Here is a 55,999-nt window from a genome sequence, read left to right as displayed (position 1 = left end):
CGAGCACCCGGTGCCGCAGCACCACCGGGAGCGGGATGCGCTTGAGCGCGGTCGGGTCCGGGGTGAAGCCGACCAGGTCCAGCGTGTTGATGCCGAACGCGGCGGCGGCGGCCATGGTCAGCTGGTCCTCGGTGACCACCTGGTCGTTGATCAGGACCGCGCGCACCGATCGTCCGCTGCGCTGTGCCTCCTCGGCCGCCGCGTCGACCGCGTGCGGGTCGACGCCGATCTGCTTCAGGGCATCCAGCAGCGGCCGGAAGGTCTGGTCCATCGCATCCTCGGGCGGGGCGGTACCGGGTTGTCCACCCTTCCGATCGGACAATCCGCGCATCTGCTGAGCCGTCACCCCACCGGGCGGAAAGTCCTCCGGTACGCCGCGGGAGCCACCCCGAGGGTCGCGTGCATGTGCTGCCGGAGGGCGGTCGCGCTGCCCAGGCCGGCCCGGCGGGCGACCGCCTCGACGGCGAGGTCGGTCGACTCCAGCAGCGTGCGGGCGTGCTCCACCCGCTGGCGCAGCAGCCACTGCCGGGGACTCGAGCCGGTCTCGTCCCGGAAGCGGCGGGTGAACGTGCGTACGCTCATCCGCGCGTGCGCCGCCATCTCCTCCAGCGTGACCGGCTCGGCCAGCCGGTCCAGCACCCAGGCCCGGGTCGTCTCGGTGCCGGCGCCCGCGGTGGCCGGGACCGGGCGCTCGATGTACTGCGCCTGACCGCCGTCCCGCCAGGCCGGCACCACGCAGCGGCGGGCCGCCCGGTTGGCCACCTCGGTGCCGTGGTCGGCGCGGACGATGTGCAGGCAGAGGTCGATCCCGGCGCCGACCCCGGCCGAGGTCAGGATGCCGCCGTCGTCGACGAAGAGCACGTCGAAGTCCCAGGCGACCCGGGGGTAGAGCCGCTGGAGACGGCTCGCCCAGGCCCAGTGGCTGGCGGCGGGACGCCCGTCGAGCAGGCCGGCGGCGGCGAAGACCGAGGCGGCCGTGCAGATCGAGACCATCCGGGCGCCCCGGGCGGCGGCCGCCCGCAGCGCGTCGCGGATCTCCGGGTCGAGGGTGCCGTCGGTGATCGGGCCGGTGCCGCTGATGCCGGGCACCACCACGGTGTCGGCGATCTCCAGCGTGCTCAGGTCATGGTCGGGGGTCACGGTGAACTCGGCGGAGGCGCGGACCGGGCCCTGGCCGCAGACCCGCACGTCATAGAGGTGATCGTCATCGGACAGCCGGGCCGCCCGGAACACCTGGGTCGGACTGCCGAGATCGAAGGCGACGACTCCGGGAAGGGCGAGGACGGCGAGCACGTGAGACATGGCCTGATTCTTGCGCATCATGGCCTCCGGGCCACTTCTGTGATCGTAGGGAAAAGCCAAGAATCAACGCGTGAGACTTCGCATTCATCCGGCCTGGCTGGTCGCCGGGGTGGCCTTCATCGCGCTGATCAGCGCCGCCGGTTTCCGGTCCACCCCGTCCGTGATGCTCGAACCGTTGCACGACGAGTTCGGCTGGTCGCTCGGCACCATCTCCGCGGCCGTCTCGGTGAACCTGATGCTCTACGGCCTGACCGCACCCTTCGCGGCCGCCCTGATGGCCAGATTCGGCATCCGTCGGGTGGCCGCCGTCGCGCTCCTCCTGATCGCCGCCGGCTCCGGGCTGACCATCGGGATGAGCGCCAGCTGGCAGCTGATGCTCTGCTGGGGCGTGCTGGTCGGGCTCGGCGCCGGCGCGCTCGCCCTGGGCTTCGTGGCCACCATCACCGGCCGCTGGTTCGTCAAGCACCGCGGCCTGGTCACCGGCGTGCTCACCGCCGGCGGTGCGACCGGCAACCTGATCTTCCTGCCGGTGCTCTCCCGGATCACCGAGGCGCACGGCTGGCGGACCGCCTCGCTCACCGTGGCCGGCGTCGCGATCCTGGTCGTCCCGCTGATCCTCTGGCGGCTCCGGGACCACCCGGGCGAACTCGGCGTCACCGCGCTCGGCGGCGTCACCGCGCTCGGCGGCGTCACCGACCCGCCCGCCCCGCCGACCGCCGGTGCCGCCCGCACCGCGCTGCGCGCCCTCCGGGACGCCGCCCGTACCCGGGCGTTCTGGCTGCTCGCGGGTGGTTTCGCGATCTGTGGTGCGACCACCAACGGCCTGGTCGGCACACACTTCATCCCGGCCGCGCACGACCACGGCATGCCGAACACCACCGCCGCGAGTCTGCTCGCCCTGGTCGGTGTCTTCGACATCGTCGGCACGATCGCCTCCGGCTGGCTCACCGACCGGGTGGACAGCCGGATCCTGCTCGGCGCCTACTACGCGCTGCGCGGCCTCTCGCTGCTGGTCCTGCCGTCGATCCTGGCCGCCACCGCGCACCCGAGCATGCTGGTCTTCATCCTCTTCTACGGGCTCGACTGGGTGGCCACCGTGCCGCCGACGGTCACCCTGTGCCGGGAGTACTTCGGCGCGGCCGGCCCGATCGTCTTCGGCTGGGTCTTCGCCTCGCACCAGGTGGGCGCGGCGATCGCGGCGAGCGCCGCCGGGCTGGTCCGCGATCGGCTCGGCGAGTACACCTGGGCCTGGTACGGCGCCGGGGCGCTGGCGATCCTGGCGTCCCTGCTCAGCCTGATGCTCTTCGCGGGCAAGCACCTCAAGCCGATCGCTGCGGGCATCGGCCTGGCGGTGCCGGCCAAGGGCTAGGCGATCACCTCGACGACCTCCATCAGGCCGCTCAACACCAGGATCTGACGTACGTTGCTGCTCGGCCGGGCCAGGGCGAAGGCGATGCCCTCGTCGCGGGCCCGCTGGAACCCGTTGATCAGCGCGCCCAGCCCGGTCGAGTCGATGAACGCGACACCGGACATGTCCACCACGATCTTCCGGGGACGGCCGGCGACCGCGTCACCCAGTGCCATCCGAACCTGTTCCACGGTCAGTACGTCGATCTCACCGCGCAGCGACACCGTGGTGGTACCGGCGTCGGCATCCAGAGCCGTCACGATCTCATCGGTCACCGGGGGGCCTTCCGTCTCGGGCGCGTGGCCCGCTTTGCAGTGGCGGGGGTTCCACGTACGGTAATCGGCATCACCTCGACGTGAGGAGCTCGGTGTGCCGATCCGTGGCGGTCTGCCGCCGCGCAACCCCCGCTTCGTGGGCCGTGAGGAACTCCTGACCCGCGTGCGCGGTCTGCTCGGCAACGGTCCGGTCGTCCTGGTGCCGAGTCCGGACCATCAACTCGGCGGTACGGGACGTACCCAACTGGCGGTGGAATATGCGTACCGGCACGCCGAGTCGTACGACCTGGTCTGGTGGATACCGGCCGAGCAGAACGCGGGGATGCGCGCCGCGCTGGCCGGTCTCGCCCAGTGCCTCGGCGTGCCCGAGGGGCGCGATCTCAACCGGACGCTGGGCGCGGTCCGGGACGCGCTGAGCCGGGGGGAGCCGTACCGGCATTGGCTGGTCGTCTTCGAGAACGCCAACCGGCCCGAGGACATCATGCCGTACCTGCCCTCGGGGGCCGGGCACGTGCTGGTGACCAGCCGGAACCCGCGCTGGACGGCCGAGGTCGCCCAGTCGATGCCGGTGCCGGTCTTCGAGCGCGCGGACAGCGTGGACCTGCTGCGCGGCCGCTCCGCCGAGCTGACCCCGCCCGACGCGGACCGGCTCGCCGCACGGCTGGGCGACGTGCCGATGGCGCTCGACCTGGCCACCGCGGTCCGCAACGCCACCGGCTGGCCGGTCGCCGAGTACCTGACCCGGTTCGAGGCGCGCGCCGCCGAGCTGGCCTTCCCGACCCCGATCCGGGTCGCCTGGGGACTGGCCGCCGAGGCCCTGGACGCCGCCGCGCCCGCCGACCGGGAACTGCTGGAACTCTGCACCTTCCTGGCCAGCGCGCCGATCTCCTGGCAGCTGCTCTGGGCCGCCCGGACCCTGCCGCTCGCCCCCGAGGTGGCCCGGACCGTCCGGGTCGAGCGCCGGCTGCGCGCCGCGATGCGCCGGATCAGCCGGTACGGCCTCGCCGACCTGGACCCGTCCGGCGAGCGGCTCACCGTCCACCCGCTGGTCCGCGGCATGTTCGGCCAGGAGCTCAGCTCGGAACGGCACGCCGCCCTGCTCCGGACGGTCCGCGGCATGCTCGCCGCCGCCGACCCGGGTGACCCGGACAACCCGGCCGGCTGGTACCGGTACGCCGAACTGGCCCCGCACCTGATCCACTCCGACCTGCTCGGCGGCGACGCGGAGGAGATCCGGCAGCTGGTGATCAACTGCATCCGGTTCCACTACGCGCGCGGCGACTACGACTCCAGCCGGGACCTGGCCGGCTCGGCGGTGGCCCGGTGGCGCGACGCGCTCGGGGAGACCGCGGAACAGACCCTGCTCGCCTCGTTCCACCTGGCCAACGCGTTGCGGGCGGTGGGGCGTACGACCGACGCGCGAACCCTGAACCTGCAGACGTTGCGTACCCAGAGGGAGGTCTTCGGGGCTGACGACGAGGCCACGCTCGCCACCGCGAACAGCGTCGGCGGCGACCTGCGGATGCAGGGCCACTTCGGTCAGGCCCGGCAGCTCGACGCGGACAATCTCGTCCGGTACCGCCGGCTCTTCGGGGAGAGCTTCCCGACCGCGCTGCGCTGCGCCAACAACCTCGCCGCCGACCTGCGGCTGCTCGGCGACTTCCGGGGCGCCCGGGCGCTGGACGAGCAGGTCCTCCGGCACCGGCAGGCGATCTTCGTGGACGGGCACCCGGAGACGCTCTCCTCCCGGGCCGAGCTTGCCTTCGACCTCTTCGGGCTCGGTGACTACGCGGGCGCGGCGGCCCAGGTCGAGGGGCACGCCGACACCATCGCGCCGGACCACCCGTTCGCGCTCTGGGCCGGCCGGTTCGCCGCGATGGCCGCCCGCCGCCGGGGCCTGCCCGCGGCCCGGGGACTGGCCGAGGCGAACCTCGCCGTCTCCCGGCAGAAGTACGGCGACCTGAACGTCGACACGCTGGCCGCCGCGGTCTCGCTGGCCAACTGCGCCCGCGACGACGGCGACCTGGACGCCGCCCACGAACTGCTGGAACGTGCCGTGATCCGGTACCACGCGGTGCTCGGCGACGAGCACCCGTTCACCCTGGCCGCCTCGGCCGGGCTGGCCGGGGTGGTCCGTGCGGCGGGCCGGCACGCCGAGGCGCGGACCATCGACGAGGAGGTGCTGAGTGGGCTGCGGCGCAGCGTCGGCGCCGACCACCCGTTCACGCTGAGCTGCGCGAACGGCCTGGCCGCGGATCTCTTCGCGGCGGGTGAGGCGCAGCGCTCCCGGGAGCTGGCGACCGACACGCTGCGCCGGTCCCGGGTGGTCCGCGGCGCCGACCACCCGGACACGGTGGCCTGCGCCTGGAACCTCGCGCTCGCCGACGGCGACGAGCAGGCCCAGCATCAGGTCCTGGAGTCGCTCGCCAAGGCGTTCGGCGACGGCCACCCGATCTTCGCCCGGACCGCCGCCGGTGAGCGGCTGGAGACCGATATCGACCTCCCGCCCCTGTAGGCCTCAGCTCGCCTGCGGTGTGGTGACCGCGGCCTGCTTGTCCAGCAGCTCGGTCACCCCGCCGGCCGGCATCGGGCGGGCGAAGTGGTAACCCTGCGCCCGGCTGCACGCCAGCGTCCGCAGCCACTCGGCCTGGGACGCGTCCTCGACGCCCTCGGCGACCGGGGCCAGGTTGAAGGTCCGGGCGATGTGCAGCACCGCCTCGGCCACCGAGGCCTCCCCGCTCTGCGGCACCGCCTGCACGAACGACCGGTCGATCTTGACCACGTCGACCGGCAGCGCGCTCAGGTGACTCAGCGACGAGAACCCGGTGCCGAAGTCGTCCAGCGCGATCCGGACCCCGAGGGACTTCAGCGCGCTCAGCACCCGCGCCGACTCGGCCAGATCGGTGATCGCCACCGTCTCGGTCAGCTCCAGCACCAGGTGCTGCGGCGGGAGGCCGGTGCGCTCGAGGACCGCGCGCACCTCGTTGATCAGCTCGGGGTTGCTCAGCTGCGAGGCGGAGAGGTTGACGTTCAGCTCGAAGCCGGGGAACTGCCGCTGCCAGTCGACCGCCTGACGGCAGGCCTCCTCCAGTACCCAGCCACCGAGCCGGGGCAGCATGCCGAGCTGCTCGGCCAGCTCCAGGAAGAGCCCGGGCGGGACCAGGCCGCGCTCCGGGTGCTGCCAGCGGACCAGCGCCTCCACGCCGACCGTGTTCTCGCCGTCCTGCAGGTCGACGATCGGCTGGTAGTGCACCTCGAACTCGCCCGCGTCCAGGGCGCGCAGCAGGTCCGTCTCGGCCTGCCGGCGCTGCTCCTCGGCGGCGAAGACCTCCGGGTCGTACCGGCGGACGATGCCGCCGCCGTCGCGCTTGGCGTGGGCCAGGGCCTGGTCGGCCTCGCGGAGCACCGCGTCGACCCGGGTGCCCGGCGACGCGATCGCGACACCCGCGCTGGCCCGGGCCATCAGCTTGATGCCGTCGATCTCCAACGGGCGGTGCATCTCGGCGAGCACCCGCTCGGCCACCCCGACCGCGGCCTGGTCGTCCTCCAGGCCGGGGAGCAGCACCACGAACTCGTCGCCGTCCAGCCGGGCCACCGTGTCGTTGGCGCGGACGTTCGCGGCGAGCCGGTCCGCGGCGGCGCGCAGCAGGTCGTCGCCGACCTCGTGGCCGTGCACGTCGTTGAGCTCGCGGAACCCGTCCAGGTCGACCACGACGACCGCGGTCAGGGTGCGGTTCTCCGCCTCCAGCGCCTCCTCGGCGTGCTCCAGGAACATCTTCCGGTTGCCCACCCCGGTCAGCGCGTCGCGGTAGACCTGCCCGGCCAGCAGGGCGCGCTGCCGGTTCAGGTCACGCATCATCGCGACGTCGGTGTGCGCCCCGAGGTAGCGCCGGACCAGTACCGCCCCGGCGATCGCCAGCAGCAGCCAGACCGCGCCGCGCGCCAGGTCGCCCTGCGCGAGCCGGATCCCGGTCACCGCCAGCGCGGCGGCGGGCGGCGCGTAGCGCAGCAGCGGGCGGTTCGGCGCCACCAGCAGCAGCGCCACACCGAGGGAGACCGCCGCCACGAGCGGGACGATCCGCGCCGAGTCGCCCGGCTCGGCGCCGCCGGCCGAGGGCCAGACCACCAGCACGAGCGAGGCCAGCACCACGGCGTCGTCCACCGCGCGCCGCATCCGGTCCATCATCGCTTTCCGGGACACGATCCACCTCCGGCCGCTCCCATCGGTCCGTCCCGACCCCAGCTGAGCGATCCCGTTCACTCTTTATCCCGCCGCCGTCCCGGCCAGGTACCCCGGTTCCGGTCCTGGCCGGTGCGCAGGAGGGCCCCTGCTGGTCAATTCCGGTCAGGAATCCGGCAGGGGACCCTTCGGTGCCGGTAGGGCGTGAGGGATGGGAGTGAGGGATGGGAGTCAGAGCCAGGCGGCGAGGGCGAGGGGGTCGGCGCCGGGGAGGGTCAGAGCGGCGGCGCGGACGACCTCCGGGCGGGTGTGCAGCGCGGGATGCGGGGAGACGAGGGCCAGGCCGCTCCAGGCCGCGTCATCTGAGGGATCCGACAAAAGCCTTCTACGGTACGAAATACCAGCCGATTCGTGGTCGCCCCGCAGGCAGGCGGCGTCACCGGCCGTCGCGGTGTCCTCCTGGGCGGGACCCTCGGCGGCGGGATGGTCGACGGCGGGGTGGTCGGCGGTGGACGGGTTCGTCAGCCACGCGCGGATCAGGCGCAGGCGGGAGCTGTTCTCCAGGGCCCGGCCGGTCGCGGGCACCACCCGGACCCGGACCTCGGGGGGTTTCCGGTGGTCACGCCAGGCCGCGGCCAGGGCGGCCGTGTCGTCCGGGTCGACGAGCAGGTTCCGCAGGCGCCAGCGCAGCCGGTGGTCCGCCCGCGCGATGCTCGCCAGCCGCTTGGTCTCCGGGGCCACCGGCTCGTCCCGCCAGGCGGTCACCTCGGCGAGCAGGGCTCCGGCGAAGCGCGCGCCGACCGGGGTCAGCCGCCCGCCGTCGAGCAGTTCGCGTGCCGCCTCCGCCACGGCCACCCGCCACCGCGCGAACTCGAACTCCGCCGTCGTCCCCTCGCCGCCCTGGTGCGCGGCGACCAGGTTGCCCGGGTGCGCGGTGGCATCGCTGTCCTGGCGCGCGGCGGCATCGCTGTCCTGGCGCGCGGCGGCATCGCTGTCCTGGCGCGCGGCGGCATCGCTGTCCGGGTGCGCGGTGGCATTGTCGTCCCGGTGGGCGGCGGCCTCGGTGCGCCAGAAGCGGGTGACGGCGAGGTAGGCGTAGACGCCGTGCAGCACGCCCAGGGGTGGGCGGGGGTCCTCGCGCCACGGGGAGTAGCCGCGGGTGGCGGTGGGGTGGGTCAGCTCGAAGAGGCTGTGCACGGCGTTCAGGACGCTGTGCTGGGTCTCGTGCAGGAGGCCGACCGCCAGAGAGCGGCCGTCGGCCGGGGTGGAGATGGCGACGGCGCCGAAGGCCTCGGCCGAGGTGGCGCTGATGCCCTCGGCGGAAGGGTCGGGCTGCACCGGGACGATCACCCGGAGGACCTCGGCGAGCGTGGTCGCGGCGGCGCGGTGGCGGGTGGTCAGCAGGGTCCACGCCGCGGCGAGGCAGGTGTGCCAGTGGGCGAGCTCGTCCGGGGTGAGCGGGGCGGCGGGCGGCAGGCCGAGGCGGTGGCGCAGAGGGCCCGAGTCGTCCAGCCGGACCGCCAGCGTCATCCCGGCGTGGGTCACCCGCAGGTGGTGGCCGCTCGGGGCGGGTAGCTCGTCCGGCTTGTCCCCGGCGCGCAGCGCGGTCAGGGCCTGTGCGGCCCAGAGCCCGGTCATCGGGTCGGCGATCCGTGACTCGGCCTCCGTGGAGGTGGTGCCCGTCGCCGTCAGGGTGGCGTACCAGAAGGGTGTCTCGGAGAGCTCGCGCCGCACCTCGCGCAGGAGGAGCAGATGGCGGCTGAGCTGCGCTCTGCGCAGGAGGCCGAGGGTGCCGGCGGTCGGAAGGCCGGCGCCGAGGGCGGCGAGATCGGCGTCGGCGAGCCGGAAGGGGCGCGTCATCCGCAGGGTCGCTCCGGTGGGAAGGACGGTCGGAAGGGGTATGAAGACTGGTCAGAGGGCCGAGTTGAAGCCCGCGATGGGCTCGCTCGGGCCGTCGATGTCGGCGTTGAGGCGGCGCAGGCAGGCGGTCAGGGCGGAATCGTCGTCGCGGTCCAGGAGCTCGGCGAGGGAGGACCCGGAGACGTCGATCATCACGGACTGCCATTCCGGGGCCGGCCGCGCTGGCGGACGGGCGGGGCTCTGACCCGGCTCCACGGCACCTCCTGGACTCATCACCGGTTGTGGTGGTCGATGCGTTGCTTGAAGGTTACGGCGGTCGCCGGGTCGGGTGAGCGCCGGGAGTCGCTACGGTGGGTGCTCGCGGGGATGGCGCGGGCGTGATCTCATGGGACATCACCACCGCAAGTCGGCAACGGAGGACGAAATCGTGCAGGGTGGAGACCTCGGCGCCGGTGACGGCGCACCCCGCCCCCGGGGTACGACCGCAGCGCTGGCGGATCGGGTGGCGACGCTCTCCGCGTCGGCGACCGGTGCGGACGGCGCGATCACGGTCACCGTGGCGAGTTCCGGGAACGTGACCGGTCTGGATCTGGACGACCGGGCCCTGGGCCTGGGCGCGCCGGGGCTGGCCGGGGAAATCCTGCGGACCATGCGCCGCGCGCAGTCCTCGCTCGCCGACGAGGTGGAGACCGCGGTCGCCGAGACCGTCGGCGCGGACACCGAGACCGGGAAGGCGATCCTGGACGGCTTCACCCAGCGGTTCCCGGCCGACGAGCCGCGGGAGCCCGCCGCGCCGGTGATGCCGTCGCCGCCGCCGTTCCCGAGTTTCACCACCACGCCCACGCTGCCGCACCAGGCGCCGGGCAACGGATACGAGAGCGGGCGGGACAGCCGTGCACGGTGACTCGAAGCCGTCGCTGCCGCGTCGCGGGCCGGCCCCGGACGTGGAGCGGATGACCAACGCCGAGCTGGCCCGGATGGTGGAGGCCGAGCATCCCTATCGCGGGCGGGCGCTCTTCGAGCTCTGCGACCGGCTGGCGAATGACGAGGACGCGGTGACCAAGGTCGGCATGCTGACCCGGCTCACCTCGCTGCGCCGGGCGCGGCTCTTCGACCGGGTCTCGCTGGCCTGGTCGGCGATCATCGCGCTGCTCGCGGCGGAGACGGCGGGCTCGCGCGACGAGGCGTACGCGGCGTTCCGGGCGCTGGATCCGGTCGAGCAGGCGGACATGCTGGACTATCTCGAGGTCACGGCCATCGAGGAGGCCCACCCGCGCATCGCGTGAGCGGGCCTCCGGAGACGGTTCTCTTCGGTGGGCGGGTGGCGGTCAGGCGTCGATCGTGACGACGGCGACGTCCTTGCGGAACGCCACCCGGTCGCGGACTGCCGAGGCATCCGGCTTCGGGTCGGGGTAATACCATGCGGCGTCCGCCGCCGTTCGGCCCTCGGCCCGGAGCGAGTAGTACGACGCCTTGCCCTTCCACGGGCAGACCGTGTGCGTCTCCGAGGGGACCAGTACGTCCTCCCGCACGGATCCTCGCGGGAAGTAGTAGTTGCCCTCGAGCACCACGGTGTCGTCGCTATCCGCGATCACTTCGTCGTTCCAGATGGCCTTCGGCATGTCCCGAACCTAGCGCGCATCCGGCAATGTGACTGATATGTGCGGTTTATTCACCTCTCGCGGGTGAAACGTACGGATTGACACACGCGTTGTCGCGGCCGTGTAGAAAGATCTACAGTCGATCTCCACGATCACTCCCCCCGATCAAGAACGGCCCCGATGCAGAGCAACCGGCTCGACGAGCTGCGCGGCCCCGGGCGGGCCAAGCGGCACAACGCGCGCACGATCGCGGCACTCACCGGCAACCCCGGCTGCGACCGCCGGGCGGTCCTGGACGCCGCCGGCATCGACAAACCGAAGCTGGCCGAGCGTGTCGGCTTCCCGGGCGGTTTCGGACAGTCCCGGTTCGCGCTGACCCGGGGCAACGCGTTCGAGGCGATGCTCAAGGCGGACGACTGCGAGCTGCTGCGCTCGGTGCTCGGCGCCGGCGAGGCCACGCTCGGCTACCAGGACCTGGGCGAGGACTCCGACGACACGCTGAGCGCGCGGCACGCCCGTACGGTCAAGCTCCTCGGCCAGGCCCGGGCCGCCCTGATCGACCACCCGCTGCTCACCCTCGAGATCGCCGGGCAGACCGTCTACCTCGAGCCGGATCTGATCGCGTACGCCCATCGGGGCCGCCTGCAGGTCGTCGAGATCAAGTCGTTCGCGGTGGTCGACGGCCAGGCGGAGAGCGCCAAGGTCTCGGCCGCCGCCGTGCAGGCCGCCGTCTACGTGCTTGCGCTGCGTGACCTGCTGGAACGCCTCGGCATGGACCCGCTGCTGGTCGACCACGAGGTGGTCCTGGTCTGCCCGGAGAACTTCGCGTTCCACCCGGTCGCGGTCCGGATCGACGTCCGCAAGCAGCTCTCCACGCTGCGCCGCCAGCTCGCCCGGCTGGCCTCGGTCGAGTCGCTGATCGACGTGCTCCCGCCCGGCCTCACCTTCGACCTGCGGCTGGAGCCGGAGCAGCTGACCGGCGCGCTCGCCCGGATCGAGCCGCGCTACGCGCCCGAGTGCCTCTCCGCCTGCGAGCTCTCCGCCTTCTGCCGCCAGGAGGCGGTTGGGACCACGGCGGCGCTGGGGCGTACCGTCCGCGAGTCGCTGGGCGGCGTCGAGACCGTCGGTGAGGTGCTGGAACTCGCCGCCGGCCGCCGGGAGCCGGCGGAGGAGCAGGCCGAGGCCGCCGCCCTGTTGCGCTCCGCACGCCGCTTGCGCGACGAGGTCCTCTCCGAGGTGCCTTCTTGAGTACGCTCACCGCCCTCGCCCGTGCCGAGGCGGTGATGACGGGCCGGGCGCAGCCGATCGCGACCGTGCGTCATCTGCACGTCCACCGCCGCCCGATGGTCCTGATCCCGCTCGCGATGGCCGGCGAGGCGAACGCGCCGCTGGCCGCGATGGCCGGCGACGACCGGGAGAAGCCGCAGCTCCTGGTGGTCACCCAGCCCCGGAACCGGGACGAGCGGTTCGCCTTCGCCGACCGGCTGGCCGGGGTGCTGATCCGGTACGTGGACTCGTTCGCGACGGTGACCGAGGCGGTCGCCGTGGACCGGGGCAAGGACGTCCGATACCGGTACGTGGACGCGCCGCAGATCTGGGTGCCGAACCCGGGCGGCGTGGACTTCCTGCGCCTCTTCGGCCGGTCCACCCGGTTCCGGTCGGTCGACGGCGAGCATCCGGTGCCCGCCTCGGTGCCGCTGCTCGGACGGTGGCTCACCTTCTTCGCCAACAGCGCCGAGGTGCCCGGGTCGGTGCTGCTGGCGAATGCCGTACAGGCGCTCGGTCTGCACTGGGCCACCGGGCAGAGCGGCGCCGAGGACGCCCAATTCGGTGCGCTGCTGGCGTGGATCACCGACGGCGCGGCGGCCGCCCGGGACCAGGAGAACGGTCCGGTCGCCGGTCCGGCCACCGATCCGGAGTTCGACAACCACGTGCTGGCGCCGCTGATCGAACGGAACGACCCGGCCATCGCCGGCGTGCTGCACGAGCTGCTGCTGCCCACCTGGGACCGGATGTGGCGGGCACTGGATCTGCTGCGTGCGATGCCGGAGGGGAGCCGGGTGGCGTCGCGCTGGGACTCGGACCGGGACGCGTACTCGGCGTTCGCCCAGTACGTGCAGGAGGGTGGCGCGCCGCAACCCCGGCGGGACGGCGCGGTCGCCGCGGCGGCCCGGCTGCAGCGGCTGGAGAGCGCGGCCACCCGGTACGCGGTCCAGCGCGCCTTCGACGATCCGCTGGTGCTCGCCGAGTACCGGCTCTCCGGCGCGGCCTTCGCCGGCACGGTGACGCTGGCCAAGGCGGACCGGATCGACGACAGCGGGAAGCGCCCGGTGCTCCGGCCGCGGATCATGGTGCGTACCGCGGAGGTGGTCCGGGTCGAACCGGGGACCTCGCTGACCTCGCCCGCCCGGCCGTCCCAGAAGGCGCGGGTCGTCTCGGTGACGCCGGTGGGCTCTCCCGCGCCGGGCGCCGCGGTGGGCTCTCCCGCGCCGGGTGTCTCGGAGGGCTCGGTGGTGACCGAGTTCGACGTGCTGCTGGAGCTCTCCGGGGGGATGGGGCGCAAGCTGGTCGCCGAACCGGGGAGCGTGCCCGAGGTGGGGGAGCGGCTGATCCTGACCACGCTCAGCGAGGCGTACCGGCCCGGCGGGGCGCTGCCGGACCCGACCGAGACGCCGTGGACGCACGGTGGGCCGCCGGCCGTACTGTAAATCGGTCTTGATCTTTCTCAGGTCAGGCGGACCAGCAGCAGGGCGATGTCGTCGCTGCGCCGGGGCGCGACCCGCAGCAACCGCTCGCAGACCTCGTCGCCGGGGCGGGTTGCGGCCGCCCGGAGCGCCTCGGAGAGCCGGGCGACGCCGTCGTCGAGGAGCTGCTCGCGGTCCTCGACCAGGCCGTCGGTGTAGAGCAGGAGCGTCGAGCCCGGTGGTACATATCGGACAGTGGTGGTGCGCGGGTCATGCGGCGGCAGGCCCAGCAGCGGCTCCGGCGGTACCCACCAGACCTGGACCCGGCCGTCCGGGAGCAGGAGCAGCGGTGGTGGGTGGCCGGCGTTGGCGAAGCTGACCGAGTATCCGGAGTGGGCCCGGCGCACCCGGGCCAGCACGGCGGTCGCCGCGGCGGGCACCCGGAGACCGTGCAGCGCCTGATCCAACTCGGTCAGCAGCGCACCGGGCTCGTCGTCCCGGCCGTACGCGTCGCCGCGTACCAGATTGCGCAGCTGCCCCATGGTCGCGGCGGCCTCGATATCGTGGCCGGAGACGTCGCCGACCGCCACCATCACGCTGCCGTCCGGCTGCTCGAAGGCGTCATACCAGTCGCCGCCGACCGCGGCGCCGTTCTGCGCGGGCAGGTAGCGGGCGTGCAGCTCGACGCCGGGCAGGACCGGCAGCTCGGTGAGCAGGCTGCGCTGCAGCACCTCGGAGACGTGGCGCTGCTCGCGGTAGAGCCGGCTGTTCTCCACGGCCATCCCCGCGCGGCGCCCGATCTCGGCGACGGTACGCACCTCGGCGGAGCTGAACCTGGTCCGGGTCGGCCCGTTGACCAGGATCACCGCGCCCAGGACCCGCCGCTGCACGGGCGAGAGCACCGGGGCGATCAGCGCCTCGGCGAGCCCGGCCTCCTCGGCGATCGCGCGCAGCTCGGCGTCGATCAGCTCCGGCGCCACGTCCCGGGCGATCCGTCCGGTACGCCGGGCCGCCGCCATCACGGCCCGGATGTCGGGCCGTGACCGGACGGCGAGGGCGGTGAAGCGCTCCATGGTGCCGGCCTGCTCCGGGTCGCGGTGCACGGCGGTGATCAGCGGGCCGTCCTCCAGCGCCACCACGCACCAGTCGGCGAGCCGCTCGGTGACGATCCGGCCGAGGCGGCGCATGCCCTCCTCGACGTCCATGGTCGCGGCGAGCGCCTCGGTCAGGTCGGCGAGCAGCTCCAGCTGGTGGTGCGCCGACTCCGCGGTGTGCCGGGCCTCCTCGGCCGTGCGGTGCGCCTCCTCGGCCGTGCGGCGGGCCTCCTCGGCCGTGCGGCGGGCTTCTTCCTCGGCGGCGCGGGTGATCCGCAGACACGCCTCGGAGGAGCAGACCGCCGCCATCTCGCCGAGGAAGGTGATCTCGCTCGGGGTCCAGGCGCGCGGTTCGACGTCGACGGCACACAGCGCACCGACGACGAGCCCGTCCGGGTCGGTGATCGGTGCCCCGGCGTAGGCGATCGCGCCGAGCTCGGCGATCGCCGGGTTGTCCCGGGTACGCGGGTCGGCGCGGGTGTCCGGGACGACCAGCATCTCCCCGCTGAGCACGACGTGCCGCGAGAAGGAGTGCGAGAGCGGCATCCGGCGGCTCTCGGCGAAGGGCGAGGGCATGCCGACGTGCCCGGCGAGGTGCTGGGTCTCCACGTCGACCAGGCAGACCACGGCCATCGGCGAGTCGATCAGTTTCCGCACGAGCATGGCGAGCCGATCGAAAGCCTCGTCGGCCGTTCCACTCTTCTCCGTGGTCTTTTTTGTGCCTTTTTCCGTTTTTGCCATTCCTGTTCCCGCGTTTGCCGTTCCTGTGCCCGCGTTTGCCGGGCGAGCGGTGTCGGGCGCGGCGGGGGCGGGCTCGGCGGGGGTGGGTTTGGCGGGGGTGGGTTTGGCGGGGGTGGGTTTGGCGGGGGTGGGTTTGGCGGGGGTGGGTTTGGCGGGGGTGGGCTCGGTGTGGGTGGGCTCGGTGTGGGTGGGCTCGGTGTGGGTGGGCTCGGTGTGGGTGGGCGCGGTGTGGTCCGTGGGTGTGGTGTGGTCGCCGGCCGTCGGCTCGATCGGGGTGGTTCGGCCGGTTTCGGTGGTGGCTGTCGCGGATGTGCCGATGATCCGGCGGACGGAACGCAGGCGTGCGGGATCGGCGAGCACGCTCAGTTCAGCGTCACCGATGACGTCCCACTGCAGCACGATCGCTCCCCGGCCGGAAATTCGACCGCCAGGCTACCGGCACAGCCTGGGCGGCATCCTCCTCAAGCAGGACCCGATCATCCGATTCGGCCCGCCCGATCGGCCAGCCTTCCCCTCAATCCATGCCAATCCCGAGACATCAGCCCAGCAAGGTGGCAATCGATCGCCGCTGTGATAGTGGCGCCCGAAGCGGCGATCCGACACCCGCCGAAGCGGTTACCGGTGCCCGGGTGGTCGGTGTGCGGGCTGTTCAGGGCCGGCCCGGAGGCCGAGGTGAGCAGGGCAGCGGGCTTCGGGCCGGCTGGATGCAGCGGGCTTCGGGCCGGCTGGATCACCCCAGCGGTCTCGCCCGGGGCTACGGAACGGGTCGCGGGGCGGGCTGCGTCACGCGGCGGGGTAGTGGTGGAGGTGGTCGAAAGGGTGGCGGTGGCCGGCGGTCAGGCCTGAGTGGAGGGTTCGGCGGGTCTCGGTGCGGGACAGGCCCGCGTACAGTGCGGCGGCCTCCAGTTCGTGGCGGACCTCGGCGGCGTCGAGCAGACCCGCGCCGAGGAGGCGGCCCAGGGTGAAGGCTTCCCGGTTCAGGGTGTCGTTCCGGGTGCCGACCGGGGCGCGGGCCACCCGCTCGACGGCTGAGTGCAGAACCGCCTCCGCATACCGATCCGGATGGGCGATCGGCATGTGCTGGTCGGGGTGGGTGTGTGGTGAGCGCTGGCCGGGGTGGGTGTGTGGCGAGCGCTGGTCGGGCGAGGAGGGGCGGCGGGGGTGGGCGTTCGGGGAGTTCTGGTCGCGGTGGCTGGGCGGAGCGGATGGGCCCGCGATCAGGTCGCGCAGTGGGGGTGTGGCCGTGGGCAGCGGGCCGCCCGGGCGGTGCGCCCAGGTGTAGGCGGCGCCGCTGGCGTGCTGGGAGGGCGGGGCCAGCACGTAGCCGCCCGCACCGCGCCAGTCCAGGCCGGGTAGGAGCCGGACGCGGTTGCCGAAGCCGGTCGGGTGGAACCACAGGTGGCGGCCGCCCCCGCCGGTGTGCACGCTGGGGCCGGGCGGGAGCTCGCCGCCGAGCAGGTGGAGCAGGCCGTGCCAGCCCTCCGCCGAGTCGACGTCGGCCACGTCCATCCGCACACCGGTGCGCAGACCGATGTTGGCGCGCGGCCAGTGCGACCACCAGACCTCGATAACAAACGGGTCGGTGGAGGCCTCGGTCAGGCCGCGCCGGAGTAACGGGTGCTTGCCGGGACTGTCGCATCGGGATCCTCTGTCGCAGGAGCAGGCGCCACCCTGGTCAGGCGTGTGCACCGGCAGCACCGGGATGCCGTGCCGGGCGTACGCGAGGGCAGCCGTAAGCGACATTAGAACAAGCGTACGACAGATGTGGCGACCCGGCAGGCCCGAGTTTCCGGGCGGGCCTGCCCCAGGGGGCGAGCCGGTGGGTGGGCCATGGCCTGCCGGGCCGGAAAACCCGGCCCTGCCGGGCCGGAACGCTCACCCCGGCCGGAACGCTCACCCGGGCCGGAACGCTCACCCCGGCCGGGCCGGAACGCTCACGCTGGACGGCCGGAGCGCCTACCCCGCCGGGATGGTTCGCAGGACGTGGGAGATGTGGTGGGACGTGCTCCAGGCGATCCAGCTGGCCGAACTGCCGGCGCCCCGGGCGGTGCGGGCGCGGCGGGCGATCTCGGCGTCGCCCCAGGAGAACCGGGCGCCCGCCGACGGCCACTGTGCCGAGGTCACCAGCGTGCGGCACAGGTCGTGACAGCGGTCGTCGCTGCGGCCGCCGCGCCGGGCCCAGCGGTAGATCCACCAGTCCTGCTCGGTGGTGTAGCGCAGGGTGGGCAGCTGCCGGTGGTAGTGCACGCCGATGCGGCGTACCGGGGAGGTGACGCCGTAATCCGCGTACCCGACGCCGGGTTCGCCGAGCCGTGCCCACAGCCGGGCGTCGAGGCGGCCCACGGTGACCGGGCGGTCGGTGGGCAGATCGTCCAGATTGGGCGGCATCGCGCCGGACGCCACGCTCACCGACCGCCACGGCATGCCGTGTGCCCACCGCAGCACCCGCCGGGCACGTTCCTCGACCTCCTCGGCGTGGGTGACGCAGGCGGTCTCGGCCAGGTCGATGAGCAGGTCGATCTCGTCAGGGCCGAGCGCGGTGGCGGCCAGGACCCGGTCGGCCGCGGCGTCGGCCTGGGCGGGATTGTCCGCGTCCAGGTGCGGCTGCAGCCGGAGCAGGGCGCGACGCCGGTGCATGCGTGCGGCGAGGCCGTGCGCCACCAGGCGGCGATTGCTCTCGTACGGCCGTAGCACGGGCACCATCGCGATGCCCAGTTCGGCGAGGCGCTCGGCCAGCGCCAACGGCTGATCGGCGAGTCGTTCGGTCGCCGGGGTCTGCCGTCCCGCACCGGTCGGTGACACCGCCCGGCGCGCGCCCGGTGGCGATACCGTTCGGTCCCCTCCCGGTGCGGGCGACGTTCCGTCCACGCCGGGCGGTGACGACGTTCCGTCCGCGCCGGGCGGTGACGACGGCCGGTCCGCGCCGGGCGGTGACGACGGCCGGTCCGCGCCGGATCGTGATGTGGATCGGTCCAGGCGGGACGATGACCACCGCCGGCCCGTGTCGAGTGGCGGGAACGGGCGACCCGTGCCGGGCGGTGTGGTGCCGGGTGGTGGGTCCGGCACGTTGCCGAAGTCGATGGCGAGTACGCCGGTGCGCGGACGGAGCTCGCGGACCAGCGGGACGATGCTGCCGGTCGCGTCGAGCTCGATGATCGGCGTGACCCGGGCGGCCTCGTCGGCCGACAGGTGTGCCAGGGCCGCGAACTCGCCTCGGCGGGGCCGCAGAATCGGCCGGTATGCACCGTTGGGCGTCATGGACCAACGGTAACCTTATCGACAGTTACCGGTGGGTGACGTTCGGTGTAAATGCGCAAGCATCGATTGATTCGCCTCCCATCCGTCCGGGAACTTGACCGGGACGTTGAGGTGTACCGGCTCGGTGGACGGGTGCGCGTCCAGCAGCTCGGCGATGCCGGAGCGGGCCACCACGACACAGGCGTGCCGATGGCGGGAGGTGAGCACGCAGAGCCGGCCGGACTCCAGGTGGAAAGCGGTGGCGTCGCGCCGGCCGGAGAGCGGGTGCAGCACCACGGTCAGGTCGTACTCCCGGCCCTGGAGCCGATTCGCGGTGTCGACCGTGATGCCGGCGGCCTCGGGCGGCAGATAGGAGCGGATGGCGGCGGCCTGGTCACGATGGGCGGCCCCGATGGCGATCCGCTCGGCGGTCAGCGGGCCGGAGCCCGACTCGGAGGTGGCGACTCCGCCCCGGGCCAGGGCGCGGGTCGCGAGACGGGCGCAGGATTCGGCGGCCTCGGCGTCCGTGCGTACCGTAAAACGGGCGGGAAGCCGGCGCAGACCCCACCCGGTCTCCGCCGCGGTGTCCAGGACCTCGTCGAGGTCGCTCGCGGCCGGCTGCTCGAAGAGCAGACGCCGGTCGGCCGGGCCGGTGCCGGACCGGAAGCCGGTGAAGGGGTAGAAGGCGCGGGCGACCACCGGGGCGGCCGAGGCGGGTAGCCGCCAGGAGACCGGCAGGCGGTGCACCGGAAGATCGGGATTGTGGCGGAGCAGGACGGCGACGGCACTCTGCATCGGGTCCCACGAGAGGCCGATCCAGCGGTCCACCTCGACCGTGGAGAACGGGTCGAGCTGGCCCGGATCGCCGACGAAGAGCGCGCGTTCGAAGCGGGGCGCGACGCGGAGCAGGGCGTCCGACCTCATCTGGTACGCCTCGTCGACGATCGCCCAGGGCCAGCTGCCCTCGGTGACCGTGGCCCACTTCGCGGCCGTGCCGATGGTGACCGCGGGCGTGCCGAGATCGCCGACCTTGGCCGCGACCCGGCAGTTCGGATGGTTCTTCACCCGGTCGGTGCGCTCGTAGTCGACGGCGGAGAGACGGCCGACGCCGACCTCGGGCGACCGCGTGCCGAGCCGCTCGATCAGGTCGTCCACCTGCTCGTTGGTCTGCGCCACGATCATCAGTGGGGCGCCGGCGCCGGCGAGCTCGCCGGCCGCGCGGACCACCAGCGTCGACTTGCCGGCGCCCGGCGGTGAGTCGACGACCACCCCGCGATGCTCGCCCGTCCGCAGGTCACGCAGGACCGCCGCGATCACCGCGGCGGCCTCCTCGGCCGGACTGACCGGCTGACTCGAACTCACTCCGGCACGGTAGCGCCCGCCCCCGACAGTTCTGTGCGACGACCCGGCACCTCCGATCGGTACGCTGCCCTCCATTATGGATCAGCGTGAATGGATCTGGCCGCCGGCGCTGCTGGCCGCGCTGCGGCTCGGCCGGCGGCTCGCCGTGCTGGTCCCGGCCTCGCAGCCGCATCGCTGGTCGTTCGTGCACATCGTGCCGAGCGGGTCGGCGGGTGACGCGATCCGCGCCGACCCGGGCCGGAGCTTCCTGATCACCCACTGGGAGTACGAGGCCGACCGGCTGGAGGGGTACGACCACGACCTCGGGGTGGCGCGGATCCGCAGGGCGGAGGCGGCCGACGAGGGTGAGCTGCTCGCGGTGCTGCGGGAGTGGCGGCTGCCGCCGGAGAGGTTCGGCTACTCCTGGGACACGGTCGATCCCTGTTGAAGGCGTTTCCGCTGGTAGCCAGGTTATCCACAGGGCTGTGGACATGCCGGTCGCGAGGTTGTCCACAGGCGTCTCCGGGATCTTGCCGGCGTGGCTAGCGTGAGGGCCGGTGCGAAGGAGGTGGCCTCGTGTTCGATCCGCGGGATCTGGAGGGCGCCCGGCGCTGGATCGATGACTGGCACGCCGGGATAGAGGTGCGGGCGCGGCGTACGCGGGAGCTGTCGGAGCGGCTGGCGCTGTTGTCGGGTACGGCGCGGAGTCCGGACGGGCTGGTCGCGGTCCGGCTCGGGGCGGGCGGCGAGTTGATCGGGCTGGAGCTGGGGGAGGGGAATCGCGGGCGGGCGCCGGCGGTGATCGCCGAGGAGATCCTCGGAGCGGTGCGGGTGGCCAAGGAGGGTTTGCTCCACGGGGTGACGGTGGCGGTGGCGCAGACGGTCGGTGTGGAGTCGGCGACGGGGCGGGCCGTGATCGCCTCCTATGGCTGTGGAGCTTCGGGAGAGGGCGCGCCGGGCGGCTGACTTCCGGCCGGTCGGCTTCGGTTTCCGGGGTGTTGTGGGCGCGCTTTCCGAACGGCTAGGTGGCGAGGTGCGACCTTTCAGATCCGGAGTGGGTGATAAAGCGTCCGATCAGGGCTTTACCGGTGGGATGGGAACGGTCGTTCGTGCCCCGAGGGGGAGGGCGGAAGCGGTGGCCGGGGTGGGCCGAGGCGGTGGCCGGTGGGCGGTCCGCGGCCGGTGATCAAGGCGGTGTGCTCGGGAGTCTTCCGGGGATGGCGGGCTGCGGTGGGGCGTGGGAGTGGCCGGAACCGGTGCGGTGCGGTGGTGGGATCCGGTGTGGACGTACGCCGGAAACGTGGTGGATCTCCGTTTCGCAACGCACAGTGACGGCGATGGCGGTTGCGATTTGCAGCGCTGAAGTGAGCGGGCGTCATTGTCGACGGGTAAAGGAGAACGGGCGACGCTCGCCGGCTTCGGTGTCCACAGCGGAATGCGGAATGTATTTAAGATTTCGTTGTCCGGGGGCGGCCGTCGGGGTGTCCGAAACCATTTTCCGGGCGGTCTCCGGCGCGGTGGTCAAGATCGATAATTCGTGACGGTTGGGGTGGGGGCGTGAGAGCGTTTGCAGGCGCGGCGGTGATCGAAATGCCCGGGTTCGGTGGGGCTGTGACGGGAATCTGACAGTGATGCTGTCTCGAGTTGCGCAGTGCGCAGGTGCTTGCTCGTACTCGGGCCGCTGAGCAGGGCGTGTGGATCTAGCTGCAAGGCGGATTCACCACGTGCAACGATTTGCGATTCGGCCGGCGAGGCGTGACGGATGATGCGTAAAGGATCTTCTGGGGCGGGTGAGTGCTGGTGGTGGAGTGTTTGATCACGGCCGGTGAAATGATGTTTGCCTCGCCGTCACCGATCCGAAATAACTTCGCGGTTAACTGTCAGTCGCGGGTGAATAGCGAAACCGTCCTGCAACTTGCGCGAGCGGTTCGCCGCGCAAGTTGCAGGTTTTGCTCTCCTCGCGCTCGGTGCTCCGCCGTCGTGGCTAACCGTTGATCGACATGCTCGATTTCATTCACAGTCGTTTTTATGATCTCGTTGCTAACCCCTTCCAGTCGATCATTGGAAGTGCAACTCTTCTAGCCAGCAGTGACGTCGGCATCACGGACGGTGGTGGTGGGGAATGCGTCCAGACGTTCTCGTCGGTCCGAGCGATTGGCTGGTCGAGCAGTTCGGTGACAAGGTCGCCGACGAGCTCTGGACCCGGGTGCCCGAGGCGTTGAGCACGGCGATCGACCGTGAAGTGCACGCGCACCCCGCCATGACGCAGACCGTGGAGCGGGTGCTCGCCAACCCCCGATGGGCCTTGCCGTACGAGGAGCTGGTGCTCTTCCTCGGCACCCTGCCCGGGGCGGAGATCATCAGCGTGCCCCGCTCGGTCTACCAACTGGTCCTGATCAACGGGCACGTCGTGGTTCCGTGGTGCTACGGGCAGTCCGCCCGGATCTCGATGCGCGACGCGGAGGTGGGGCGCTCGTTCGGGCGCCTCGCCCGGGAACTGCTCGGGCGTTTCGGCCCGCCGTGGCGCCGGTCGCCGATCGAGGCTCCGCTCCCGCTGGACGCCGTCGACGAACGCGAGGTCGCCAAGATCTGTGCGGCGATCGCCCGGATCGCCCCGAAGCCCGAGGTCGTCATCGCCGGCTACGCCGGAGCACCCAACCTGGGCCTGCTCCGCGCCTGCCTGGGCGAGGTCAAGTCCACCGACAACGGCACCCTGAACTGGAGCCACCTGGACGACCTGCCCCTCCCTCCGCCGGTGATCCCGCGCCCTCGTCGCATGCAGTTCCCCTAGCGAGGGCTGCCGCAGCCAGGCTCGGTGCCGGGTGCCTGCTTTCCGGCTGCCTTTCGGCTTTTCGGCTGCGTCCAGGTTCCGCGTGCTTCGGCGTGGCCTCATGTGTCCAGGCCCGGCGTGCTTCGGTGTGGCCTCCCGGTCCGGGTGCCGAGTGGGTCCGGGTGCCGAGTGAGTCCGGGTGGCGAGTGAGTCCGGGTGGCGAGTGAGTCCGGGTGCCGAGTGGGGCGGCGGGGATGGTGTGGGTGCGGCCTGGTCGTGGGGATTCGGGCTGCCTCGCGGGTGCGGCCTTCGGCAGGTGCGGTGGTGGTGTGTTGATGAAGATGAGTGGATGAGTCTGCGTGGGAAGTCCTATGTGGTTACCGGGGGCGGGCGAGGGATCGGGCGGGCGATCGTCGAGCGGCTTGTCGGAGATGGCGGCGCGGTTGTTGTGCTGGAAGCGTCCGAGGCCGCGTCGAGCTGGGTGGGAAGCCATCCGCGGCGAGATCGTCTGATGGTTGTGGTCGGGGATGCCGGAGATCAGGTGGTTGCCGAACGGGCGGCCGGCCTCGCGGCCGGTGTGGCGCCGTTGTGCGGGTGGGTGAACAACGCGGCGGTGTTTCCGGAGGCCTGGCTTCATGAACTGCCGGCGGCTGAGGTCAGGGCGCTCATCACGAGGAATCTCGACCCGGCGCTTGCGGGATGCGCGGCGGCTCTGCGGCACTTCCTCGGCGATGGCGATGGCGATGGCGATGGCGATGGTTCAAACCCCGGCGGTGGTGGTGTTGGCAGGGGTGGTGGGAAGGGTGGGGCGATCGTCAATGTCTCGTCGCATCAAGGGCAGCGGGCGGTGCGCGGGGCGCTTCCCTACTCGACGGCGAAAGCGGCGGTGGAGGGGCTGACCAGGGCGCTTGCGGTGGATTATGGAGGGTTCGGGGTACGGGTCAACGCGTTGGCCGTGGGGTCGGTGGTGACGGGGCGGGCGGAGGCGTACCGGGGAGAAGGGTTTGATCGGGAGATCGCTCGGCTTCAACCTGTGGGGCGGATGGGGCGGCCGGAGGAGATCGCGGATGTGGTGGCGTTTCTGCTGTCGGATGCCGCGTCGTTCATCAACGGGGCGATCATTCCGATCGATGGTGGGCGGTCGGCGATCGGGCTGGATCCCGAAGAGAAGGTGCCCGACCTGAGGCCGGGAGGGGCGACGGCGGATGGTCAGCCGGGTGACGCCGGGTCTGCGACGGCGGGTGGTCAGCCGGGTGACGCCGGGTCTGCGACGGCGGTGAGTGGCCGGCCTGGGTGACGCTGGGCTCGTGGTGGCGGTGAGTGGTCAGCTGGGTGGGGCCGGGCGGGTGGTGGGTGGGGTGATCAGGTGGGCGGTGGAGAAGGGCTCGGTGCGGGCGCGCATGTCGGCATATGCGGTGACCAGCAACGGTGTGCCGAGGACGCCATAAACGACATACAGCAGCACGCTCAGGACGGCCTGGAAGGTGGAGAGGATCGGCCCGGGGTCGGTCAGGCCGATGCTGGGGTCGGTGAGGAAGTCGGCGACCGAGGCCAGGGACTCGCAGGCCATGCCGAGGCCGAAGAGGGTGCCGGCGCGGGTGGCCGAGGCGCCGAAGTCGACGTGGAAGATCTGGAAGCAGCGGCCGACGCCGCGGCCGGGTTCGAGGAGTACGACGACCGGGAGGACCAGCAGGACCACGGCGAAGTAGAAGGCGGGTAGCACGCAGCAGAGGAAGGCGGCGCCGGTCAGTACGGCCGTGACGGCGTTCCAGCCGATCAGGGCGGGGATGCGGCGTACCGAGGTGGCCAGCGCCGCGCGGATGCCGGGCGGGCGGCCGGTGGCGACCAGGATCACGAGCTGGGCGGTGATCAGGACCGCGATGACGTGCAGCAGGAACGTGACCAGGGTGCTGGCCAGCATCAGGCCGGTGGCGGTGAGCGCGCCGGTGACCTCGGCGAGGCGGGTCGCGGTGCGGAGCGAGGCGAGCTCGTGGTTGATCGTGATCTGGACGGGGACGGCGACCAGGGCCATCGGTACGGCGGCGACCAGGTTGACCGCGAGGGCCGGGCGCCAGATCCGGGTCATCAGGGTGGTGCCGCGCTGCCACCAGCCGGTGAAGTCCGGGCTGATCAAGGGATCGACGGGCGTGGTCGGTGAGGCGGGTGACGGCTGCGACGGCCAGTAGTGGCCGTTGCCGTCGAGATCGGCCCATCCCCGCCTCATGCGTTTCTCCGGATTCGCCTCAAGATCAGCCGGGCGTCACGATACTGCCTCCGGTCGTCGGCCGGGAGCCTGAAAAAGGGCGGTGACCGCACTCACCCGCTCGCCGGGTGGAGCCCTAGACTTCGCGGAATGGAGTCGCCCACGACGATCCGGGACCGGGCTGTCGCGGTCGCCGACTACCTTCTTGCCGTCCGTGCGCAGATGGACCGCCCGGCCCGGACCGTGCCGTCGGACGCGCACTGGCTGGACGCGCTGCCGCAGCATCCGGACTGCCGGTCGGGACCCGGCGCCGACGGCACCTCGTGGCTGCGTGTCGGCCGGCCGGACCTGCCGCTGCCGGTCGCGGTCCCGGCCGCCCTGCGCCGCCGCCTGCGCGGCGAGATCACCGCGACCAGCGAGCCCGCGGTGGAGGCCGCCCCGGCGAAGACCGCCGGCGCCGATGCCGATAAATCCGAAAAATCCGGTATCAAAGACGTGGGTGCGGAAGGCGCGAGCGGCGTCGTGGGCGCGGAAGGCGCGAACGGTGCCGAGCGCACGGGCGGCGTCGGGGACGCGGGCGATGCTGAGGGCGCGAGTGGCACGGGCGGCGCCGAGGGCGCGAGTGGTGCGGAGAGCGAGCCGGAGGACGGCGGGGACGACTTCGAGACCTGGCGGGAGGAGAAGTGGCGGCCCTGGGCGCGGCTGAGCGAGTCCGCGGAACAGGCCCGGGACCTGCACCGGAAGCTGTTCGACCGGATGCATCAACTTGACATGGCCGCCAACACCACCGAGCTGGTCTGGGGGCACGGCCTGCTGGAGACCGTCGTCGACGGGGCCAAGGTCCGTTACCCGCTGATCGCCACCCCGGTGCTGATCGAGTACGACGCCGACCGCGCCCTGATCTCGGTCTCCCCGGCCGGACCGTCCCGGCTGCAGGTCGACGCGCTCGCCGGGCTCGACGAGCGCTATCTCACCCAGCTTCTCGGCCTGACCGGACCCGGTGGCACGGTCGAGGTGGACCTCTGGAACGACCTCGAGCGCCGCGAGTTCTTCGAGCGCGCCCTGACCCGCCTCGGCGAGGACCGTACGGTCGTCGTGCCCGGAGACCCGAAGCCCGAGGGCACCCACATCCGGGACACCGCGATCCTCTTCGCGCGGCCCCGGCAGCGGCAGCTCCGCGGCTTCCTGGAGAACCTGCGGGACCGGGCCTCGGCCGGCTCCGGTGGCGTGGGTGCGCTGGCCGCGATCCTGGCGCACGAGCCGAGCCGGCTGGCGATGCCGGACGACCGGCCGGAGGCCTGGCACCGGGTCGGCGAGCGGCTGCTCATGCCGATGCCGACCAACGAGGCGCAGGAGTCGATCGTCCGCCGGCTGGCCCAGCACCGGAACGTCGCGGTGCAGGGCCCGCCCGGCACGGGCAAGACGCACACCATCCGTAACCTGATCTGCCATCTGATGGCGAACGGCAAGCGGGTCCTGGTGGTCGCGCAGAAGGAGGAGCCGCTCCGGGTGCTCCGGGACGGCCTGCCCGAGGAGGTCCAGCCGCTCTGCCTGGCCGTGCTCGGGCGGACCACGGATCAGCTGATGCAGCTGCAGCTGGCCGCGCGGGAGCTCTCCGACCGGGCCGCCACCCTGGACAAGGACGCCGAGGCGCGCCGGGTGGACCGGCTCACGCACACGCTGGAGGAGGCGGAGCGGGAGCTGAACTCGGCGCTGGCCGGCCTGCGGCTGATCGCCGAGAGCGAGGCGGTGACGTACCAGATCGGTGGGGTGAATCTCCTGCCCGCCGAGGTGGGTGCCTGGCTGCGGGAGCGGGCGGCGGAGCACGGCGGCATCCCGGACCCGATCAGCGGGCCGGCGCCGCTGACCATCGAGGAGTTCGCGACGGTGCTCAAGCTGGCGACGCGGCTCTCGGCCGAGGACCGGGCGGCCGCGATGCGCCCGCTGCCGGAGATCCAGGATCTGCCGGACGCCGCCGAGTCCTCGGCGCGGCGGGCCGAGATCGCGGAGATCGAGGCGACTCTCTCCCGCCTGGCGGATCAGGGCGTGCAGAATTCCCGGGTACGCGCCATGGAGCCGGACGTCCTGGCCGAACTGCTGACCGAGCTCAAGGACGCCGTCGCGTGGCTGCGCCGTCGCGAGGGCACCTGGACCGACCGCCTCGGCCGGCTGATGCACGACCAGCACTGGAAGTCGCTCTGGGCCGACCACGTGGCCTCGGTCGAGGAGCTGCTGACCGAGCTCGCCGCGAGCGCGCGGGAGCAGGCCGGGCACCGGATCGTGGTGCCGGACCAGCTCGCGAACGAGCCGAAGATGCTGCTCGCCAAGCTGGGCGAGATCCGGCTGCGGTTCGAGGCGGGCAAGGGGCTGAACCGGCTGCTCCAGCCCGGCCTGTACCGGGTGGCCGACGAGGTCCGGGTGGACGGCGAGGGGCTGCGCTCGGTCGAGGACGTCGACCAGGTGGTCGCGTGGGTCCGCCGGATACAGTCCCGGCGGCGCCTCGGCGACCTGTGGGCCGAGTGGGTGGAGCGACTGCGGATCACCGAGCCGGCCGGTGGCTGGGGCGACCCGGAGGTGTGGTCGGGCGCGCTGCTCTCCGAGGCGGCGCACTCGCTCGAGTTCGACCTGCGGCGCTGGCCTTCGCTCGCGGAACGGCTGGCTGAGGTCGTACCCAAGAAGGAACTGGAACTGGATGCCGGGCGGCTGGCCGCGGTGACCGAGATGGTCGAGGGGGCCGCCGGTTTCCGGCGGTTGGAGCGGCTGCGGGCGCTGGATCGTGCGGTGGCCGACCGGGTGGCGCCGTGGCCGGAGTTCGCGCAGGCGTGGGAGACCCTCGAAGGCTGGGACGAGGCGATCGCCGAGGCGCTGCGGGTGATCCTGCTGCAGCCGGACGTGATGCGCTTCTCGGTCAGCTTCGACCGGCTGGTCAAGGCGGCGCCGGAGTGGGCCGCGCAGATCTCGGCCGGCGAGGTGCCCCCGGTCTCCGGCGTGGCCTGCCTGGACGCGTGGCAGTGGCGGCGGGCGCAGACCTGGTTCGACGGGGTGGTCGGCGACGTCGATCCGGCGGTGCTGGCCCGGCGGGTGGAGCGGGCCCGGACCCGGATCCGGCGGCTCACCGGCGAACTGGTCGTCGCGTCGGCCTGGCTGGAGGTGGCCCGCTCGCTGGACGACCGGCGGCGGGCGGCGCTGGCCGACTGGACCACCGCGCTCCGCAAGATCGGCAAGGGCACCGGGCGCAGCGCCGCGGTCTGGCAGGCGCACGCTCAGCGGGCGATGGAGTCCGCGGTCAGTGCGGTGCCGGTCTGGGTCATGTCGGTGGACCGGGCGGTCGAGCAGTTCGCCGCCGGCGCGACGTTCGACGTGGTGATCGTGGACGAGGCGTCGCAGGCGGACCTCTTCGCGCTGCCGGTGCTCTCGCTCGCCGAGCGGGCCGTGGTGGTCGGCGACGACCAGCAGATCGGGCCGCAGCTCGGCTTCGTCGGCTCGGTCGGCCCGCTGATCCACCGGCACCTGGGCGATATCCCGTCGGCGGAGCACTTCGACCCGGAGTCGTCGCTTTACGATCACGCGGTACGCCGCTCGCCGGAGCGGATCATGCTGACCGAGCACTTCCGGTCCGTGCCGCAGATCATCGAGTTCTCGTCGCGGAACTACTACGACGACAAGATCATGCCGTTGCGTGCGGACCGGCCGGTGCTCACCGCGATCCGGACCGTGTTCTGCGAGTCCGGGGTGCGCGAGCCGGTCCCGGGGTTCGGCGACGTCAACCGGGACGAGGCGGATGAGCTGGTCGAGCGGGTGACCAAGATAGTCGCGGACCCGCGGTACGACGGGAAGACGCTCGGCGTGATCAGTCTGCTGAGCAGCAGCGGGCAGGCGGCGTACCTGCTGGACCGGCTGCGCGACGCGATCGGCGAGGACGAGATCCAGGCACGGCGGATGCGGGTGGGTGACGCGTACACGTTCCAGGGCGACGAGCGAGACGTCGTGCTGGTGTCCATGGTGGTGTCCGACAATGATCCGAAGGTCGCGGCGTTCACCAAGCGCGACTACCACCGCCGGATCAACGTGGCCGCCTCCCGGGCCCGGGACCAGCTCTGGATCTACCACTCGGTGCGGCCGGGCTCGCTGCTCGCCGACGACGCCCGGGGGAAACTGCTGGCGTACGCGAGCAACCTCTCCGACGCGGACGATGTGGTGGACGGCGCGGCGCGTTGCGAGAACGACTTCGAGCGCGATGTGCTCAAGCTTCTGGTCGCGAACGGTTACCGTCCGATCCCGCAGTTCCGGATCGGCGGATACCGGATCGATTTCGTACTGAACGCGCCGGACGGACGGCGGCTCGCCATCGAATGCGACGGTGAGACCTATCACGGTCCGGAGCAGTGGGAGAGCGATACCCGCCGGCAATCGGTGCTCGAACGGGTGGGTAACTGTGTCTTCGTCCGGATTCGGGGCAGCGTCTTCGCGCGGGAGCCGGAGGCGGCCATGCGGCCGGTCTGGCAGCGCATCTCCGAGCTGGAGATCGCCCCGGCGGATGCCGCATGACGGTCACGCCACGCGCTTTTCCGGAAACGGCGTGTGCATGTGGACGGTCGGCTATTCGCATGACAATGCGGAAGGTTCTGTAGCGAATACGGGTAGTGACTGTCCGTCGTGGAGTATCGCGTGGTAATTCGGCGGAATTGCGGGGCAAGGGGGTCCGCCATTCGGTTGTTTCGGTAGGCTGGATGGGCGATAATTCCCTGCTCCTGGCCTTGCCTGCGGATTCGTCAAAACTTTGACTATGGCGTCCTCTGTTACTACGGCCCGGTGACAGGTCGTAATAGGTGAGGGGTCTTGGGTGTCGAGCGGAAACTGCCGTGCGCGAGGGGGAGGTGACGGCGGATGACTGTGCCCGAAGAACGTGAGCGCTGGTCGTCGTCGGCGCCGGCCGCCGCGCTGCCGGAACCCCGGCCGCCCGCCGAGGATCGCGCCGCGTGGTTCTCGTACACCGCCGCCGGCGACCAGATCGTCTGGTCGGCCGCGCTCTCCGCGATGCTCGGCCGGGTCCCCGCCGAGAAGGAGATGACCCGCCAGGTCCTCGCCCGCTACGTGCACCGCGACGACCACGCCACGGCGCTCGGCGGCATCACCGAGGCCTGGACCAGCCGGAACACCGTCCGTGTCACGGTCCGCCTGATGCGCGCCGACGGCGGCTGGTTCGACGTGGACTGCCGTCTCGAGCCGATGATGAGCCCGGACGGCACGGTCCGCGGCATCCGGGGCACGGTCCGCGACGTCACCGCCCGGGAGCGCGCCCGCCGCGAGGTGGCCCGGCTGACCCGGCGGGGCGAGACCGTGCAGGCCTCGCTGGTCGAGCCGGACCCGGCGACCGGGCTGCTGACCCGGGCCCGCTTCGCCGACGAGCTGGACCGCGCACTGCGCCAGGCCGGTGGCGCGCTGCTGGTGATCCGGACCCAGCTCATGGTCGACGAGGCCGAGGGGGTACGCCCGGAGCGCAACGCCGAGCTTCTCCAGGAGTCCGCCCGGCTGCTGGAGAGCCAGGCGCGACCGGAGTACCTGCTCGGGCGGGTCGGGCCGAACGAGGTCGCGGTCCTGCTCGCGGGGAGCTCCTGGCCGGTCGCCCGGAAGCAGGCGAACCTGCTGATCGAGATGCTGCGCACCGAGACCGCGGGACGGGTCTGGGGCGGGCTGGTCCGGTTCGCCGCCGATGCCGAGGCGGGCAGCCACGACCTGCTGATCGACGCGGAACAGGCCTGGCGGCAGTCGCGCGAGACGGACGTGCCGGTCACGCTGGTCGCCCGGCCGGTGCTGCTCCGGGACCGGCAGGGGTCGTACCGGAACCGGGTCGCGGACGCGCTCGGCACCGACCGGTTCACGCTCTACTCGCAGCCGATCCTGGAGCTGCAGACCAACCGGGTGACCCGGCACGAGCTGCTGCTGCGGGTCCTGGACGAGGCGGACGGCCCGCAGTCGCCGATCCACGTGCTGGACACCGCCGAGCGGCTGGACGCGGTCTACGACATCGACCTCTGGGTGGTGGAGCGGGCCATGCGGCTCGCCGCCGAGCAGTCCGGCGTCAGCCTGCAGATCAACCTCTCCGGCCGGTCGGTCGGCGATCCCCGGCTCACCGCCGAGGTCGAGCGGCTCCTCGCCACGTACGCGGTGGACCCGGCCCAGCTCACCTTCGAGATCACCGAGACCGCGCTGATCGGCAACCTCAGCGAGGCCCGCCGGTTCGCCGACCGGATCCGTGACCTGGGCTGCTCGCTGGCCCTGGACGACTTCGGCTCCGGCTACGCCTCCTTCCGCTATCTGCGGCTCTTCCCGGTCGACATCGTCAAGATCGATGGGGAGTACGTGGTCGACCTGGTGGACAACCCGCAGGACCAGGTGCTGGTACGGGCGCTCGTGCAGGTGTGCCAGGCGTACGGGATCCACACGGTGGCCGAGTTCGTGCAGGACGAGCCGACCCTGCGGATGCTGCGCGAGCTGGGCGTCGACTACGTCCAGGGCTATCTGATCGGCCGGCCGACACCGGTCTCGCCGGGCCGGTTGCGGAGCTCCTGACCTGGGTAACCGTTCCGGCATGGAACACTTCACGATCGCCACCGTCGCGGAGAAGAACCCCGACTTCCGCCGTGTCCTCTGGACCGGCGAGCACACTCAGCTCGTCATCATGACCGTCCCACCGGGCGGCGAGATCGGCGAGGAGGTCCACGAGGTGGACCAGATCCTCACCTTCGTCAGCGGGGCCGGCAAGGCGATCGTCTCGGGGCAGACCCGTGCGGTCGTCCAGGGCGACCTCGTGGTCGTCCCGGCCGGGCGCAAGCACAACTTCGTCAACGACGGCCCGAACCCGCTGGTCCTCTACACGATCTACGGCCCGCCGGAGCACGCCGACGGCGCGGTGCACCGGACCAAGGAGGAGGCGGACGCCCTGGAGGAGGCGGGGAAGGACGAGCCGCCGGCGAAGTGAACGAGCAGGCGTTTCACGAGCATTGGCGCACGACGCCGGAACCGGCCGAGGCCCCCCAGCCAGCCGGTTCCGGCGTCGTGTCGGGGTGGAAAGTCGTCAGGGCGTGGCACGCCCAGAGTGATCTGCCTCGCACAGAGTACCCGCTCAGGTTCACGCAAGTCGATCGATTCGGTGTCGGGTATCAGAACCACTAACCTTCCAGCATGGACGAGCCGCGCTGGTTGACCGAGGAACAGCAGACGGCCTGGCGGCGACTGGTCGAAGTGCTGGTCAAGGTGCCCGCCGCCCTGGACGCGCAGCTCCAGCGGGACGCCGGTCTGACCCATATGGGCTACCTCGTGATGATGACGCTCTCCGAGCGCCCGGACCGCCGCCTCCCGATGAGCCTGCTGGCCCGGCGAGCCAGCGCCTCCCTCTCCCGTCTCTCCCACGTGGTCTCCCGGCTGGAGGAGAAGGGCTGGATCCGCCGGACGCGCGATCCCGCCGACGGCCGGGTGCAGATCGCCGAGCTGACCGAGGCCGGCTGGGAGAAGGTGGTCGCCTCCGCTCCCGGGCACGCCGAGGCCGTCCAGCAGCTGATCTTCGACCGCCTCACCACGGCTCAGGTCCGTCAGTTGGCCAAGCTCGCCGAAGCGCTCGTGGATAACCCGGACGATCTACCTACCTGACCATGGGGCGGAGTGGCAGGGTTGTCCGCATCCAATGAGCTGTCGACGGAGGGATGCGGATGAGCCAGCGGGTACGGGGCGTCATCGCCCGGGAGAAGGGCAAGCCGGTCGAGGTGGCCACCATCGTGGTGCCCGATCCGGGGCCCGGTGAGGCGGTCGTGAAGGTGCAGAGCTGCGGCGTCTGCCACACCGACCTGCACTACCGGGAGGGCGGCATCAACGACGAGTTCCCGTTCCTGCTCGGGCACGAGGCGGCCGGTGTCGTCGAGGCGGTCGGCGAGGGGGTCACCGACGTCGCGCCGGGCGACTTCGTGGTGCTCAACTGGCGCGCCGTCTGCGGGAACTGCCGGGCTTGCAACAGGGGCAAGCCGTGGTACTGCTTCGCCACCCACAACGCCAAGCAGAAGATGACCCTGGAGGACGGGACCGAGCTCTCCCCGGCCCTGGGCATCGGCGCGTTCGTGGAGAAGACGCTGGTCGCGGCCGGCCAGTGTACGAAGGTGGACCCGTCGGCGCGCCCGGCGGCGGTCGGCCTGCTCGGCTGCGGCGTGATGGCCGGGCTCGGCGCGGCGATCAACACCGGCGGGGTGACCCGGGGCGACTCGGTCGCGGTGATCGGCTGCGGCGGCGTCGGTGACGGCGCGGTGGCCGGTGCGGCGCTGGCCGGGGCGAGCACGATCATCGCGATCGACACCGACGACCGGAAGCTGGAGTGGGCCCGGGGCTTCGGGGCCACCCACACGGTCAACGCCCGCGAGCACGACGTGGTGGCCCGGGTGCAGGAGCTGACCGGCGGGTTCGGCGCCGACGTGGTGATCGAGGCGGTGGGGCGGCCGGAGACGTACAAGCAGGCGTTCTACGCCCGTGATCTGGCGGGGACCGTGGTGCTGGTGGGCGTGCCGACGCCGGACATGACGATCGAGCTGCCGCTGCTCGACGTGTTCGGGCGGGGCGGCGCGCTCAAGTCGAGCTGGTACGGCGACTGCCTGCCCAGCCGGGACTTCCCGATGCTGACCGAGCTCTACAAGCAGGGCCGGCTGGACCTGGACAGCTTCGTCACCGAGGAGATCCCGCTGGACGGGGTGGAGCAGGCGTTCGCCAAGATGCACACCGGCGACGTGCTGCGCTCGGTGGTCATCTTCTGATCCGATGTCCGGCCGCGTCCAGCGGCCGGACATCGCCGGCGTTCCGGCGTACCGGAAGAGGGTTCTCAGGCGTCGCGGGCGTAAGCCGGTGCGGAGCGGTCGGCGAGCAGGTCCAGGCAGAGGGCCGCGGACCAGCTGAAGGTCGGCGCGCCCAGGCCCTTGCCGGTCTCCGGGTCGAAGTACTCGTAGGGGCCGTTGTCGTGGACCAGGCGGAGCAGGGCGCGGCGCAGTTCCTCGGCCTCGCCGTGGTGGCCGTGAACCTGCATGCCGCGGCGGAGCAGCCAGTTCACGTTGATCCAGACCGGACCGCGCCAGTAGCGGTGGGTGTCGAAGTACGCCGCGGTGCGGTCGGTGCTCGGCGCGGGCAGGCCGAAGCGCTCCGAGCGCAGCTCGTCCATGATCGCGGCGGCCCGGTCGGCGGAGAGGTCCGGCAGCATCAGCGGCAGCAGGCCGTTGACGCAGCGGGCCGCGCTCAGCTCGCCGGTCCGGACGTCGCGGGAGCGGAAGGTACGCGTCGCGGGGTCCCAGAGGGTCCGGGAGATCGCCGCGGTGATCTCCCGGGCGCGCTGCCGGTGCCGCCGTGCGTCCAGGGGCAGGCCGAGCACGCCGGCGATCTGGGCCAGAGCCAGCTCGGCCACGCCCAGCACGCCGTTGAAACCGGGGCACTCCACCACGAAGTCGTGCCGCTGCGGGAGGTCGGTGTCGGAGTACCCGCCGTCCCGGTAACTCACCGCGAGCCGGACATAGCGCGCGTAGTCCTCGTCGGTCGGGCGGTGTGCGGCGTTCGTCACCACCAGGTCGCGGCGGTGGTACCGGGTGAGCAGGCTCAGATCGGCGGGGACGTTGGCCAGCGCGGCGTCCCAGGACGGGCTGTTGTCCAGTCCGGACTCCCAGGGGTGCACGATCGCGGCGAGACCGGCGCCGCCCGCGTTCCGGCGCTCGGAGAGGTAGTCCTGCTGGGCGACGAGCCGGGGGTAGAGCCAGGCCAGCTCGTTCAGCGCCTCCTGGACACTGGCGGCGCCGTGTGCGGCGGCGTGGCGGTAGACCTCCCACGCGGCCAGCGCGTGCACCGGCGGCTGGACGATGCCGGTGCTGCCGAGGGGCCGACGGCGACCGTACGCCGGAACGTTCCAGAAAGCGGGACCGGGGAAGTAGTCCTCCTCGCCGGTCGCCGGGTCGAAGGCGATGTGCGGCACCCGGCCGTCCGGCCACTGCGCCTCGAAGAGGCTGTGCAGGTCGCGCCAGGCCCGGGTGGGGTTGACGTAGGCGAGGCCGACCGCGATGAAGGCCGTGTCCCAGCTCCACTGGTGTGGATAGAGCCGGCGCGACGGCACCATGTGATCGCCGGACCAGTTGATGTCCAGCACGCGGACGGCGGACTGCCACAGCTCGGCGGAGAGATCTGTGACGACGGGGTGCATCTGAGTCGAACCCTTTCCACTGCTCTCGGCCGGTAGACCCCCGCCATTCGGCGTACCGCAGTGCTCCTGAAGCATTTGCTGGTTGCATCTTCGGTGCATGGCCGGTGGGCCGCGCAAGAAGGATGCCCGCATCCGACAGAGATATCCCTCACCTCTTCGTCCGAGTCCTCTTCCTGTACGGGTGACTAGCCCCGGGAATGTCGTACCCGTGTGGTTGGCTGGTGGACGCACCGCGACGGGGGCGCTAATAGAGCAAATAGGACCCGATGTTGATCGAGGGTTCCCCGTCCGTGGTGGCGCGCGGTAGTGTTCTGGCTCCGACGCGTATCCATCGACAGGAAGGCGTTGGTGCGATGACCTTGCGCATCCTCGTGGTGGGCGCCGGTGTTGCCGGCTTGGCCGCGGCCCGGGGGCTGCGAGTCGCGGGATTCCGTCCGGATGTGGTGGAGGCCCTTCCGGCGACCATGAGCCCCGGCGCCGGCATCTACCTCCCGGGCAACGCGACCCGGGCGATGCGCCTGCTCGGACTCGACGTCCCGCTGCGGCCGCTCGGAGAGCTGATCTTCCGGCAGGTCTTCCTGGACGCCCGTGGCCGCCAGCTGTTCGAGATGGACGTGGCCGCGCTCTGGGCGGGCGTCGGCGAGTCGCGGGTGCTCTCCCGCGCCGACCTGCAACGGGTGCTGCTCACCGGCGTCGGCGGCGAGGTGCGCTACGACACCGAGGTCCGCGACCTGGAGATCATCGACGGCGCCGCCAAGGTGGAGTTCGGCAACGGCTCGATCGCGGAGTACGACCTGGTCATCGGCGCGGACGGCCGTCGTTCGACGATCCGGGAGAAGGTCGGCCTCGGCGGGGGTGCGGTGCCGACCGGTCAGATCGTCTACCGCTCGGTGGTCAGTGGCGGCCCGCCGCTCACCGACTGGACGGCCTCCCTGGGGCGGCGGTCGCAGTTCGTCGCCATGCCGATGGGTGGCGGCAAGATATACGTGTACGCGGACGAGACCGCCCCGGACTCGCCGAATCCCGATGATCCGCTGAAGCGGCTGCAGGAGCTCTTCGGGTCGTACGGCGGGCCGGTGCCGGCCATCCTGGACCGGATGGAGAAGGTGTCGGTCGCGCGTACCGACGAGGTCGTCCTGGACGCCTGGTCGAAGGGGCCGGTCGTGCTGGTCGGCGACGCCGCGCACGCCACCGCGCCGACGTTGGCCCAGGGTGGCGCCATGTCGTTTGAGGACGGCTACGTGCTCGGTCAGGAGCTGCGAAAGTCGGAGGGTGACATCTCCGTTGCTCTGCGTGTCTTCGAGGATCGCCGCAGGCCACGGTGTACGGAGGTCCGCGAGCGGACCCGGGAACGGGACCGGACCAGGGACGTGCCACCGTCCCTGCGGGACCCGATGCTGCGCCGTCGTGGACTGCGCATCTTCACCGATCACTACCGGGGCCTGGTCTCACAGGTGTAGTCGTCCGGGTTCGTCCTAGGTGGCTGTCTAAATGGCCCAGTGTCACCCCGCGCCAGCGTGCGGTAGGTGGGGGACTATTCTGCCAGCGAGGTACGCCCGATCTTCAGGGTGTGCCGAGTGGGACGAACGAGACAACGGAGGCATCTCGTGACGACCGTTGCGCCGTCGCCGATCGCGACCCGTCCATATCCGGTGCGACGGCAGGTCAAGGGCTCGGCATTCGCCCGGGTCCTGCGCACGACGGACGCGAAGCAGATCGGGATCATGTACATGATCACCGCCTTCGTGTTCTTCCTGCTGGGTGGCCTCATGGCGCTGCTGATGCGCGCCGAGCTGGCCCGGCCGGGTATGCAGATCCTGTCGCCGGAACAGTTCAACCAGCTCTTCACCATGCACGGCACGATCATGCTGCTGTTCTTCGCGACACCGATCGTGTTCGCGTTCGGCAACTACGTCGTACCGATCCAGATCGGTGCGCCGGACGTTTCCTTTCCGCGGCTGAACGCGTTCGCGTACTGGCTCTACCTGTTCGGTGGTCTGATCACCATCGGCGGGTTCCTCACGCCGGGTGGCGCGGCCGACTTCGGCTGGTTCGCGTACACGCCGCTGAGCGACTCGCTGCACTCGCCGGGTGTCGGCGCCAACATGTGGGTGGTCGGCCTGGCCATCTCCGGTCTGGGCACGATCCTCGGCTCGGTCAACCTGATCACCACGATCCTGACCCTGCGCGCGCCCGGCATGACCATGTTCCGCATGCCGATCATGTGCTGGAACATGCTGGTCACCGCGCTGCTCGCGGTGATGGTCTTCCCGTTCCTGGCGGCCGCGCTCTTCGCGCTCGCCGCGGACCGCATCCTCGGTGCCCACGTCTTCGACGTGCAGACCGGCGGGCCGATGCTCTGGCAGCACCTCTTCTGGTTCTTCGGCCACCCCGAGGTGTACATCATCGCGCTGCCGTTCTTCGGCATCATCACCGAGGTCATCCCGGTCTTCAGCCGCAAGCCGGTCTTCGGCTACAAGGGCCTGGTCGCCGCGACGCTGCTGATCGGCGCACTGTCCATGTCGGTCTGGGCGCACCACATGTTCGTCACCGGCCAGGTGCTGCTGCCGTTCTTCAGCTTCCTGAGCTTCCTGATCGCGGTGCCCACCGGCATGAAGTTCTTCGTCTGGATCGGCACCATGTGGCGCGGCCAGATCAGCTTCGAGCCGCCCATGCTCTTCGCGATCGGCTTCCTGGTGACGTTCCTCTTCGGTGGTCTCTCCGGCGTGCTGCTCGCGTCGCCGCCGATCGACTTCCACGTCTCCGACTCGTACTTCGTGATCGCGCACTTCCACTACGTGCTCTTCGGCACGATCGTGTTCGCGGTCTTCTCCGGCATCTACTTCTGGTTCCCCAAGATGTTCGGCCGGATGCTCGACGAGAAGCTGGCCAAGGTGCACTTCTGGCTCACCATGATCGGCTTCCACACCACCTTCCTGGTGCAGCACTGGCTCGGCACCAAGGGCATGCCGCGGCGGTACGCGGACTACCTGCCCAGCGACGGCTTCACCACGCTGAACACGATCTCCACGATCGGCTCGTTCATCCTGGGCCTGGCCACGCTGCCGTTCCTCTACAACATCTGGAAGTCCTACAAGGTCGGCAAGGTCGTCGACGCGGCCGACCCGTGGGGCCACGGCAACTCGCTGGAGTGGGCCACCTCGTCCCCGCCGCCGCTGCGCAACTTCGACTGGATGCCGCGGATCCGCTCCGAGCGCCCGGCCTTCGACCTGAAGTTCCCCGAGCTCGCTGCCGGTGAGCACACCATCGCCGGTCCGCCGGAGGGTGGCGCCAAGCCCCTGACCCACGAGTCGGACGGTGGCGCCAGCTACGAGGAAGACATCAAGTAGGTTTTTTCGCCGGACGGCCCCCGTTTCTTCGGAAGCGGGGGCCGTTTCGTTTCCATTCGGTTACGTGAGCTACGCCAAACCCGATGGTTTCTGTCGTACGGCTACGGCATCATCGGCGGCGGAGGTCAGGATCGTCATGTTGCTCAAGCCTTACCGGGAAACCCTCGCACTGCCGAAGATCCCGTCGTTGCTCGTCGTCGCCACGCTCGCCCGCATCCCCATCGCGGCCGCGGCGGTGGTGCTCACCCTGCACGTGGTCACCGACCTCGGCATGGGTTACGGCGCCGCGGGTCTCGTCGGGGCGGCCGCGACCGTCGGCGGGTCGTTCGGCGCCCCGGTGATGGGCCGGATGATCGACAAACACGGCCTCCGCCCGATCCTCGTGCTCACCACGGTCGCCGAGGTGACCTACTGGCTCGTCGCGCAGGCGCTGCCGTACTGGGCTCTGCTCCCGGTCGCCGTGGTCGGCGGGTTCCTGGCGCTCCCGGCGTTCTCGGTGGCCCGGCAGTCGATCGCCGCGCTCACCCCCGAGTCGCATCGGCTGCCCGCCTTCGCCCTTGACTCGATCACCACCGAGCTGTCGTTCATGGCCGGCCCGGCGCTCGGCGTGCTGATCGCCACCAGCGCCGCCGGCCCGCGCGTCGCCATGCTCACCCTGGCCGTCGGCATCCTGCTGGCCGGGCTCGGTCTCTGGCTGCTCGACCCACCCACCCGGGCCGAGCACGAGGCCGCCGTTGGCGCCGTCGAGCGGGTGCCGCGCCGCAGCTGGCTGAAGCCGCGGTTCGTCGCCATCCTCGCCGTCACGATGGCCGCCACGCTCGTGCTCTCCGGCACCGACGTCGCGGTCGTCGCGGTGCTCCGCGAGTCCGGCGAGCTGGGCTGGAGCGGCATGGTCATGTCACTCTGGGCGTTCTTCTCGCTGCTGGGCGGTTTCGCGTACGGCACCATCCGCCGCGGGCTCCCGGTACTCGCCATCTTCCTGCCGATGGCCCTGTTCACCATCCCGGTCGGGCTGGGCGGCTCACACTGGTGGCTGCTCGCGCTGCTGCTGATCCCGGCCGGCGCCCTGTGCGCCCCGACGATCACGGCGAGCTCGGCCGCGATCAGCCGGATGATCCCGGCGTCCGCTCGCGGCGAGGCGATGGGCCTGCACAACTCGGCGCTCACCGTGGGCGTGGCACTGGGCGGCCCGCTGGCCGGCCTGGCCATCGACTCGATCGCCCCGGCGTGGGGTTTCGTCGCGGTCGGCGCCGTCGGGGTCCTGGTCGCCTTGGCGGTCCTCCCGGGCGAACTCCGCCGCCGCCGCACCGACGCCGCCCTCGACGCCGCCGCCCTTGCCGACCTCGACCCCGTCGACCTCGAGTCCGGCCTGTCCGGTGCGGCCGACGGTGATCCACTCGCCGGTCCCGTCGTGCCTGCCGCTCGTGTCGCTCCCGCGGAGGGTCAGGTCCCCGTCAGGGTCGGTTGATCCGCCCCCGGACCCCGGGTGTGTGTGAAGTCGTGCCCGCTGTAGGCCGCACGTTCACCCGCTCGGGGTGCGGCGCCGCTGCTTGTGGGGTGACCGTCGACCGATGAGTGGCGGTGCTTCGGGTGGTCTGGGCTCACGATCATGGCCGACCGGGGCGGGCGGGAGTCCCCGATCGCTGATCGAGTCGTTCTGGCGCCCCTCTGGCGGCTGTGCGAGTCCACGGTCGCGGATCGTGTGCACCTACCGCCCCTGTTCCCTGTTGATCGTGTGCGCCTGGTGTCCCTCTTGCGCTGTTCGTATGCGCCTGGTGTCCCTCTTGCGCTGTTCGTGTGCGCCCAGCCTCTCTTGCGTCGTTCGTGTGCGCTCGGCGCTTGGGACCACCGAACCGCATCGCTGCGGAGTGCATCGCTCGGGCGACGCAATGCCGCGCGGCGGCCAGCACTCGTGGAGACCTTGGCGTGTGGGGACCTTGGCGTGTGGGGATCTCGGGTTCGCTGCGTGGCTGAACTTCACACGTGGGCGGGGCGCGGCTGTGGCGTGTGGGGAGTTCGGGGTCCTGCGTGCCTGAAGTTCACGCGCGGGGGGTGATGCGGGTGCTGGGGGATGGGTTGAGGCACCACTCGAGCAGGGACGGCCAGGAGCCGTAGCCGGAGTCCGGGTTCAGGTGGGACGTGCCGGGGAGCAGGTCGGTGTCCAGGTTCAGGGGGCGGCCGAAGGACTCGGCGGCGCCCTCGGGGCAGTAGGGGTCGTTGTTGCTGGCGATCAACCGGGTGTAGCGGGCAGCCGCGGTCAACTGGGCCGATGTCACCGGTGGGGGAGCGAAGGCGGCGATCTCCGGGTTCGCGAGGGCGATCGACGCGGACGGCGGGGCGATCAGCAGCACCTGGTCGACCGGGGTGGTGATCAGTCCGCGAGCCGCGCCGTGCAGCCAGAGCAGGCAGCCGAGGCTGTGGCAGATCACCGTGGTCGAACCCGCCGCCTCGTCGGCGCTACCGGGCAGGGCGCTGCCGGGCGGGGTGGTGCCGGGCAGGGTGCTACCGGGCGGGGTGGTCAGCGCGGTGGTGTGGGTGGTGAGCTGGCTGAGCCAGGCCTCGAGGTCCGGGTCGTCGGGAGAGGGGAGCTGGGGGTAGTCGACGGCGTGACCGGAATCGGTCAGGCTGGTGGCGAGCCAGTGCTGCCAGTGGTTCGCTGGGCGGCGGTTCTGCCAGCCGTGCAGGATCAGGAAACGTGCGTTGCTCATCGGGCTTCTCGCCTTCGGTCTCGGAGGGAGATCGTGGCGCATGTTGATCATGAGAGTCCAGGGTTTGTGACCGGTCAGAACTCCAGGTACATGATGTGCAGGCCGACGCGGCCCAGGGTGGGGTGCTGGAAGGCGCGGGGGACCGTGCCGACGATCGTGAAGCCCAGGCGGCGGTAGACGGCGACGGCGGCGGTGTTGGACGCGGCCACAGCGTTGAACTGGATGCCGGCGTAACCCTGCTCCCGGGCCCAGTCGATCGCGTAGCGGCAGAGGGCGGCGCCGATGCCCCGGCCCCGGGCGTTCTCGGCGACCATGAAGCTCGCCGTGGCGACGTGGGCGCCCGGGCCGGGTTTGTTCGGGCCCATCTTGGCGGTGCCGGTCACCCGGGAACCCTCGACGGCGACCACGGTGCGGCCGGGCGGGGACTCCAGCCAGGTGCCGCGGGCCGCGGCCTCGGTCATCGCCGGGTCGTAGGTGTAGGTGTCGGCGGCACGGACCACCTGCCGGACGATCGGCCACACCTGATCCCAGTCCGCCTGTTCGAACGGCCTGATCGGCGTCTCGTCCCGGTTCGACAGCGCGGCCCGGGGGCCGTCCGGAGACGGCGACAGGAAAGAGCCGGGCGGCGAGGAGGCGGGGCCGGGCGGCGAGGCTGGGCTGGGCGAGGAGGCTGGGCCGGGCGGTGAGGAGGCAGGGTCGGCGGGAGGGGGACCGGGGTGGGAAGGTGCGGAGTCAGGCGGGATCGACAACCGGGGACCCCGTGGTCTCGATCGAGGCGGCGCGGAGTTGCTCCAGGGCGGCGTCGGTGGTGGCGCGGGCGACGCCGGCGGTCAGCTCCAGGAGGACCGTGGTGGTGAAGCCCTCGGTGGCGGCGTCCAGGGCCGTGGCGCGGACGCAGTGGTCGGTGGCGATGCCGACGACCTCGACCTCGGTGACGCCCTTCTCGCGGAGCCAGGCGGCGAGCCGGTCGCCGCTCTCGGACTGTCCCTCGAAGCCGGAGTACGCGGCCTCGTAGGCGCCCTTGTGGAAGACCGCCTCGATGCGGTCGGTGATCAGCTCGGGGTGGAAGTCCGCGCCGGAGGAGCCGGCCACGCAGTGCACCGGCCAGGAGTCGACGAAGTCCGGCGTCTCGCTGAAGTGGGCGCCCGGGTCGATGTGGTAATCCTTGGTCGCCACCACGTGGTCCCAGCGGTCGCCGGCCCGGTCGAGTACCAGGGAGATGCCCTTGGCGACGGCGGCGCCGCCGGAGACGGCCAGCGAGCCGCCCTCGCAGAAGTCGTTCTGCACGTCGACGATGATCAGCGCACGTGACATGGGACAGCCCCTAAGCGGTGGGAATGATGATGACCGGGATGGCGGGGTCGCCCGCGGAGAGCTTGAGGCCCTCCCACGGGATGGAGATCAGGCACTGCCGCAGGTGCTCGCGGGACTCGGCCAGTGCCGGGCGCTCCTGGATCTCGCCGCCGGCGATGTAGGTCTGCTGCAGCAGGCGGTCGTTGGGCTGGTGGTCGGGGACGCCCTGGGAGACGATGATCTCCTCGATGGCGGTTCCGGTGGGCTTGTGCCGGCGTACGGCCGTCTTGCGCCCGCCCACGGTCGCCTTGTTCTCCGAGCGCTTGACCACGGGGCGGCCGTCGACCTCGACGAGCTTGTAGACGAGCCCGGCGGTCGGCGCGCCGGAGCCGGTGACCACGGCGGTGCCGGCGCCGTACATGTCGACCGGCTCGGCGGCGAGGGTGGCGATCGAGTACTCGTCCATGTCACCGGAGACGATGATCTTGGTCTCGGTGGCGCCGAGCGAGTCGAGCAGCTCGCGGGAGTGCTGGGCCAGCACCGACAGGTCGCCGGAGTCGATCCGGACGGCGCGCAGGTCGGTGCCGGCGATCGCGATCGCGTTCCGGATGCCCTGGGCGATGTCGTACGTGTCCACCAGCAACGTGGTGTTCTTGCCCAGCGCCGCCACCTGCGACCCGAACGCGGCCGGCTCGTCGTCGTGCAGCAGCGTGAACGCGTGCGCCGACGTGCCGGTGGTCGGGATGCCGTACCGGCGGCCGGCGGCGAGGTTCGACGTCGAGGCGAAGCCCGCCAGGTACGACGCGCGGGCCGCGGCGACGGCGGCGTGCTCGTGCGTGCGCCGGGAGCCCATCTCGATGATCGGGCGGCCGCGCGCGGCGGTGACCATCCGGGCGGCTGCGGCGGCGATCGCGCAGTCGTGGTTGAGCACCGAGAGGATGAGCGTCTCGAGCACCACGCACTCGGCGAACCGGCCCGCCACGGTGAGGATCGGCGAGCCGGGGAAGAAGAGCTCCCCTTCCGGGTAGCCCTCGATGTCACCCGAGAAGCGGTATTCCAGGAGCCACTTTCCGGTCTCCTCGTCCACCACGCCGGCCTCACGGAGGTACGCCACCTCGTCCGGGTCGAACCGGAAACCGGCGATCAGCTCGATCAGCCGGTCGGTGCCCGCGACCACACCGTACCGCCGCCCGTTAGGCAACCTGCGGGCGAAGACCTCGAAGACGCACTGCCGGTCGGCGGTGCCGTCCCGCAGCGCGGCGCTGATCATGGTCAGCTCGTAGTGGTCGGTCATCAGGGCCGGCGCGATGGTCTCCACGGGTCCTACCCTATTGTGCTCCCCCGGATATTCGCCGAACGGGTTCTGACCTGCGGTTCGGTGCTCCGGTTCACGGATTCGCCGAAACCGGTGGCACCATGGGGGCATGGCGTTGCCTCAGGTTGCTCCCGTCGAGACGCCGAAGATCGAGGAAGTACCGGAAGAAGACCGGCCGTGGGTCACCATCGTCTGGGATGATCCGGTCAATCTCATGTCCTACGTGACCTGGGTCTTCCAGAAACTCTTCGGCTTCAGCAAGGAAAAGGCCGAGAGGCTGATGATGGACGTGCACACCAAGGGCAAGGCGGTGGTCTCCAGTGGCGCCCGGGAGCGCATGGAGATGGACGCCAACCAACTGCACGGATACGGTCTCTGGGCAACTGTGGACCGAGGCTGACATAGCGGGTGGGGTAGAGCATGTTCCGACGCAGCGGCGGTCATTGCGTGGCCACCTTCGCGCACGATGAGGTGCGTGTCCTGCGCAAGGTGGCGGGCGAGGTCGTCGGCCTGCTGACCGATGGGATGGACCACACCGATCCGGTGGTCTCCCGGCTCTTTCCGGACATCTATCCCGATCGCCCGGAGGACTCGCAGGAGTTCCGCCTCTACACCGAGGGGGATCTCAAGACGGCCAAGATCGATCAGGCCGGCGCGATCCTCGCGGCGCTGCCCGACGAGGGCGAGGGCGAGGTCCGGCTCGACGGTGAGGCGGCCGAGGCGTGGCTGCGGGCGATCAACGACGCCCGCCTGGCGATGGGTACCCGCCTGGACATCCAGGCCGAGACCGATCTGGCCGACGAGCTCGACGACGCGGTCCTGGAGGATCCGGGTTCCAGCCGGGTGTTCCAGCTCTCGGTCTACGCATACCTGGGCTATCTGCAGGAATCGCTCCTCAACGCGATCCCCGAGATCAAATAGCGTCCTGTGGTGTGTGCCTCGCCACGCGCGGTGAGGCGAAATGCTTCGGTAATGTGAACGCCGTGCTGACCATCGACAGTTCGATCGTGCACGCGATCGTCGCCCACGCCCGCCGGGATCACCCCGACGAGGCCTGTGGCGTGATCGCCGGCCCGATCGGCAGTGACGTGCCCGCCCGGCACATCCCGATGGACAACGCCGCCCGGTCGATGACGTTCTACGAGTTCGACTCGATGGAGCAGTTGCGGGTGTGGCGCGAGATGGACGACGCCGACGAGGAGCCGGTGGTCATCTACCACTCGCACACCGCGACGGAGGCATATCCGTCCCGGACGGACATCTCGTTCGCCGGCGAGCCGAACGCGCACTATCTGCTCGTCTCGACCCGTGAGCCCGATGCGGAGGAGATCCGCTCGTTCCGTATCGTGGACGGTGTGGTGACCGAAGAAGAGGTCAACATCGTGGATGCGACGGTGAAGTCGTGAAGGTGAGTGCCGTGCAGTCGTACATGTTCGGGCAGAGCCCGTTCGCGGTGGTCTACGAGTGTCGCTGAGCGACGCCTTCTTAAAGACCACCCGCTGTTTCGACTCTCAAGGAGCATGACAATCATGGCTATCGAAGTTCGCGTCCCCACCATCCTGCGCAGCTACACCGGCGGCTCCAAGGTCGTCGAGGGTGCCGGTGACACCCTCTCCGGCCTGATCGACGACCTGGACGCCAAGCACAACGGCATCAAGGGCCGCCTGATCACCCCCGAGGGCGGGCTGCACCGCTTCGTCAACATCTACGTCAACGACGAGGACGTCCGTTTCCTCGGCGCGCTCGACGCGACGGTGAAGGACGGCGACTCGATCACCATCCTCCCGGCCGTCGCCGGTGGCGCCCTGGGCTTCGCGGCGGCCGCCGCGCTCCTGGGCAAGTAAGCCCGCAGAGAAGATCGATCTGATGGCTCGCTACGAGAGCCTGCTGGACGCTTGCGGGGGCACGCCGCTCGTCGGCCTGCCCCGCCTCTCCCCGGTGGTGCCCGAAGGGGCACCGCCGGTGCGGCTCTGGGCCAAGCTCGAGGATCGCAACCCGACCGGCAGCATCAAGGACCGTGCCGCGCTCTTCATGGTGCGCGAGGCCGAGGAGTCCGGGCACCTCCGCCCGGGCGACACCATCCTCGAGCCGACCAGCGGGAACACCGGCATCGCGCTGGCCATGGTGGCCAAGCTCCGCGGGTACCGCCTGGTCTGTGTGATGCCGGAGAACGTCTCCGCCGAGCGCACCCAGATCCTCCGGATGTACGGCGCCGAGATCATCTTCTCGCCGGCCGCGGGCGGTTCCAACCAGGCGGTGGCGACCGCGAAGCAGATCGCCGCCGAGCACCCCGACTGGAAGATGCTCTTCCAGTACGGCAATCCCGCGAACGTCCGCGCCCACTACGAGACCACCGGTCCCGAGTTGCTGCACGACCTCCCCACGATCACGCATTTCGTGGCGGGTCTCGGCACCACCGGCACGCTGATGGGCACCGGCCGGTACCTCAAGGAGAAGGTCGAGAACATCCGGATCGTCGCCGCCGAGCCGCGGTACGGCGAGGTGGTCTACGGCCTGCGCAACATCGACGAGGGTTACGTTCCGGAGCTCTACGACGCGTCGGTCCTGGATCGCCGCTTCTCGGTCGGCACCCGCGACGCGGTCCTGCGCACGCGCCAGCTGGTCGAGGTCGAGGGCATCTTCGCCGGCTTCTCCAGCGGCGCGATCCTGCACGCCGCGCTCGCGGTCGCCCACGAGGCGGTCAAGGCCGGGCAGCGGGCCGACGTCGCGTTCGTGATCGCCGACGGCGGCTGGAAGTATCTGAGCACCGGCGCCTACGGCGGCACCCTCAACGACGCCGAGGAGGCCCTCGAGGGCCAGCTCTGGGCCTGAGCGCCGGCCGGAAGCCGGTGGCGCCCGAGTGCCGGCCGGAAGCCGGTGGCGCGTCACGGCCCGGAGCGGGCAGGCGGTCGCGGCCGGCGGCCGGGGCCGCCTTTTGAGCGCGGTGGGCGGGCCGTGGAGCGTACGGGAGAAGGCTGTTGACCTTCTAGAGACGGGCGGCGGTCAGCAGGGCGGCGGTCATCGTGGTGGCCGCACCGGCGAGGAGTACCCAGGGCAGACGGCCGCGGTGGATGGCGAGGAACGCGGCCCCCGCCGGAACCACGCTGAGCAACAGGAACAGCGAGATCAGCGGGAGGTACCAGCCGGGGGCGCCGCGGATCGCACCGATCACGGTGAGCAGGCCGACGCCGGTGCCGGTGAGGCCCAGCACAGCCGCGCAGACGGTCATCGCGAGAAGCCGGAACGGGCTCGGCGCGGGATCGTCCGGAGCCGGGAAACGGAAGGCGGGATCGTCGTTCTCCGTACCCCACTGAGGTTCGAAGGGCACGATGTCGGGTATCGGGGTACGGGCAATGCGGCCCGGCTCGATCGTGGTCACGTCACCTCCATCAGAAATCCACAAACACCTCACTCAGAGCAACGCATTGGGCTTACCGGACGTGACGGTGGAAATGGTGACGACCGAGGTCACAGCGGTTGTGACGTGCGTTGTCGATTTAGCGACAAATCGATCAGCTGTTTACGTCAGCCAGTGGTCAGCGCGTACGCTTCGCGTCGTGATTGACTGGTCTGACATAGCCAGCGCGGACCGGTCGGGCGGGGTGTTCACGACCCAGTGGTGGCCGACCCAGTGTGAGCCAGAGGGACCCGCATGCGACTGACCGTTCTCGGTTGTGCCGGCAGCTTCCCCGGCCCCGAGTCGGCTTGTTCGGCCTATCTCGTGGAAGCCGACGGCTTCCGGCTGCTGATCGACTTCGGGTCCGGCGCGCTGTCGGCCCTGCAGCGCTACTCGGACATGCGCGCGATCGACGCCATCCTCCTCACCCATCTGCACTGCGACCACATGCTGGACGCGTGTACGTACGTGGTGGTGCGGCGCTACGACCCGGCCGGCGCGCTGCCCGCGCTGCCGGTCTACGCCCCGCTCGGCGCGGCGGAGCGGATCGCCGCGGCGTACAGCAGCGAGGGCGACCCGGTCGACGACGTCTACACGTTCTACGGCCTGCAGCCGGGCACGTTCCCGATCGGGCCGCTGACCGTCACGGTCGACCGGGTCAACCACCCCGTCGAGACCTATGGCGTACGCATCGAGCACAACGGGCGCGTCCTGGCGTACTCCGGGGACACCGCGCCCTGCGACGCGCTGCTGCGGCTCGCCGCCGGGGCCGATCTGTTCCTGTGTGAGGCGAGCTACATGGACGGGGTGCCGAACCCGCCGGACCTGCACCTCACCGGGGGTGAGGCGGGGGAGGCCGCGACCAAGGCCGATGTGTCCCGGCTCCTGTTGACGCATCTGGTCCCGGCCTGGGCGAGCGAGGCATCTATTGTGGAAGCCGCTACGGCCGCCTACGCGGGACCGGTGGAAGTCGTTCGCCCCGGAGCCAGATACGATCTCTAGGCCGGTACGGGGGTAAGGGATCGGCTGCCGTGCCGGAGCCTTACGTATCGTGATCTTGGAGTTGCTGCATGCGTATCGTTCGCCTGGCCAACTTCGTCACGATGCACACCGGCGGTCTCCGCACGGCGCTGCGTCAGCTCGGCGAGGGATACCAGAAGGCGGGCCATGAGGCTGTCCTGATCGTTCCCGGTCGCAGGCACGCCGACGAGATCACCTCCCAGGGGCGCGTGATCACCCTGCCCGGCGCTCCCGTGCCGCGTACCGGGGGATACCGGGTGATGGCCGGCCGGCGGGAACTGGCCCGGCTGCTGGACAGCCTGGAGCCGGACCGGATCGAGGTCTCCGACCGCACCACGCTGCGCTGGACCGGCAACTGGGCCCGGCAGCGCGGGGTGCCCTCGATGATGGTCTCCCACGAGAGCCTGGCCGGGCTGCTCGGCGTCTGGGGCATGCCGAAGCGGGACGCCCTCGCCGACCGGCTGAACCGGCGCACCGCCGAGGTCTTCGACACGATCGTCTGCACCACCGCGTTCGCCGCCGCCGAGTTCCGCCGCCTCGGCGTGCCGAACCTGGTCGAGGTGCCGCTCGGCGTCGACCTGGACGTCTTCCATCCGAGCCGGAAGGACATCGGCGTCCGCTCCCGGTACGCCCGCCCCGACGAGCTGCTGCTGGTCTACGCCAGCCGGCTCTCCGCGGCCAAGCGGCCCGAGCTCGCCGTGGACACCATCGCGGCGCTGCGCAACATCAAGATCCCGGCGGTCCTGGTGATGTCCGGGGACGGCACCCGCCGGGCGGCCCTGGCGTACCGCGCGGCCCGGCTGCCGGTCCGCTTCGCCGGGCACATCGCCGAGCGCTCCGAGGTGGCCTCGCTGATGGCGAGCGCCGACGTCTCGCTCGCCCCCGGCCCGGTGGAGACCTTCGGGCTGGCCGCGCTGGAGGCCCTGGCCTGCGGTACGCCCGTGGTGGTCGACGAGCAGAGCGCGCTGCCCGAGGTGATCGGCGAGGCCGGGGTGGCGGTGCCCGGCACCGCGGAGGCGTTCGCCGACGGCGTCGCCCAGCTGCTGGAACGCTCCCCGGAGGAGCGACGGACCGCCGCGCGGGCCCGCGCCGAGCACTTCGGCTGGCCGATCGCGGTGAACGGTTTCCTGAACGCGCACGGGCTCCTCGCGGAGACCGCGACCGTCCCCGCGGCGCCCCAGCCGCTGCGCCCGGCGGCCCCGAAGATGCGGGAGCCCGGGGCGGACGAAGCCGGCACCGCACGCTACGCATAGGGTTGGGGCATGGCGCGACCCGACGGCCGAGCGGCCGACCAGCTGCGACCGGTGACCCTGACCCGGCATTGGAGCATCCACCCCGAAGGTTCGGTGCTGGTGGAGTTCGGCAACACCCGTGTGCTCTGCACCGCCAGCGTCACCGAGGGGGTGCCGCGCTGGCGCAAGGGCTCCGGCCTGGGCTGGGTGACCGCGGAGTACGCGATGCTGCCCCGGGCCACGAACACGCGTGGCGACCGGGAGAGCGTCAAGGGCAAGGTCGGCGGGCGTACCCAGGAGATCTCCCGCCTGATCGGGCGGAGCCTGCGGGCCTGCATCGACCTGAAGGCGCTCGGCGAGAACTCGATCGTCCTCGACTGTGACGTGCTGCAGGCCGACGGCGGCACCCGGACCGCCGCGATCACCGGGGCCTACGTCGCGCTGCACGACGCGGTGACCTGGCTGGCCGGCCGCAAGTCCCTCGCGGGCAAGGTCGACAAGGTGCTGCACACCTCGATCCAGGCGGTCAGCGTCGGCATCATCGACGGCGAGGCCCGGCTCGACCTGCCGTACGTCGAGGACGTCGCCGCCGAGGTCGACATGAACATCGTCTGCACCGGCGAGGGCGACTTCGTCGAGGTCCAGGGCACCGGCGAGAACGGCGTCTTCAAGCGCGCCCAGCTCGACGAGATGCTCGACCTGGGCCTGCGCGGCTGCGCGGAGCTGGCGATCGCGCAGCAGAAGGCGCTGGCCGCGTGAGCGCGCGTCTCCTGCTCGCGACCGGCAACAAGAAGAAGCTCGTCGAGCTGCAGCGGATCCTGGACGCCGCGCTCGGGCAGAGCCAGGTCGAGCTGGCCGGCCTCGGTGACTTCCCGGGCTACCCGGACGTCCCGGAGACCGGCCTGACCTTCGGCGAGAACGCGCTGATCAAGGCACGGGAGGGCGCCAAGCGCACCGGCCTGCCGACCGTCGCCGACGACTCCGGCCTCGCGGTGAACGCGCTCAACGGGATGCCCGGCGTGTTCAGCGCCCGCTGGTCCGGCGGGCACGGCGACGACGCCGCCAACCTGGACCTGGTGCTGGCCCAGATCGGCGACGTCGGCGACGAGCACCGTGGCGCGGCGTTCGTCTGCGCGGCCGCCCTGGTGCTGCCGAACGGCCGGGAGCACCTGGTCGAGGGCCGGCAGACCGGCAGCCTGCTGCGGGCGCGCCGCGGCGAGGGCGGCTTCGGGTACGACCCGATCTTCCTCGGTGATGGTCAGGACCGGACGAACGCGGAGCTGAGCCCGGCCGAGAAGGACGCGATCAGCCACCGGGGCAAGGCGTTCCGCGAGCTGGCCAAGGTCATCGCGAAGGAGCTCCCGCGCTGAGCCTGGTCCGCAGGACCTTCGCGAGGAAACGCGGCTTCATCAGCACGTCGGGCGATTCCAGCAGGTGCTGCACGGCGATGAAGGTCGCGTTGACCTCCGGGTCGATCTGGGACGCGTAACCGATCTGCCGGGCGTACCAGTTCCGGACGGCGACGCCGCGCGGGCGGGGACCGACGGTCTGCGGCCAGCCGAAGTCGCCGCCCACCGCGAACTGCCAGGGCGTGGCGATGGTCCGGGCCGCCGCGGCGTAGTAGTCGCGGATCGTGTCCGGGCCGGTCGCGCCGTCGTGCCGGTCCAGCGCGTCGCCGAGCGCGGTGGCCTCCAGCGCGGCGCACGTCATCCCCTGGCCGTAGATCGGGTTGAAGCTGCAGAACGCGTCGCCGACCGCGGCGTACCCGCCGGGGAGCCGGCCGAGCTCGTCGAAGCGGCGCCAGCGGCTCGCCGGGTACCCGTGGGTGACGATGTCGCTCAGCGGCTCGGACTTGCTCATCACGTCGTACACGCCGGAGTCGGGCAGCGCCCGGGCGGCCGCCTCGAACGACGCGGGGTCGCCCGGCGGGCGCTCCTGGTGCCACCCGCCGACGTTGATCAGCCAGCGGTCGCCCTCGATCGGGATGGCCAGCCCGCTCGCCGTCTCGTGCGGCGGGGTGGGTAGCACGATCATGCCCTGCCAGCCGGGGATCTGGTCCGGCTCGCGCCGGTAGATCCGGGTCGCGTAGGCGACGCCGATCTTCACCTCGACCCGGGCGGGGGCGGGCCAGCCGAGGTCGCCGAGCCAGCTGTCGGAGCGCGCGGACCGCCCGGTGCCGTCGACCACCAGCGCGGTGGGCAGCACCTCGCCGTCGTCGAGGCGCACGCCGGTCACCCGGTCCCCGTCGCCGATCAGGCCGGAGACGGCGACGTTGTCGCGGATCGTCACGTTCGGCGTGGCGGCGACCCGCTGCCGGATCACCGTCTCCAGTTGTGGGCGGCTCACCGAGAGCAGGGTCACGCCGGTCGGGGCGTTCGGCCAGCGGCGGCCGAGGCGGTAGACGCAGAGCCCGGTGCCGGAGTCGAACCAGAGGCCGCCGGCGGCGGTCAGGTCGGCGTCCAGGCCGGGGAAGAGCGTGGTCAGCGCGTTGAGGCCGGAGACGAGCAGGAGGTGCGGGTGGGCGCCCTGCGGGACTCCTCGACGGGGGACCGGTGCGTCCGGCAGATCGTCCCGGTCCAGGACGGTGACGTGCGAGAAGCGGCGGCTGAGGACCTGGGCGGCGGTGAGGCCGGCGATGCCGGCGCCGATCACGACAGCTTGTTCATCCACATCGGCCAATCTAACCGGCTCGGGTTGACTTTGACCCTGGGGCAAAGTCCAGCATCGACGGCATGCTCTCGATCGGCGCGTTCGCCCGGGCCACCCGGCTCTCCACCAAGGCACTACGCCTGTATGACAAGTTCGGCCTGCTCCGGCCGGCCCTGGTCGACGAGGCGTCGGGCTACCGCTTCTACGACGAGGGGCAGCTCGACCAGGCCCGGCTGATCGCCTGGCTGCGCCGCCTCGGCATGCCGCTCGCCGAGATCCAGCGGATCGGCGCGCTGCCCCGGGAGGAGGCGGCCGAGGCGGTGGCCCGGCACTGGGAGCGGGTCGAGGCCGAGACGGCGGCGCGCGGCCGTCTCGCCGGCTTCCTGGTCGACTACCTGGCCGGGAGGGGGAGCGCGGTGGGCGATCCGGTCACGCTCGGCCTGCGGTATGCGTCCGGCGCGCGACCCGGCCCGGTGCGGGCGAGCAACGAGGACGTGGCGTATGCGGGACCCCGCCTGCTCGCCGTCGCCGACGGGATGCGTGGCCACGGCGGCGACCGGGTCGGCGAGGTGGTCGTGGGCGCGCTCCGGCGGCTGGAGACGGCGGAGGTCCCGGCCGACGACCTGGTCGGCGTCCTCGCCGAGGCGGTGCGGGAGGCGGAGCGGGCGGTCGGCCGGCTCTCCGGCGACCCGGTGACCACGCTGACCGCGCTGCTCTGGTCGGGTTCTCGGCTGGCCCTGGCACACATCGGCGACACCCGGGCGTATCTCCTCCGCGACGGCGAGCTGGGCCAGATCACTCACGACCACACCCACGTGCAGGGGCTGATCGACGCCGGGTGGATCACCGAGGAGGAGGCTGCGGTCCATCCGCAGCGGTCGTTGCTGGTGCAGGCGCTGACCGGCAGCGGCGAGTTCTGGCCCGACCTGTCGCTGCACGAGGCCCGGGCCGGTGATCGTTATCTGCTCTGCTCGGACGGGCTCTCCTCGGTGGTGCCGTCCGGGGAGCTCGGCGAGGTGCTGCGCGCGGAGGGGGAGCCGGGGCGGGTGCTGGAGGCGTTGATGGAGCGCGCCTATGCGTACGGCGCCCCGGACAACATCGCGGTGGTCGTCGCCGACGTGGTGCGCCTCGACGAGCCGGGGGCGGCGTGATGGACGTGCGGCCGCTGGGGATCCCGGCGTACCGGCGGCTGTGGCTGGCCTCGCTGGCCGGTGCGGTCGGCGGGTCGTTCGCGGCGGTGGCGGTGCCGGTCCAGCTGTACGCGCTGACCGGCTCCTCGACGGCGGTCGGCGCGGTGGCGGTGGTGTCGTTCGCGGCGCTGACCGTGGGGTCGTTCGGGTCGGGTGCGCTGGCCGACCGGATGGACCGGAGGCGGGTGCTGCTGGCGGCCCAGTGCGGGCTCGGCGCCGGCCATCTGGCGCTCTGGCTGCAGGCGGTGCCGGGCGGCGGCTCGCTGCCGTTGCTGATGCTGCTCGCCGGGGTGCAGGCGCTGGCGATCGGCGCGATCTCCACCATCGGCGGGGCGGTGCTGCCCCGGATCGTGCCGCGAGAGCTGCTACCGGCGGCGAACGGGCTGAGCTCCCTGGTCCGCTACCTCGGGGCGATCGCCGGCCCGGTGCTGGCCGGGCTGCTGATCCCGGTGATCGGGCTGGGGAACCTCTACCTGCTGGACGCGGTCGTGCTGCTCGCCACGATCCGGGCGGTCCACCGCCTGCCGGCGCTGCCGCCCGCCCCGGCACCCGCCGGGTCACCCGGCACCGGGCCGCTGCTCGCCGGGTTCCGGCATCTCGCGGGCGACCGTCTGCTGGTCGCGGTGCTGGCGGTGGACCTGGCGGCGATGGCGTTCGGGATGCCGGTGGCGCTCTACCCGGAGCTGGCCGGGCGGGTCTACGGCGCGGGGGCGCTGGGCGTGCTCTACGCCGCGTATCCGGCCGGGGTGTTCCTGGCCGGGCTCGGCTCGCGGGCGTTCACCGGCGCGCGGCGGCACGGGCTGATGATGGCCGGTGCGGCGATCGCCTGGGGTGGCACCGTCGTGGTGTCCGGGCTGACCGGGCGGCTCGCCGTCGCGGTGGGCGCGCTGGTGGCGGGCGGAGCGGTCAACTTCGTACTGAGCACCTTCCGGAACGCGATCACCCAGGCGGCGGTGGACGACGCGCTGCGCGGGCGGGTCCAGGGTGCGCTGACCGTGGTGCTCTTCGGCGGCCCGCAGCTGGCGAACCTGCTGCACGGGCCGGCGGGCGCCCTCGCCGGGGCCCGGCCGGTGATCGCCGCCGGTGGGATGCTGACCGTGGCGGCCGTCGCGGCGATTCTGTGGTGGTCCCCGGAGCTACGCGTTTACGTGGTCCCCCGGCGGTCAGGCCAGCGCGCGCAGGACCCGGGCCAGGGCGTCCACGCCCGCCTCGCAGTCCGCCTCCGTGGCGTGCTCGGCCGCCGCGTGCGAGACCCCGGTGGGGTTGCGCACGAACAGCATCGCGGTCGGGACGCGGGCGGCGAGCACCCCGGCGTCGTGGCCGGCGCCGGTCGGCAGGATCGGGGCGCCGCCGAGCAGGGTGGCGAGCCGGGTGGCGAGCGCGCTGTCGAAGGCGACCTCGTGGGTGAGCGACTCGGGGTGGACCGAGACCTCGGTGCCGTCCCGGCCGGCGCGCTCGGTGGCCTTCTTGACGATGCCCTCCAGCAGCCGGTCCAGGGTGCCGGTGTCCGCGGCGCGGGCGTCCAGCCAGGCCTGGACCAGGGACGGGATGGCGTTGGTGGCGTTCGGCTCGATCAGGACGCGGGCCATGGTGGCGTGCGCGCCGGCGAGCCGGGCCTCCTTGTTGGCGGCGAGGACGGTGTAGGCGAAGGTCAGCATCGGGTCGTGGCGGTCGGTCATCCGGGTGGTGCCGGCGTGGTCACCGGTGCCCGCGAAGTCCAGCCGCCAGCGGCCGTGCGGCCAGATCGCGCTCGCCACGCCGACCGGGGCGGCCAGGGCGCGGCCCTGTTCGATGTGGAGCTCGACGGCGGCGCTGACCGGGCTCAGGTCGACCGGGCCGGCGGGTTCGGCACCGAGGGCCTGGGCGAAGGTGATCCCGTCCCGGTCGGTCAGGGCGGCCGCCTGGTCCGGGGCGATCGCGCCGGTGAGCAGCCGGGAGCCGAGACAGGGCACGCCGAACCGGCCGCCCTCCTCCTCGACGAAGGCCACCACGCCGATCCGCCGGCCGGGACCGGCGGCGTCCACGGCGAGGAACGCGCCGGCGATCCCCAGCGGACCGTCGAAGGCGCCGCCGTGCGGGACGGAGTCGAAGTGCGACCCGGTCAGCACGGTTCCCGGTGCCCACGGCTCGGCGCACCAGGCGAAGAGGTTGCCGTTGCCGTCCTCGGTCACGGTCATCTCGCGCCGGTCGGCCTGCGTGCGGAACCAGTCGCGCAGGGCCAGCTCCGGCTCGGTGAAGGAAAGCCGTAGGTAACCGCCGTCCGCCGTGCGCCCGATCGGCGCGAGCTCGCTCCACAGCTGGGCGAAACCGGTCATCGAGAAGCCTCCGTGGAAACCCCCGGCTTTAGCCGTGGGGAGGAATCGGTTTCCCTGCGGAGCAGGTCAGGGGTGGCCCATTCGCCGTCAAGGCGGTTGGGTGTCTGGTCAGGCGTTGCGCTGGTTCTCCACATATCTCTTCACGATCTCTAGGGTTGCGCCGCCGACGGTGGCGACGAGGTACGAGTTGGTCCACAGGGTCGGCATCCGCGATTTGAGGTGCGGGAACTCGTTGCGCAGCAGGCGGGAGGAACGGCCCTTGATCTGCTTGACCAGCCGGTGGATGCCGTATTGCGGGTCGCAGGTGACCTGTAGGTGCACCTGGTCGGGCATGGTTTCCAGTTCGACGATCGGGGCGTCTCGCTCGGCGCATACCTGCCTGATGGTCTCTTTGAGGCGGATGTCGACGTCGTCCTTGATGACGTCGCGCCGGTACTTGGGACACCAGACGACGTGGTAGGTGCAGCGATATACGACGTTGTTGTTCGATCGGGTCTCGTCCACACTCTCACTATATAGCTGTGACGTGTATAGTTATCGGTGTGATCGAGACAGTGCGCTACACCTACCGCCTGCGGCCCGGCCGCATCGCGCAGGCCGCGCTGCTGTCCGAGTGGA

At 71.7% G+C, this 55,999-nt stretch carries 49 protein-coding genes and 2 pseudogenes (1 of these 51 cut by a window edge); 30 read left to right on the top strand and 21 right to left on the bottom strand.

Going from position 1 to position 55,999, the window contains the following annotated elements; translation table 11 throughout:
- On the bottom strand, positions 1–271 hold the start of the coding sequence (locus AB0M08_RS26480; RefSeq protein ID WP_364498448.1) for an ATPase, T2SS/T4P/T4SS family. 1,397 nt of this gene lie to the left of the window's left edge; the window shows 271 of its 1,668 coding nt (coding positions 1–271); its start codon is at positions 269–271; its stop codon lies off the left edge, out of view.
- A gap of 71 nt (positions 272–342) precedes the next feature.
- On the bottom strand, positions 343–1,302 hold the full coding sequence (locus AB0M08_RS26475; RefSeq protein WP_364498446.1) for a helix-turn-helix domain-containing protein: 960 nt from the start codon (positions 1,300–1,302) through the stop codon (positions 343–345).
- Positions 1,303–1,372: 70 nt separating this feature from the next.
- Here AB0M08_RS26475 and AB0M08_RS26470 point away from each other — a divergent pair, with 70 nt between their 5' ends.
- Positions 1,373–2,671 carry an MFS transporter gene (locus AB0M08_RS26470; RefSeq protein WP_364498443.1) on the top strand — a complete coding sequence of 433 codons (1,299 nt, stop codon included), beginning with the start codon at positions 1,373–1,375 and terminating at the stop codon, positions 2,669–2,671.
- On the opposite strand, the gene AB0M08_RS26465 is transcribed toward AB0M08_RS26470, so the two are convergent.
- Positions 2,668–2,985, bottom strand: coding sequence for an STAS domain-containing protein (locus AB0M08_RS26465; protein ID WP_364498440.1), 318 nt, complete (start codon positions 2,983–2,985; stop codon positions 2,668–2,670). The two genes, AB0M08_RS26470 and AB0M08_RS26465, sit on opposite strands and share 4 nt — an antisense overlap.
- A 94-nt stretch (positions 2,986–3,079) precedes the next feature.
- Here AB0M08_RS26465 and fxsT point away from each other — a divergent pair, with 94 nt between their 5' ends.
- Complete coding sequence (gene fxsT, locus AB0M08_RS26460; RefSeq protein ID WP_364498437.1) at positions 3,080–5,500, top strand: FxSxx-COOH system tetratricopeptide repeat protein; 2,421 nt, start codon at positions 3,080–3,082, stop codon at positions 5,498–5,500.
- A 3-nt stretch (positions 5,501–5,503) separates the two neighbouring features.
- Here fxsT and AB0M08_RS26455 read toward each other — a convergent pair whose 3' ends face one another.
- From AB0M08_RS26455 to fxsA, 3 genes are all read right to left on the bottom strand, one after another.
- On the bottom strand, positions 5,504–7,186 hold the full coding sequence (locus AB0M08_RS26455) for a bifunctional diguanylate cyclase/phosphodiesterase (protein ID WP_364498434.1): 1,683 nt from the start codon (positions 7,184–7,186) through the stop codon (positions 5,504–5,506).
- Between the two features lie 210 nt (positions 7,187–7,396).
- Complete coding sequence (locus tag AB0M08_RS26450; RefSeq protein ID WP_364498431.1) at positions 7,397–9,025, bottom strand: HEXXH motif-containing putative peptide modification protein; 1,629 nt, start codon at positions 9,023–9,025, stop codon at positions 7,397–7,399.
- Positions 9,026–9,076: 51 nt separating this feature from the next.
- Positions 9,077–9,217: an FxSxx-COOH cyclophane-containing RiPP peptide gene (fxsA, locus tag AB0M08_RS26445; RefSeq protein WP_364498428.1), complete on the bottom strand. Its 141-nt coding sequence runs from the start codon at positions 9,215–9,217 to the stop codon at positions 9,077–9,079.
- Positions 9,218–9,452: 235 nt separating this feature from the next.
- Here fxsA and AB0M08_RS26440 point away from each other — a divergent pair, with 235 nt between their 5' ends.
- Positions 9,453–9,929 (top strand): YbaB/EbfC family nucleoid-associated protein, encoded by a 477-nt coding sequence (locus AB0M08_RS26440; RefSeq protein ID WP_364498426.1) that lies wholly within the window; start codon positions 9,453–9,455, stop codon positions 9,927–9,929.
- Positions 9,919–10,311, top strand: coding sequence for a hypothetical protein (locus tag AB0M08_RS26435; RefSeq protein WP_364498423.1), 393 nt, complete (start codon positions 9,919–9,921; stop codon positions 10,309–10,311). The genes AB0M08_RS26440 and AB0M08_RS26435 overlap by 11 nt, the downstream gene beginning before the upstream one ends.
- A gap of 42 nt (positions 10,312–10,353) precedes the next feature.
- Here the strand turns inward: AB0M08_RS26435 and AB0M08_RS26430 are convergent, their stop codons facing one another.
- Entirely contained in the window at positions 10,354–10,647 is a 294-nt protein-coding gene (locus AB0M08_RS26430; RefSeq protein ID WP_364498420.1) for a DUF427 domain-containing protein, read from the bottom strand.
- 159 nt (positions 10,648–10,806) lie between these two features.
- Here AB0M08_RS26430 and AB0M08_RS26425 point away from each other — a divergent pair, with 159 nt between their 5' ends.
- Together AB0M08_RS26425 and AB0M08_RS26420 are read left to right on the top strand one after the other, a co-directional pair.
- Complete coding sequence (locus AB0M08_RS26425; RefSeq protein WP_364498417.1) at positions 10,807–11,874, top strand: hypothetical protein; 1,068 nt, start codon at positions 10,807–10,809, stop codon at positions 11,872–11,874.
- Entirely contained in the window at positions 11,871–13,334 is a 1,464-nt protein-coding gene (locus tag AB0M08_RS26420) for a hypothetical protein (protein ID WP_364498414.1), read from the top strand. Before AB0M08_RS26425 ends, AB0M08_RS26420 begins: the two co-directional genes overlap by 4 nt.
- Positions 13,335–13,351: 17 nt before the next feature.
- Here the strand turns inward: AB0M08_RS26420 and AB0M08_RS26415 are convergent, their stop codons facing one another.
- Positions 13,352–15,067, bottom strand: coding sequence for a SpoIIE family protein phosphatase (locus tag AB0M08_RS26415; RefSeq protein ID WP_364498412.1), 1,716 nt, complete (start codon positions 15,065–15,067; stop codon positions 13,352–13,354).
- Between AB0M08_RS26415 and AB0M08_RS26410 the strand changes: the two genes are divergently transcribed.
- A complete protein-coding gene (locus AB0M08_RS26410; protein WP_364498410.1) occupies positions 15,066–15,719 on the top strand; it encodes a hypothetical protein in 654 nt (217 codons plus the stop codon). The genes AB0M08_RS26415 and AB0M08_RS26410 overlap by 2 nt on opposite strands.
- Positions 15,720–15,928: 209 nt before the next feature.
- On the opposite strand, the gene AB0M08_RS26405 is transcribed toward AB0M08_RS26410, so the two are convergent.
- From AB0M08_RS26405 to AB0M08_RS26395, 3 genes are all read right to left on the bottom strand, one after another.
- On the bottom strand, positions 15,929–16,888 hold the full coding sequence (locus tag AB0M08_RS26405; RefSeq protein ID WP_364498407.1) for a bifunctional DNA primase/polymerase: 960 nt from the start codon (positions 16,886–16,888) through the stop codon (positions 15,929–15,931).
- A gap of 213 nt (positions 16,889–17,101) precedes the next feature.
- Complete coding sequence (locus tag AB0M08_RS26400; protein WP_364498404.1) at positions 17,102–18,403, bottom strand: beta family protein; 1,302 nt, start codon at positions 18,401–18,403, stop codon at positions 17,102–17,104.
- Positions 18,404–18,418: 15 nt separating this feature from the next.
- Positions 18,419–19,744: an AAA domain-containing protein gene (locus AB0M08_RS26395; RefSeq protein WP_364498402.1), complete on the bottom strand. Its 1,326-nt coding sequence runs from the start codon at positions 19,742–19,744 to the stop codon at positions 18,419–18,421.
- A 76-nt stretch (positions 19,745–19,820) separates the two neighbouring features.
- On the opposite strand from AB0M08_RS26395, the gene AB0M08_RS26390 reads away from it, so the two are divergent.
- From AB0M08_RS26390 to AB0M08_RS26375, 4 genes are all read left to right on the top strand, one after another.
- Positions 19,821–20,171: a hypothetical protein gene (locus tag AB0M08_RS26390; RefSeq protein ID WP_364498400.1), complete on the top strand. Its 351-nt coding sequence runs from the start codon at positions 19,821–19,823 to the stop codon at positions 20,169–20,171.
- A gap of 128 nt (positions 20,172–20,299) precedes the next feature.
- Positions 20,300–20,689, top strand: a complete 390-nt coding sequence (locus tag AB0M08_RS26385; protein WP_364498397.1) for a YbaB/EbfC family nucleoid-associated protein — start codon at positions 20,300–20,302, stop codon at positions 20,687–20,689.
- 1,156 nt (positions 20,690–21,845) lie between these two features.
- On the top strand, positions 21,846–22,514 hold the full coding sequence (locus AB0M08_RS26380) for a hypothetical protein (protein WP_364498394.1): 669 nt from the start codon (positions 21,846–21,848) through the stop codon (positions 22,512–22,514).
- 328 nt (positions 22,515–22,842) lie between these two features.
- Complete coding sequence (locus AB0M08_RS26375; protein WP_364498392.1) at positions 22,843–23,790, top strand: SDR family oxidoreductase; 948 nt, start codon at positions 22,843–22,845, stop codon at positions 23,788–23,790.
- 27 nt (positions 23,791–23,817) lie between these two features.
- Here AB0M08_RS26375 and AB0M08_RS26370 read toward each other — a convergent pair whose 3' ends face one another.
- Positions 23,818–24,717: a hypothetical protein gene (locus tag AB0M08_RS26370; protein ID WP_364498389.1), complete on the bottom strand. Its 900-nt coding sequence runs from the start codon at positions 24,715–24,717 to the stop codon at positions 23,818–23,820.
- Positions 24,718–24,846: 129 nt separating this feature from the next.
- Here AB0M08_RS26370 and AB0M08_RS26365 point away from each other — a divergent pair, with 129 nt between their 5' ends.
- The 5 genes from AB0M08_RS26365 to AB0M08_RS26345 all read left to right on the top strand — a co-directional run bounded on the left by AB0M08_RS26365 (position 24,847) and on the right by AB0M08_RS26345 (position 33,491).
- Positions 24,847–29,244 carry an AAA domain-containing protein gene (locus tag AB0M08_RS26365; protein WP_364498386.1) on the top strand — a complete coding sequence of 1,466 codons (4,398 nt, stop codon included), beginning with the start codon at positions 24,847–24,849 and terminating at the stop codon, positions 29,242–29,244.
- Positions 29,245–29,583: 339 nt separating this feature from the next.
- The gene (locus AB0M08_RS26360; RefSeq protein WP_364498383.1) at positions 29,584–31,269 is read left to right on the top strand and encodes an EAL domain-containing protein; all 1,686 of its coding nucleotides are present in this window, start codon (positions 29,584–29,586) and stop codon (positions 31,267–31,269) included.
- A 19-nt stretch (positions 31,270–31,288) separates the two neighbouring features.
- Positions 31,289–31,678, top strand: a complete 390-nt coding sequence (locus AB0M08_RS26355; protein ID WP_364498381.1) for a cupin domain-containing protein — start codon at positions 31,289–31,291, stop codon at positions 31,676–31,678.
- A gap of 203 nt (positions 31,679–31,881) precedes the next feature.
- Positions 31,882–32,346, top strand: a complete 465-nt coding sequence (locus AB0M08_RS26350; protein WP_364498378.1) for a MarR family transcriptional regulator — start codon at positions 31,882–31,884, stop codon at positions 32,344–32,346.
- 59 nt (positions 32,347–32,405) lie between these two features.
- On the top strand, positions 32,406–33,491 hold the full coding sequence (locus AB0M08_RS26345) for an S-(hydroxymethyl)mycothiol dehydrogenase (RefSeq protein ID WP_364498375.1): 1,086 nt from the start codon (positions 32,406–32,408) through the stop codon (positions 33,489–33,491).
- A 65-nt stretch (positions 33,492–33,556) separates the two neighbouring features.
- On the opposite strand, the gene AB0M08_RS26340 is transcribed toward AB0M08_RS26345, so the two are convergent.
- Entirely contained in the window at positions 33,557–34,912 is a 1,356-nt protein-coding gene (locus AB0M08_RS26340; RefSeq protein WP_364498372.1) for a trehalase family glycosidase, read from the bottom strand.
- A 353-nt stretch (positions 34,913–35,265) separates the two neighbouring features.
- On the opposite strand from AB0M08_RS26340, the gene AB0M08_RS26335 reads away from it, so the two are divergent.
- The 3 genes from AB0M08_RS26335 (at position 35,266) to AB0M08_RS26325 (ending at position 39,730) form a co-directional block, all read left to right on the top strand.
- Complete coding sequence (locus AB0M08_RS26335; RefSeq protein ID WP_364498369.1) at positions 35,266–36,372, top strand: FAD-dependent monooxygenase; 1,107 nt, start codon at positions 35,266–35,268, stop codon at positions 36,370–36,372.
- Positions 36,373–36,519: 147 nt separating this feature from the next.
- Entirely contained in the window at positions 36,520–38,262 is a 1,743-nt protein-coding gene (ctaD, locus tag AB0M08_RS26330) for a cytochrome c oxidase subunit I (RefSeq protein WP_364498367.1), read from the top strand.
- Positions 38,263–38,398: 136 nt separating this feature from the next.
- On the top strand, positions 38,399–39,730 hold the full coding sequence (locus AB0M08_RS26325) for an MFS transporter (protein ID WP_364498364.1): 1,332 nt from the start codon (positions 38,399–38,401) through the stop codon (positions 39,728–39,730).
- Positions 39,731–40,301: 571 nt separating this feature from the next.
- On the opposite strand, the gene AB0M08_RS26320 is transcribed toward AB0M08_RS26325, so the two are convergent.
- The 4 genes from AB0M08_RS26320 to AB0M08_RS26305 all read right to left on the bottom strand — a co-directional run bounded on the left by AB0M08_RS26320 (position 40,302) and on the right by AB0M08_RS26305 (position 43,581).
- Positions 40,302–40,970 (bottom strand): alpha/beta hydrolase, encoded by a 669-nt coding sequence (locus AB0M08_RS26320; protein ID WP_364498361.1) that lies wholly within the window; start codon positions 40,968–40,970, stop codon positions 40,302–40,304.
- A 74-nt stretch (positions 40,971–41,044) separates the two neighbouring features.
- A complete protein-coding gene (locus AB0M08_RS26315; RefSeq protein WP_364498608.1) occupies positions 41,045–41,524 on the bottom strand; it encodes a GNAT family N-acetyltransferase in 480 nt (159 codons plus the stop codon).
- A 178-nt stretch (positions 41,525–41,702) separates the two neighbouring features.
- Positions 41,703–42,284 (bottom strand): isochorismatase family protein, encoded by a 582-nt coding sequence (locus AB0M08_RS26310; RefSeq protein ID WP_364498358.1) that lies wholly within the window; start codon positions 42,282–42,284, stop codon positions 41,703–41,705.
- A gap of 10 nt (positions 42,285–42,294) precedes the next feature.
- Positions 42,295–43,581 carry a nicotinate phosphoribosyltransferase gene (locus AB0M08_RS26305; RefSeq protein ID WP_364498356.1) on the bottom strand — a complete coding sequence of 429 codons (1,287 nt, stop codon included), beginning with the start codon at positions 43,579–43,581 and terminating at the stop codon, positions 42,295–42,297.
- A gap of 106 nt (positions 43,582–43,687) precedes the next feature.
- Here AB0M08_RS26305 and clpS point away from each other — a divergent pair, with 106 nt between their 5' ends.
- The 5 genes and pseudogenes from clpS to AB0M08_RS26280 all read left to right on the top strand — a co-directional run bounded on the left by clpS (position 43,688) and on the right by AB0M08_RS26280 (position 46,410).
- Positions 43,688–43,978: an ATP-dependent Clp protease adapter ClpS gene (gene clpS, locus AB0M08_RS26300; protein WP_364498353.1), complete on the top strand. Its 291-nt coding sequence runs from the start codon at positions 43,688–43,690 to the stop codon at positions 43,976–43,978.
- Positions 43,979–43,998: 20 nt separating this feature from the next.
- On the top strand, positions 43,999–44,499 hold the full coding sequence (locus AB0M08_RS26295) for a DUF2017 domain-containing protein (protein WP_364498350.1): 501 nt from the start codon (positions 43,999–44,001) through the stop codon (positions 44,497–44,499).
- A 62-nt stretch (positions 44,500–44,561) separates the two neighbouring features.
- Positions 44,562–45,052: pseudogene (locus AB0M08_RS26290) on the top strand (M67 family metallopeptidase).
- A 55-nt stretch (positions 45,053–45,107) separates the two neighbouring features.
- The gene (locus AB0M08_RS26285) at positions 45,108–45,422 is read left to right on the top strand and encodes a MoaD/ThiS family protein (protein ID WP_364498347.1); all 315 of its coding nucleotides are present in this window, start codon (positions 45,108–45,110) and stop codon (positions 45,420–45,422) included.
- A gap of 22 nt (positions 45,423–45,444) precedes the next feature.
- Positions 45,445–46,410, top strand: a complete 966-nt coding sequence (locus AB0M08_RS26280) for a cysteine synthase (RefSeq protein ID WP_364498344.1) — start codon at positions 45,445–45,447, stop codon at positions 46,408–46,410.
- Between the two features lie 154 nt (positions 46,411–46,564).
- Here the strand turns inward: AB0M08_RS26280 and AB0M08_RS26275 are convergent, their stop codons facing one another.
- On the bottom strand, positions 46,565–46,957 hold the full coding sequence (locus tag AB0M08_RS26275; RefSeq protein ID WP_364498341.1) for a hypothetical protein: 393 nt from the start codon (positions 46,955–46,957) through the stop codon (positions 46,565–46,567).
- A 273-nt stretch (positions 46,958–47,230) separates the two neighbouring features.
- Between AB0M08_RS26275 and AB0M08_RS26270 the strand changes: the two genes are divergently transcribed.
- The 4 genes from AB0M08_RS26270 (at position 47,231) to rdgB (ending at position 50,597) form a co-directional block, all read left to right on the top strand.
- Positions 47,231–47,977: an MBL fold metallo-hydrolase gene (locus AB0M08_RS26270; protein WP_364498338.1), complete on the top strand. Its 747-nt coding sequence runs from the start codon at positions 47,231–47,233 to the stop codon at positions 47,975–47,977.
- Positions 47,978–48,045: 68 nt separating this feature from the next.
- Positions 48,046–49,248: a glycosyltransferase gene (locus AB0M08_RS26265; protein ID WP_364498335.1), complete on the top strand. Its 1,203-nt coding sequence runs from the start codon at positions 48,046–48,048 to the stop codon at positions 49,246–49,248.
- A 9-nt stretch (positions 49,249–49,257) separates the two neighbouring features.
- Positions 49,258–49,986, top strand: a complete 729-nt coding sequence (gene rph / locus AB0M08_RS26260) for a ribonuclease PH (protein WP_364498332.1) — start codon at positions 49,258–49,260, stop codon at positions 49,984–49,986.
- On the top strand, positions 49,983–50,597 hold the full coding sequence (rdgB, locus tag AB0M08_RS26255; RefSeq protein ID WP_364498330.1) for an RdgB/HAM1 family non-canonical purine NTP pyrophosphatase: 615 nt from the start codon (positions 49,983–49,985) through the stop codon (positions 50,595–50,597). Before rph ends, rdgB begins: the two co-directional genes overlap by 4 nt.
- On the opposite strand, the gene AB0M08_RS26250 is transcribed toward rdgB, so the two are convergent.
- Positions 50,572–51,897 (bottom strand): NAD(P)/FAD-dependent oxidoreductase, encoded by a 1,326-nt coding sequence (locus AB0M08_RS26250; RefSeq protein ID WP_364498329.1) that lies wholly within the window; start codon positions 51,895–51,897, stop codon positions 50,572–50,574. The two genes, rdgB and AB0M08_RS26250, sit on opposite strands and share 26 nt — an antisense overlap.
- 62 nt (positions 51,898–51,959) lie before the next feature.
- On the opposite strand from AB0M08_RS26250, the gene AB0M08_RS26245 reads away from it, so the two are divergent.
- Together AB0M08_RS26245 and AB0M08_RS26240 are read left to right on the top strand one after the other, a co-directional pair.
- Positions 51,960–53,027, top strand: coding sequence for a MerR family transcriptional regulator (locus AB0M08_RS26245; RefSeq protein WP_364498326.1), 1,068 nt, complete (start codon positions 51,960–51,962; stop codon positions 53,025–53,027).
- A pseudogene (locus AB0M08_RS26240) lies at positions 53,027–54,124 on the top strand (MFS transporter); the annotation flags it as partial. The gene AB0M08_RS26245 and the pseudogene AB0M08_RS26240, both read left to right, overlap by 1 nt.
- A 105-nt stretch (positions 54,125–54,229) precedes the next feature.
- Here AB0M08_RS26240 and AB0M08_RS26235 read toward each other — a convergent pair.
- Positions 54,230–55,381: an allantoate amidohydrolase gene (locus tag AB0M08_RS26235; protein WP_364498324.1), complete on the bottom strand. Its 1,152-nt coding sequence runs from the start codon at positions 55,379–55,381 to the stop codon at positions 54,230–54,232.
- Positions 55,382–55,489: 108 nt separating this feature from the next.
- Positions 55,490–55,885, bottom strand: coding sequence for an IS200/IS605 family transposase (gene tnpA, locus AB0M08_RS26230; RefSeq protein WP_364498321.1), 396 nt, complete (start codon positions 55,883–55,885; stop codon positions 55,490–55,492).
- Positions 55,886–55,999: the final 114 nt, after the last annotated feature.

The sequence above is a fragment of the Actinoplanes sp. NPDC051851 genome (genome assembly GCF_040681165.1).
Taxonomy (GTDB): domain Bacteria; phylum Actinomycetota; class Actinomycetes; order Mycobacteriales; family Micromonosporaceae; genus Actinoplanes.
This window is presented reverse-complemented; position numbering and strand designations above follow the sequence as displayed.

What these genes read in the sequence shown, in the direction of transcription:
- AB0M08_RS26475 (WP_364498446.1), bottom strand. Translation starts at nt 1,302, where the DNA reads ATGTCTCACGTGCTCGCCGTCCTCGCCCTTCCCGGAGTCGTCGCCTTC.
- AB0M08_RS26450 (WP_364498431.1), bottom strand. Translation starts at nt 9,025, where the DNA reads ATGACGCGCCCCTTCCGGCTCGCCGACGCCGATCTCGCCGCCCTCGGC.
- fxsA (WP_364498428.1), bottom strand. Translation starts at nt 9,217, where the DNA reads ATGATCGACGTCTCCGGGTCCTCCCTCGCCGAGCTCCTGGACCGCGAC.
- AB0M08_RS26430 (WP_364498420.1), bottom strand. Translation starts at nt 10,647, where the DNA reads ATGCCGAAGGCCATCTGGAACGACGAAGTGATCGCGGATAGCGACGAC.
- AB0M08_RS26425 (WP_364498417.1), top strand. Translation starts at nt 10,807, where the DNA reads ATGCAGAGCAACCGGCTCGACGAGCTGCGCGGCCCCGGGCGGGCCAAG.
- AB0M08_RS26410 (WP_364498410.1), top strand. Translation starts at nt 15,066, where the DNA reads ATGGCGAGCCGATCGAAAGCCTCGTCGGCCGTTCCACTCTTCTCCGTG.
- AB0M08_RS26415 (WP_364498412.1), bottom strand. Translation starts at nt 15,067, where the DNA reads ATGCTCGTGCGGAAACTGATCGACTCGCCGATGGCCGTGGTCTGCCTG.
- AB0M08_RS26405 (WP_364498407.1), bottom strand. Translation starts at nt 16,888, where the DNA reads ATGTCGCTTACGGCTGCCCTCGCGTACGCCCGGCACGGCATCCCGGTG.
- AB0M08_RS26400 (WP_364498404.1), bottom strand. Translation starts at nt 18,403, where the DNA reads ATGACGCCCAACGGTGCATACCGGCCGATTCTGCGGCCCCGCCGAGGC.
- AB0M08_RS26390 (WP_364498400.1), top strand. Translation starts at nt 19,821, where the DNA reads ATGGATCAGCGTGAATGGATCTGGCCGCCGGCGCTGCTGGCCGCGCTG.
- AB0M08_RS26380 (WP_364498394.1), top strand. Translation starts at nt 21,846, where the DNA reads ATGCGTCCAGACGTTCTCGTCGGTCCGAGCGATTGGCTGGTCGAGCAG.
- AB0M08_RS26375 (WP_364498392.1), top strand. Translation starts at nt 22,843, where the DNA reads ATGAGTCTGCGTGGGAAGTCCTATGTGGTTACCGGGGGCGGGCGAGGG.
- AB0M08_RS26370 (WP_364498389.1), bottom strand. Translation starts at nt 24,717, where the DNA reads ATGAGGCGGGGATGGGCCGATCTCGACGGCAACGGCCACTACTGGCCG.
- AB0M08_RS26365 (WP_364498386.1), top strand. Translation starts at nt 24,847, where the DNA reads ATGGAGTCGCCCACGACGATCCGGGACCGGGCTGTCGCGGTCGCCGAC.
- AB0M08_RS26360 (WP_364498383.1), top strand. Translation starts at nt 29,584, where the DNA reads ATGACTGTGCCCGAAGAACGTGAGCGCTGGTCGTCGTCGGCGCCGGCC.
- AB0M08_RS26355 (WP_364498381.1), top strand. Translation starts at nt 31,289, where the DNA reads ATGGAACACTTCACGATCGCCACCGTCGCGGAGAAGAACCCCGACTTC.
- AB0M08_RS26350 (WP_364498378.1), top strand. Translation starts at nt 31,882, where the DNA reads ATGGACGAGCCGCGCTGGTTGACCGAGGAACAGCAGACGGCCTGGCGG.
- AB0M08_RS26345 (WP_364498375.1), top strand. Translation starts at nt 32,406, where the DNA reads ATGAGCCAGCGGGTACGGGGCGTCATCGCCCGGGAGAAGGGCAAGCCG.
- AB0M08_RS26340 (WP_364498372.1), bottom strand. Translation starts at nt 34,912, where the DNA reads ATGCACCCCGTCGTCACAGATCTCTCCGCCGAGCTGTGGCAGTCCGCC.
- AB0M08_RS26335 (WP_364498369.1), top strand. Translation starts at nt 35,266, where the DNA reads ATGACCTTGCGCATCCTCGTGGTGGGCGCCGGTGTTGCCGGCTTGGCC.
- AB0M08_RS26325 (WP_364498364.1), top strand. Translation starts at nt 38,399, where the DNA reads ATGTTGCTCAAGCCTTACCGGGAAACCCTCGCACTGCCGAAGATCCCG.
- AB0M08_RS26320 (WP_364498361.1), bottom strand. Translation starts at nt 40,970, where the DNA reads ATGAGCAACGCACGTTTCCTGATCCTGCACGGCTGGCAGAACCGCCGC.
- AB0M08_RS26310 (WP_364498358.1), bottom strand. Translation starts at nt 42,284, where the DNA reads ATGTCACGTGCGCTGATCATCGTCGACGTGCAGAACGACTTCTGCGAG.
- clpS (WP_364498353.1), top strand. Translation starts at nt 43,688, where the DNA reads ATGGCGTTGCCTCAGGTTGCTCCCGTCGAGACGCCGAAGATCGAGGAA.
- AB0M08_RS26295 (WP_364498350.1), top strand. Translation starts at nt 43,999, where the DNA reads ATGTTCCGACGCAGCGGCGGTCATTGCGTGGCCACCTTCGCGCACGAT.
- AB0M08_RS26285 (WP_364498347.1), top strand. Translation starts at nt 45,108, where the DNA reads ATGGCTATCGAAGTTCGCGTCCCCACCATCCTGCGCAGCTACACCGGC.
- AB0M08_RS26280 (WP_364498344.1), top strand. Translation starts at nt 45,445, where the DNA reads ATGGCTCGCTACGAGAGCCTGCTGGACGCTTGCGGGGGCACGCCGCTC.
- AB0M08_RS26270 (WP_364498338.1), top strand. Translation starts at nt 47,231, where the DNA reads ATGCGACTGACCGTTCTCGGTTGTGCCGGCAGCTTCCCCGGCCCCGAG.
- AB0M08_RS26265 (WP_364498335.1), top strand. Translation starts at nt 48,046, where the DNA reads ATGCGTATCGTTCGCCTGGCCAACTTCGTCACGATGCACACCGGCGGT.
- rph (WP_364498332.1), top strand. Translation starts at nt 49,258, where the DNA reads ATGGCGCGACCCGACGGCCGAGCGGCCGACCAGCTGCGACCGGTGACC.
- AB0M08_RS26245 (WP_364498326.1), top strand. Translation starts at nt 51,960, where the DNA reads ATGCTCTCGATCGGCGCGTTCGCCCGGGCCACCCGGCTCTCCACCAAG.
- AB0M08_RS26235 (WP_364498324.1), bottom strand. Translation starts at nt 55,381, where the DNA reads ATGACCGGTTTCGCCCAGCTGTGGAGCGAGCTCGCGCCGATCGGGCGC.